56 protein-coding genes and 1 tRNA gene (1 of these 57 running past the window's edge) are annotated in these 57671 nt (G+C 47.1%); 28 read left to right on the top strand and 29 right to left on the bottom strand.

The genetic code is table 11. The features are described 5' to 3' along the window. Together ACYVE4_RS32245 and ACYVE4_RS32250 are read right to left on the bottom strand one after the other, a co-directional pair. Positions 1-399 (bottom strand): hypothetical protein (locus ACYVE4_RS32245; protein ID WP_461044548.1); only part of this gene is annotated, 399 nt, incomplete at its 3' end. Positions 400-1230: 831 nt separating this feature from the next. Next, positions 1231-1647, bottom strand: coding sequence for a winged helix-turn-helix transcriptional regulator (locus tag ACYVE4_RS32250; protein ID WP_461044549.1), 417 nt, complete (start codon positions 1645-1647; stop codon positions 1231-1233). A 27-nt stretch (positions 1648-1674) separates the two neighbouring features. Here ACYVE4_RS32250 and ACYVE4_RS32255 point away from each other — a divergent pair, with 27 nt between their 5' ends. After that, complete coding sequence (locus ACYVE4_RS32255) at positions 1675-2610, top strand: SDR family oxidoreductase (RefSeq protein ID WP_461044550.1); 936 nt, start codon at positions 1675-1677, stop codon at positions 2608-2610. A gap of 181 nt (positions 2611-2791) precedes the next feature. On the opposite strand, the gene ACYVE4_RS32260 is transcribed toward ACYVE4_RS32255, so the two are convergent. The 4 genes from ACYVE4_RS32260 to ACYVE4_RS32275 form a co-directional block, all read right to left on the bottom strand. After that, entirely contained in the window at positions 2792-3202 is a 411-nt protein-coding gene (locus ACYVE4_RS32260) for a RidA family protein (RefSeq protein ID WP_461044551.1), read from the bottom strand. 152 nt (positions 3203-3354) lie between these two features. Then, positions 3355-4458 (bottom strand): alpha/beta hydrolase, encoded by a 1104-nt coding sequence (locus ACYVE4_RS32265; protein WP_461044552.1) that lies wholly within the window; start codon positions 4456-4458, stop codon positions 3355-3357. 60 nt (positions 4459-4518) lie between these two features. Then, positions 4519-5142 carry a cupin domain-containing protein gene (locus ACYVE4_RS32270; RefSeq protein ID WP_461044553.1) on the bottom strand — a complete coding sequence of 208 codons (624 nt, stop codon included), beginning with the start codon at positions 5140-5142 and terminating at the stop codon, positions 4519-4521. A gap of 94 nt (positions 5143-5236) precedes the next feature. Beyond that, positions 5237-6061 carry a helix-turn-helix domain-containing protein gene (locus tag ACYVE4_RS32275; protein WP_461044554.1) on the bottom strand — a complete coding sequence of 275 codons (825 nt, stop codon included), beginning with the start codon at positions 6059-6061 and terminating at the stop codon, positions 5237-5239. A gap of 511 nt (positions 6062-6572) precedes the next feature. Here ACYVE4_RS32275 and ACYVE4_RS32280 point away from each other — a divergent pair. The 3 genes from ACYVE4_RS32280 (at position 6573) to ACYVE4_RS32290 (ending at position 11233) form a co-directional block, all read left to right on the top strand. Then, positions 6573-9476, top strand: coding sequence for a hybrid sensor histidine kinase/response regulator transcription factor (locus tag ACYVE4_RS32280; RefSeq protein WP_461044555.1), 2904 nt, complete (start codon positions 6573-6575; stop codon positions 9474-9476). A gap of 184 nt (positions 9477-9660) precedes the next feature. Then, positions 9661-10170, top strand: coding sequence for a Cif family virulence factor (locus ACYVE4_RS32285; RefSeq protein WP_461044556.1), 510 nt, complete (start codon positions 9661-9663; stop codon positions 10168-10170). Between the two features lie 535 nt (positions 10171-10705). Continuing rightward, a complete protein-coding gene (locus tag ACYVE4_RS32290; RefSeq protein WP_461044557.1) occupies positions 10706-11233 on the top strand; it encodes a hypothetical protein in 528 nt (175 codons plus the stop codon). A gap of 810 nt (positions 11234-12043) precedes the next feature. On the opposite strand, the gene ACYVE4_RS32295 is transcribed toward ACYVE4_RS32290, so the two are convergent. Beyond that, positions 12044-12583: an SgcJ/EcaC family oxidoreductase gene (locus tag ACYVE4_RS32295; RefSeq protein ID WP_461044558.1), complete on the bottom strand. Its 540-nt coding sequence runs from the start codon at positions 12581-12583 to the stop codon at positions 12044-12046. Between the two features lie 78 nt (positions 12584-12661). After that, positions 12662-13492, bottom strand: coding sequence for a helix-turn-helix domain-containing protein (locus ACYVE4_RS32300; protein WP_461044559.1), 831 nt, complete (start codon positions 13490-13492; stop codon positions 12662-12664). A 426-nt stretch (positions 13493-13918) separates the two neighbouring features. Here ACYVE4_RS32300 and ACYVE4_RS32305 point away from each other — a divergent pair, with 426 nt between their 5' ends. The 5 genes from ACYVE4_RS32305 to ACYVE4_RS32325 all read left to right on the top strand — a co-directional run bounded on the left by ACYVE4_RS32305 (position 13919) and on the right by ACYVE4_RS32325 (position 16193). Next, positions 13919-14302, top strand: coding sequence for a RidA family protein (locus ACYVE4_RS32305; RefSeq protein WP_461044560.1), 384 nt, complete (start codon positions 13919-13921; stop codon positions 14300-14302). Positions 14303-14709: 407 nt separating this feature from the next. After that, on the top strand, positions 14710-14943 hold the full coding sequence (locus ACYVE4_RS32310) for a hypothetical protein (RefSeq protein WP_461044561.1): 234 nt from the start codon (positions 14710-14712) through the stop codon (positions 14941-14943). Positions 14944-15034: 91 nt separating this feature from the next. Then, positions 15035-15244, top strand: a complete 210-nt coding sequence (locus tag ACYVE4_RS32315; protein ID WP_461044562.1) for a hypothetical protein — start codon at positions 15035-15037, stop codon at positions 15242-15244. Positions 15245-15318: 74 nt separating this feature from the next. Next, positions 15319-15660 carry a transglutaminase N-terminal domain-containing protein gene (locus tag ACYVE4_RS32320; RefSeq protein WP_461044563.1) on the top strand — a complete coding sequence of 114 codons (342 nt, stop codon included), beginning with the start codon at positions 15319-15321 and terminating at the stop codon, positions 15658-15660. Between the two features lie 125 nt (positions 15661-15785). Next, positions 15786-16193 (top strand): transglutaminase-like domain-containing protein, encoded by a 408-nt coding sequence (locus ACYVE4_RS32325; protein ID WP_461044889.1) that lies wholly within the window; start codon positions 15786-15788, stop codon positions 16191-16193. Between the two features lie 26 nt (positions 16194-16219). Here ACYVE4_RS32325 and ACYVE4_RS32330 read toward each other — a convergent pair whose 3' ends face one another. The 5 genes from ACYVE4_RS32330 to ACYVE4_RS32350 all read right to left on the bottom strand — a co-directional run bounded on the left by ACYVE4_RS32330 (position 16220) and on the right by ACYVE4_RS32350 (position 22526). After that, positions 16220-17116, bottom strand: a complete 897-nt coding sequence (locus ACYVE4_RS32330) for a bestrophin family protein (RefSeq protein WP_461044564.1) — start codon at positions 17114-17116, stop codon at positions 16220-16222. A gap of 900 nt (positions 17117-18016) precedes the next feature. Beyond that, on the bottom strand, positions 18017-18796 hold the full coding sequence (locus ACYVE4_RS32335; protein ID WP_461044565.1) for a PAS domain-containing protein: 780 nt from the start codon (positions 18794-18796) through the stop codon (positions 18017-18019). A gap of 343 nt (positions 18797-19139) precedes the next feature. Further along, on the bottom strand, positions 19140-19286 hold the full coding sequence (locus ACYVE4_RS32340) for a hypothetical protein (protein WP_461044566.1): 147 nt from the start codon (positions 19284-19286) through the stop codon (positions 19140-19142). 140 nt (positions 19287-19426) lie between these two features. Then, positions 19427-19849, bottom strand: a complete 423-nt coding sequence (locus ACYVE4_RS32345) for a response regulator (protein WP_461044567.1) — start codon at positions 19847-19849, stop codon at positions 19427-19429. A gap of 226 nt (positions 19850-20075) precedes the next feature. Further along, complete coding sequence (locus tag ACYVE4_RS32350) at positions 20076-22526, bottom strand: TonB-dependent receptor (protein WP_461044568.1); 2451 nt, start codon at positions 22524-22526, stop codon at positions 20076-20078. A 172-nt stretch (positions 22527-22698) separates the two neighbouring features. On the opposite strand from ACYVE4_RS32350, the gene ACYVE4_RS32355 reads away from it, so the two are divergent. Further along, positions 22699-23538 (top strand): AraC family transcriptional regulator, encoded by an 840-nt coding sequence (locus ACYVE4_RS32355; RefSeq protein ID WP_461044569.1) that lies wholly within the window; start codon positions 22699-22701, stop codon positions 23536-23538. Positions 23539-23792: 254 nt separating this feature from the next. Here the strand turns inward: ACYVE4_RS32355 and ACYVE4_RS32360 are convergent, their stop codons facing one another. After that, a complete protein-coding gene (locus ACYVE4_RS32360) occupies positions 23793-23990 on the bottom strand; it encodes a hypothetical protein (RefSeq protein ID WP_461044570.1) in 198 nt (65 codons plus the stop codon). Here ACYVE4_RS32360 and ACYVE4_RS32365 point away from each other — a divergent pair. From ACYVE4_RS32365 to ACYVE4_RS32385, 5 genes are all read left to right on the top strand, one after another. Then, positions 23989-25002, top strand: a complete 1014-nt coding sequence (locus ACYVE4_RS32365) for an aldo/keto reductase (RefSeq protein ID WP_461044571.1) — start codon at positions 23989-23991, stop codon at positions 25000-25002. The two genes, ACYVE4_RS32360 and ACYVE4_RS32365, sit on opposite strands and share 2 nt — an antisense overlap. Before the next feature lie 30 nt (positions 25003-25032). Continuing rightward, the gene (locus ACYVE4_RS32370; protein WP_461044572.1) at positions 25033-25950 is read left to right on the top strand and encodes a helix-turn-helix domain-containing protein; all 918 of its coding nucleotides are present in this window, start codon (positions 25033-25035) and stop codon (positions 25948-25950) included. Positions 25951-26284: 334 nt separating this feature from the next. Then, entirely contained in the window at positions 26285-27199 is a 915-nt protein-coding gene (locus ACYVE4_RS32375) for an MBL fold metallo-hydrolase (RefSeq protein WP_461044573.1), read from the top strand. A gap of 100 nt (positions 27200-27299) precedes the next feature. After that, positions 27300-28283 (top strand): SDR family NAD(P)-dependent oxidoreductase, encoded by a 984-nt coding sequence (locus tag ACYVE4_RS32380; protein ID WP_461044574.1) that lies wholly within the window; start codon positions 27300-27302, stop codon positions 28281-28283. Positions 28284-28330: 47 nt separating this feature from the next. Next, positions 28331-28993 carry a Rossmann-fold NAD(P)-binding domain-containing protein gene (locus ACYVE4_RS32385; protein ID WP_461044575.1) on the top strand — a complete coding sequence of 221 codons (663 nt, stop codon included), beginning with the start codon at positions 28331-28333 and terminating at the stop codon, positions 28991-28993. Between the two features lie 815 nt (positions 28994-29808). Here the strand turns inward: ACYVE4_RS32385 and ACYVE4_RS32390 are convergent. The 8 genes from ACYVE4_RS32390 to ACYVE4_RS32425 form a co-directional block, all read right to left on the bottom strand. Next, on the bottom strand, positions 29809-30036 hold the full coding sequence (locus ACYVE4_RS32390; protein ID WP_461044576.1) for an IS3 family transposase: 228 nt from the start codon (positions 30034-30036) through the stop codon (positions 29809-29811). Then, on the bottom strand, positions 29945-30313 hold the full coding sequence (locus ACYVE4_RS32395) for a transposase (RefSeq protein WP_461044890.1): 369 nt from the start codon (positions 30311-30313) through the stop codon (positions 29945-29947). The genes ACYVE4_RS32390 and ACYVE4_RS32395 overlap by 92 nt, the downstream gene beginning before the upstream one ends. A gap of 98 nt (positions 30314-30411) precedes the next feature. Then, the gene (locus tag ACYVE4_RS32400; protein WP_461044577.1) at positions 30412-30696 is read right to left on the bottom strand and encodes an IS3 family transposase; all 285 of its coding nucleotides are present in this window, start codon (positions 30694-30696) and stop codon (positions 30412-30414) included. 90 nt (positions 30697-30786) lie between these two features. Next, complete coding sequence (locus tag ACYVE4_RS32405; protein WP_461044578.1) at positions 30787-31038, bottom strand: transposase; 252 nt, start codon at positions 31036-31038, stop codon at positions 30787-30789. 288 nt (positions 31039-31326) lie between these two features. Next, positions 31327-31400, bottom strand: a tRNA-Asn gene (locus ACYVE4_RS32410). A 125-nt stretch (positions 31401-31525) separates the two neighbouring features. After that, positions 31526-31828, bottom strand: coding sequence for a hypothetical protein (locus ACYVE4_RS32415; protein WP_461044579.1), 303 nt, complete (start codon positions 31826-31828; stop codon positions 31526-31528). 110 nt (positions 31829-31938) lie between these two features. Further along, positions 31939-32562, bottom strand: a complete 624-nt coding sequence (gene rsmG / locus ACYVE4_RS32420) for a 16S rRNA (guanine(527)-N(7))-methyltransferase RsmG (protein WP_461044580.1) — start codon at positions 32560-32562, stop codon at positions 31939-31941. A gap of 81 nt (positions 32563-32643) precedes the next feature. Beyond that, entirely contained in the window at positions 32644-33942 is a 1299-nt protein-coding gene (locus ACYVE4_RS32425) for a glycosyltransferase (RefSeq protein WP_461044581.1), read from the bottom strand. A 48-nt stretch (positions 33943-33990) separates the two neighbouring features. Here ACYVE4_RS32425 and tgt point away from each other — a divergent pair, with 48 nt between their 5' ends. The 10 genes from tgt to ACYVE4_RS32475 all read left to right on the top strand — a co-directional run bounded on the left by tgt (position 33991) and on the right by ACYVE4_RS32475 (position 46750). Further along, positions 33991-35121 carry a tRNA guanosine(34) transglycosylase Tgt gene (tgt, locus tag ACYVE4_RS32430; protein WP_461044582.1) on the top strand — a complete coding sequence of 377 codons (1131 nt, stop codon included), beginning with the start codon at positions 33991-33993 and terminating at the stop codon, positions 35119-35121. 136 nt (positions 35122-35257) lie between these two features. Then, positions 35258-36370, top strand: coding sequence for a GNVR domain-containing protein (locus ACYVE4_RS32435; RefSeq protein WP_461044583.1), 1113 nt, complete (start codon positions 35258-35260; stop codon positions 36368-36370). Positions 36371-36403: 33 nt separating this feature from the next. Next, the gene (locus ACYVE4_RS32440; RefSeq protein ID WP_461044584.1) at positions 36404-37735 is read left to right on the top strand and encodes a hypothetical protein; all 1332 of its coding nucleotides are present in this window, start codon (positions 36404-36406) and stop codon (positions 37733-37735) included. 5 nt (positions 37736-37740) lie between these two features. Further along, complete coding sequence (locus ACYVE4_RS32445) at positions 37741-38763, top strand: glycosyltransferase family 4 protein (protein WP_461044585.1); 1023 nt, start codon at positions 37741-37743, stop codon at positions 38761-38763. Further along, positions 38760-39878 (top strand): glycosyltransferase, encoded by a 1119-nt coding sequence (locus ACYVE4_RS32450; RefSeq protein WP_461044586.1) that lies wholly within the window; start codon positions 38760-38762, stop codon positions 39876-39878. Before ACYVE4_RS32445 ends, ACYVE4_RS32450 begins: the two co-directional genes overlap by 4 nt. Positions 39879-39907: 29 nt before the next feature. After that, positions 39908-40621, top strand: a complete 714-nt coding sequence (locus ACYVE4_RS32455) for a class I SAM-dependent methyltransferase (RefSeq protein WP_461044587.1) — start codon at positions 39908-39910, stop codon at positions 40619-40621. A 24-nt stretch (positions 40622-40645) separates the two neighbouring features. Then, entirely contained in the window at positions 40646-41728 is a 1083-nt protein-coding gene (gene wecB / locus ACYVE4_RS32460) for a non-hydrolyzing UDP-N-acetylglucosamine 2-epimerase (protein WP_461044891.1), read from the top strand. Positions 41729-41754: 26 nt separating this feature from the next. Then, positions 41755-43914, top strand: a complete 2160-nt coding sequence (locus ACYVE4_RS32465) for a bi-domain-containing oxidoreductase (RefSeq protein WP_461044588.1) — start codon at positions 41755-41757, stop codon at positions 43912-43914. Next, on the top strand, positions 43911-45503 hold the full coding sequence (locus ACYVE4_RS32470) for a heparinase II/III domain-containing protein (protein WP_461044589.1): 1593 nt from the start codon (positions 43911-43913) through the stop codon (positions 45501-45503). Before ACYVE4_RS32465 ends, ACYVE4_RS32470 begins: the two co-directional genes overlap by 4 nt. Continuing rightward, on the top strand, positions 45500-46750 hold the full coding sequence (locus ACYVE4_RS32475; protein WP_461044590.1) for a glycosyltransferase family 4 protein: 1251 nt from the start codon (positions 45500-45502) through the stop codon (positions 46748-46750). Before ACYVE4_RS32470 ends, ACYVE4_RS32475 begins: the two co-directional genes overlap by 4 nt. Positions 46751-46785: 35 nt before the next feature. Here ACYVE4_RS32475 and ACYVE4_RS32480 read toward each other — a convergent pair whose 3' ends face one another. Next, positions 46786-47256 carry a thioredoxin family protein gene (locus tag ACYVE4_RS32480; RefSeq protein ID WP_461044591.1) on the bottom strand — a complete coding sequence of 157 codons (471 nt, stop codon included), beginning with the start codon at positions 47254-47256 and terminating at the stop codon, positions 46786-46788. A 187-nt stretch (positions 47257-47443) separates the two neighbouring features. Here ACYVE4_RS32480 and yihA point away from each other — a divergent pair, with 187 nt between their 5' ends. After that, entirely contained in the window at positions 47444-48079 is a 636-nt protein-coding gene (gene yihA, locus ACYVE4_RS32485) for a ribosome biogenesis GTP-binding protein YihA/YsxC (protein ID WP_461044592.1), read from the top strand. Between the two features lie 76 nt (positions 48080-48155). Continuing rightward, entirely contained in the window at positions 48156-48665 is a 510-nt protein-coding gene (locus ACYVE4_RS32490; RefSeq protein WP_461044593.1) for a DUF5606 family protein, read from the top strand. A 188-nt stretch (positions 48666-48853) separates the two neighbouring features. On the opposite strand, the gene ACYVE4_RS32495 is transcribed toward ACYVE4_RS32490, so the two are convergent. The 6 genes from ACYVE4_RS32495 to priA form a co-directional block, all read right to left on the bottom strand. Then, on the bottom strand, positions 48854-49717 hold the full coding sequence (locus tag ACYVE4_RS32495; protein WP_461044594.1) for a transglutaminase family protein: 864 nt from the start codon (positions 49715-49717) through the stop codon (positions 48854-48856). After that, positions 49707-52265: a circularly permuted type 2 ATP-grasp protein gene (locus tag ACYVE4_RS32500; protein WP_461044595.1), complete on the bottom strand. Its 2559-nt coding sequence runs from the start codon at positions 52263-52265 to the stop codon at positions 49707-49709. Before ACYVE4_RS32500 ends, ACYVE4_RS32495 begins: the two co-directional genes overlap by 11 nt. Positions 52266-52537: 272 nt before the next feature. Beyond that, complete coding sequence (gene pyk / locus ACYVE4_RS32505) at positions 52538-53974, bottom strand: pyruvate kinase (RefSeq protein WP_461044596.1); 1437 nt, start codon at positions 53972-53974, stop codon at positions 52538-52540. Positions 53975-54084: 110 nt separating this feature from the next. Continuing rightward, positions 54085-54480 (bottom strand): type II toxin-antitoxin system VapC family toxin, encoded by a 396-nt coding sequence (locus ACYVE4_RS32510; protein ID WP_461044892.1) that lies wholly within the window; start codon positions 54478-54480, stop codon positions 54085-54087. Then, entirely contained in the window at positions 54480-54698 is a 219-nt protein-coding gene (locus ACYVE4_RS32515; protein WP_461044597.1) for a DUF2281 domain-containing protein, read from the bottom strand. Before ACYVE4_RS32515 ends, ACYVE4_RS32510 begins: the two co-directional genes overlap by 1 nt. Positions 54699-54735: 37 nt before the next feature. Next, a complete protein-coding gene (priA, locus tag ACYVE4_RS32520; protein WP_461044598.1) occupies positions 54736-57300 on the bottom strand; it encodes a replication restart helicase PriA in 2565 nt (854 codons plus the stop codon). Between the two features lie 221 nt (positions 57301-57521). Here priA and ACYVE4_RS32525 point away from each other — a divergent pair, with 221 nt between their 5' ends. Then, a protein-coding gene (locus ACYVE4_RS32525) for an SdrD B-like domain-containing protein (protein ID WP_461044599.1) crosses the window boundary here: on the top strand, positions 57522-57671 show its start. Its footprint extends 3969 nt past the window's final position; only the first 150 of its 4119 coding nucleotides appear in the window; it begins with the start codon at positions 57522-57524; the stop codon falls past the right edge of the window.

Raw genomic sequence — 57671 nt, forward strand, 5'->3', positions numbered from 1 at the left:
CGTGGTGATTTCTTTGGTGGTACAAGTCAGGCAACCTGGGGTGGTCACTGTACCACTCACACATTGATTAATGCAGGTCCCCCCTTCACTGGTCACGCTGGTGCTACTGGCTCCTTGTCCACCATAGCCTAGGGGTGAGGAGCCTGCATACCAGGGCGCACTCGTGTCATTAAACAAGAGATTATTTTTCCAACTGGGGTCAGGGGCACTTGTGGCTACCAAATATTGCCAACTGGCTCCAGACGTGAATGTAGTAATTGTCGAAGTCGGCAAATGGGCGTGTAGCCCCATGTCTTCTCTTCTTTGCGTTGCTTTTCGGGTAGATGGATGTAGTTCAGAGGCAACAACTTGGTTATTGACAAGCCAGACTAACCAGAGAATGGAGATAAAATTTTTCATGGCATGTAGATACTAATGTTGTATAGTTAAGGCGAATGGGACTGTGGTCTTCCAACGTTTCGTAGAGTGGGTGAATAGTCGGTTCGAGAAGCATTTATGTACCTCGTCTCCCAGTGCAGGTAAGCTTGAGTAGGATGTGAATTGTCCTGCTCCTCGATAATTCTCCCGTTCAAAGTATGGAACTTAGGTTGGTGAGGGAACGCTGAGATTGTGTTTTATCGAGCCTAAGTTTGACCAACAGAAACTACTTCTACCACTAAAGACAATTTTGATTGAAGCACAGCTTGGTATCAATCCAACCAATATATAGCCTAGGCGTTTTCACGAGTAATTTTTACAATCATAAGTAAGTAGGTTAGAGTTACGATGGAATGGTTGTAGTATTTTTTTACCTATTAAATTAAGATTACTAGGTAATTTTACTAGTATGAAATTACTATTAAATAATCTAATATAAAAAGAATAATTTATTTATTTCTTGATATAATACAAATTAACATAGATAATAAGGTTAAATTTATCATTAGCAGATTGACGCCTACTTTCTTATGTAGTCTTATCAATCGACCATATTATTAAACGCCCGAATTATCGATACGCAAATCTCACTTCGTCTCAGCAGGGAGCGTATTGAGAGAAAAGCGAATTAGGTCTCAACAGAAACCCTATCGCCCTTAAACGGGAAAACTATCGTCCAGGCTCGCAGCAATCATATGTATTGAGGTGCTAAAAAAGCGCTACGCTGGCGATACCCCGAAAACTTAGAAAAGCGAGCCTGGAACCCCATCGCCATTTCACTGCTATCCGTGCGTGAGGACACATGCCACTTGCTTATGCTAGGGACTTTTCGCGGGCAAGCCGTTGGTATTTTTCAACGGCCGCGTCCTTCCCTGTCTGAAGTTCTTTCAGTAAGCCAGGGTCGATATCGGTGGTGTAATGTTTGGATCCCCATAGAATGAGCGCCACAATAATTGGAACGATATCAACGCCTTTTTCCGTCAGGCGGTAGGTGAACTTCGATTTCTTATCGGCGGCCACAGCCTTGGTTAAGATACCTTGCGACTCCAGGACCACCAGGCGGTCGGCCAACACATTGGTCGCCATTTTTTCAGCTGACTGTAAGAATTGCCCATACGTAGACTTCCCAGCGAACACCATGTCCCGAAGAATGAGCAGGGTCCATTTGTCTCCCAACACGTCGAGCGATGTGCTGATAGGGCAGGTAGAACGTTGTTTTAGCTCCTTCATAAAAAACGATTTATTTTAACTTGCTTTTTGCAAGTTATTTCTCCTATCTTTGACTTGCAATTTGCAAGTAAATATAAAGGGAAATTTATTCTTATTACCATGATTCTAGTAACTGGAGCCACCGGTGGGCTAGGCCACCAAACCATTGATTTCTTACTCACTACTACCCCAGCCGCAAAAATCGGCGCCCTGGTACGCAATGTCAGCAAAGCCACCGACCTGGTGAAGCGGGGTGTAGACGTTCGGCAAGCCGATTACTTTGACTATCCTGCGCTGGTGAAAGCCTTTCAAGGCTTCGATAAGGTACTTCTGGTTTCCGCCGTGGCCTTTACCGACCGGGTGCGCCAGCACCAAAACGTCATCGACGCTGCTAAGGAAGCCGGGGTGAAGCACCTTCTTTACACCAGCATCCAACGCAGCACAGATTTTGTGCTGGCGGAGGTCACAGAAAGCGACCTGGCTACTGAAGCCTACCTCAAAGCGTCCGGGCTATTATACACCATTCTTAAGAACGGCTACTACTTTGAAGGCCTTGGGCACCTGATAGGAAACCAGGTACCGGATACCGAGATCCGTTTCCCGGCCGGAGACGGCAAGATCGCTTTTGTTAAGCGGGCCGAACTGGCCGCTGCCACGGCCGAACTGCTGACCAGCGACGGACATGAGGACAAGGAATATACGCTGTCGGGGAGCGAGGCTTATTCGTTTGCGGATATCGCCCGGGAATTCTCTGCATTAGCGGGCCGGCCCATCGCTTACACAAGCATCGAGGATGATCTCTACATTGCCCAGAAAGTAGCCGCTGGTTTGCCCGAAGTAGTCGCCACCTTCTTGGCCCAGTGGGGTGCCGCCACCCAAGATGGCATGCTGGCCAGCACGCACGATACCCTTGAGCGTCTACTAGGCCGCAAGCCAACTTCGCTACGGGAGTACCTGCAAACGACTTATTTCCCGGGTACCTGAGCGCTAGCAGCCGCCGCCGATACCGATGGATCAATTCATCTAGGCTGGCATCAGGCAATGAACTCCTGCGGAAGTGACTTGCCTGATGCCAGCCTGCTAAAAACAAATACTTAAACTTTCCATCGTCTCAGGTGGGAGCGTTATGGTGAGAATGTTGCTAAATCTGTTAGATCGGCAAAAACTACACTTCCGTCACGGCAATCGCATCAATCTCGATTAATAAACCCTCCAGCGCTAACGATTGTACACCCAGCCATGTGCTGGCGGGCAGGTGGTTATGCGGGAATGTATTTCGGAAGGCTTCACTGATGCTACTGGCATCGGCTGCTTTGTAATCCTTCACATAAATGGTTAGTTTGACAACATCTCTTGTCGTCGATCCGACTGATGCCAACGCTTTTTCTACGTTCTGAAAGGCTTGTATGGCCTGTCTGGTAAGATCGTCCTGCCCAACCAGCTGGTTATGCTGATCCATGGCCACTTGACCGGACAGATAAATCGTTTTAGTGGAGCCGCTACGGACGGTGACGATCTGTGAAAAGGATTGTTCCCAGTTTGGCAACTCAACGGGATTAAGAAATAGCTTCTCCATGGAAAATCAATGGTGGTGTCATTTACCTATTGATGATAAACTACACTATTTTATCCGGTTCTTGGCGATACCAAATCACTCACGTCTCAAGTTGGAGTGCATTTTGAAGTACTTGTCAGTTAAAAAGTTACCCATGCAGCTATCCGATATGCCTACCGAACGGCTTCTCGTTCTTTTGACGCCGTTTGTAGATATGTGTTAAAGAATATCAGCAGTTCGGTATACAGTCGGCCATCCAGACCGGCTAATCGGTTAATATGGGTACCATTATACTCTTCGGCAATATGCTTGATCCCATGGGCTTCTAACTTCTTACTCAATTGAAGGCAGGTGATGGGAATATGAGCAAATTCTTCATTGCGGCCCCAATCTATTTTTAACGCATTTAATTGTTTTAAGGCGGCTCCATGCTGGTCAATCATGTTCACCGGAAAATTAGCTTCCCACTTGGCTACGATCTCTTTATGGACAAGCACACTATCACCAACATAGGTTACGGGCATGGCGGCTGAAAGAGCGTTCTTTCCCTGATCAGGCGAATTCGTTCGAGCCAGATCGGCCAGCAAGAGGGTGTAAAATTTCTCTCGTTTCCCCTTATATAAGTCAGCCCTTATTTGGTCGGCACTGAATTCATTTCGGAACGAATCCATTCCCTTAAAGACAGGATTGGTCAGGCTAAAGTCAGCCGCCCAAGACAAGGTTGCCGGGCTGAGCGCATACACAGCGCCAAAGACATTGGGAAACAGCATCCCCACTTTTAACGCCCCGTACCCGCCCATGGAATGCCCACATAGGCCTCGGCTGTTCCGGTTGGCTAGGGTACGATAGTGGCCATCGATATAGCTAACTACATCTTTTCCGATATAATCCGACCAATTTCCAGTCAGGGTTGAATTGGTATAATAACTGCCACCAAAGGCTGTTTCGCTATTGGGCAAGACTAAGATCATCGGGTGCAACTGACCGCTCAGAATGGCTGTATCCATCAATTCCTGGAACCGATTATAGACCATCATTAAACTATCATTGACCAAAAAACCATGCAAAAAATAGACAACTGGATAGCGTTGTTTACTTTCCTGATAGCCGGGCGGCAGGTAAATGGTTAGCTTGCGCATGGGGTCTTCACCACCTCGATTTCCCTGAAGGGATGGGGCTAGGAATTTAGCCATCACCACCTTCCCTTTTTTAGTAGCTTGTGCCGAGAGATCGCCCAGCGAAAGAAATACGAATAAACAGAGTAGAAGCGTCTTCATGAATGTAAGTTTAAGTAGACAGAATGATGAGTTGCTTTAGGGTCGTATAGCGCTAAGGACTTATCCTTTTAGTCCATATTTAGCCATGATAGGCTCCCGTTGCTCGTCAAACATGGTAATCCCATACCGAGCGTATAATTGATCCATTTTGTCAGTGGCCTCTTTCGAGCTCAAGGCAACACCTCGCTTTATCAAATCAGGAATCAGTTTTTCGAACATCGCTTCCAGGAAATTGTCAAAGTCCTGATTAAAATACATGTCGATGCAGCGGGCTGGTTTATGGGTGGCATTCCAAAACGTATGAACAATACCGTGGGGTCGCAGATGCCAGCCACCCGCTTCCACTTCATACACCTCTTTGCCGACCAGGACGCTAACAGTACCCTCCTGAACAAACATAATTTCATCCAGTTCTTTGTGCAGGTGAGGAGCAGGTCCCATCCGTTTGGGGCCGAGTAGCAGTTCTTGACACGAAAATTGCCGATTGGTTTGCTGACTGCGAATCTTTAACCTGGCATCTGTGCCACTAGGCCCTTCTGTCAAGGGTTGTGGAGAAGGGGGAATATAAATGGGTTTTAGCGGTCCTCCGTCCGTAGCTGCCATTATGAGGTCATGACGCCCCGAATCGGATGGCAGGTCTAAGCCCACTAGAAGTCCCGACAATAGGAAATTTCTTCGTTCCATAACAAGCTGATTTGTTAGGCAAAAGTGAAGAGCCCTCAGGATCAATTAGTGGTACAAAAACGACTTTTTACGGCTCACCGACTTCTACATTTTACTAGTGTAGACCCAACAGTCGTTCGGGAGCCTGATTGTCAAGCTGAAAAAATGAGGGGGGAGTCGTGCCGGTGATGACTTTGTAGTCTCTGACTAAATGCTGATAGTCGTAATAGCCACACTGAAGAGCAATGCTTAACCAGTCTTTTTGAGGCTGGGCATTTTTCAATAGAAACGCTTTATCAAAGCGGGCAATTCGGGCCAGTTGGGGAGCGGGCACCCCCATGCGCTCCCTGAACTTGCGTTCGAATTGCCGGGGGCCTAAACAGGATTGGCTGGCCAGCCAATCCATCGAAATAGGTTCTGTGTTCTGTAAAAGAAATTGAGCCGCTCGATCAATACCATGCGCGTCCTTGTTGGATCGTCGGATCAAGCTAAGGACAAATGCTTCCGCTCGTTGGAGCATTTCATCATACGATTGGGCATTTCTTAACTGTTCGGTTATTGTCCGTATGTCTCGTGAAAAAACAGCGTCTGCATCAATATAGGTGTTGGTCAACTCATAGGAGGGAATGCCCGTTAAGCGGAATAAAACACCGGGTTGAAACTTGATATTCAGATATAAAAACTCCTGTCCCACAAACCGATTGGTCACAAAAGTATGTTGGCCATGCAGGAAGGCAACGGGTCTCTTGGTTTTAGTGGTTTCTCCCGGATATTGAACGTATTCGGGGTCACGGAGAAAAAACTCCAGGGAATCGCCAGTTTTGGGGGTATAAGCTTTGACCGGTATGGTTTGGTGAGTGGAAAATACCAGATGAACAATGCCGATATTTTCGATGTACTCCCGCAAGGCTGGGCTGGGCAGGAAACCTTTCAAGAGCATAGGCCTACTAGTTGTTCAGTGGATTAAAGTTAATGAGTCAATTCCACTTTTACTAATCTGTTTATCTGAATTATAAGGGACGTTTTGCTCATTTCTTTAGGCTAATTTTTAGTTTTTTTACACATAAAGGTTCGAATAATCTGAGTCGATAAGTTACGTATTTGGCATCTCGCAAAATGCCTTATTTAATGAGCGGAGATATGGTCTCAGTTTCATGTTGGAGCCTTTTCATAAGACTTTGTCGAGATGGCTTTACACAGTCGCGACCTTTCAAAAATGAGCCAATAAGAAATAGACCGGGCAGTTGCTGAGCCTCCGTATCGTAGTAGAAAAAATACAAAGGCACCTATTCTTAGGCTGTTCCCAAAGGCTGGAGGAATTACGGATAAACAGTAGATGATGTTCAGGTTTGGTCGCGGGATTCGTTCATTGTCTGGATAGGTAAACTTTAGTACCTTGATACTAGAACGGAAAGATTGAGTATTATTTCTAGTTCATACAGGAACGTTACATGAAAACGAATGGATTAGTTTTGCTCCTTCTATGTCTGCTGGTTTCCCCAAGCTGGGCACAGTCTGGGATTACTCCGTTGAAAAGCCTGCCGTCCCAAGAGCTTAATCTCCAGAAGGGCTGGCGCTTCCAGGTAGGAGATGATCCCAGGTGGGCCAGCGCTGACTTCCCTGATCAGCGCTGGCCCACCATTCAGCTAACCCGCGACATTAACGAGCCTTCACCGCTGAATGCCGCTAGCATTGGCTGGTTGCGGTTGCGATTTTCGACCGACAGCAGCTGGCTGCGAGAACCCTTAGCGCTAGTCATTCGGCAGGTCGGGGCCTCCGAAATCTATGTGAACGGTCAGCTCCTGCACCGATGGGGACTGGTGAGTACTGATCCCCAAAAAGTGCTTGCGTTTGATCCGTTGTGGAAACCTATACCCTTCCCCCTCCGCAAAACCGGCGAGCAGGTACTGGCTATCCGGTTTGCTCGTCAACCTGGCATTCACTATACAACCGTGTTTGAAAATCAGAATCCCCCCTTCTGGATTCAGCTAAAAACCCAGGAGTCCGCCAACGTTTTTTATCAGCAGTATCTGGTCATTGCAGAACGCTTACATGTGTTTCTGATTAGTATAGGTTGTATACTGGCCATCCTTCATTTGGCTTTTTACCGATTCGCTCCCAGCCGAAAAGCCAACCTCTATTTCGGCCTGTGGGCCGTTCTGATCCTGACCGGAAACGTTTTACAGCGTGAGTTGATGGTCACCATCCACGAAGTAGCCGATAAATTTTATGTTGCTAATCTGGCGTTTGACCTCTATGGAATTGCTGGCCTTTTGCTGCTGTTGGCACTGTATGAGTTGCTGGGACAATCTAAGGATAAATTTTATTGGGGGCTCCTGGGTTGGGTACTCGGTGGGTTGTTGCTCAACGCTGGTCTCTACGGATGGGGTTGGAAAGTCGGTGGGGTTTTGGCGGGCATAGCTATTCAGCTAAACATTGCTCGAATTGCCTGGCTGGCCATTCGCCGACAGAAAGAAGGAGCCTGGATTATTGGCCTGGGGGCAATCGGTTATGTTCTCTTTTTTTTGGCCTTTTTTTTGCCCAGCCTGTGGAGCGACGACCTCTTCAATGTGGACATCGCCAATCGCCGAAATATCCTATATATACTCTCCTTGTTAAGTATTCCGGTGGCCACCTCCATTTACCTGGGGCTTGATTTTGCCCTGCTCAGTCGCGCCCTTGAGCAGCAGTTAATCGAAGTCAAAGCGCTTTCTCACCAGGCTCTGATTCAGGAAAAGCAAACCCAGGCGTTGCAAGAGCTGGATACGCTTAAATCCCGCTTTTTCGCCAACCTCTCCCACGAATTCCGCACCCCGCTCTCGCTCATCAAAGGGTCGGCGGAAAAGCTAGATCAGCAGGATGAACCGGGTTCCCGACGACGATTTGATTACCAGCTCATCGACCGTAGCGCGAGCCGACTGTTACAACTGATCAATCAACTGTTGGACCTCTCGCGCCTGGAAGCGGGTAAGCTGGAACTGCATCCTAAGCCCGGTGAGTTGACCCGCTTTCTTCAACAGATGGCGGGTTCGTTTGGCTCCTTATTCGAAAGCAAGGGCATTACCTACCACTACACGGTTTCGCTACAACCGGTGTGGGTGCTGATGGACAGTGATAAGTTAGAGCAGATCCTTTCTAACCTCCTTTCTAACGCGTATAAATTTACGCCAGTTAACGGTCAAGTGCGGTTTTCGGCCTCGGTTGAACCCTTGCAAACCGGTAGGTGTGAGCTACAACTCATCGTTCAGGACACGGGCATTGGCATTGCCAACGACCAACTTTCCCGCATCTTTGATCGCTTTTACCAGGTCGAGGATTCGGCTACCCGCTCGTATGAAGGCACAGGCATCGGGTTAGCTTTGGTCAAAGAACTGGTTGAACTACACAACGGCCAAATTCAGGCAGAAAGCACATTGGGCATTGGTACGACCTTCCGGCTACGCCTTCCTTTGGGAACTCTATCAGTGGAAGAACGAGCCGGGCTGGATGGCTCTGCGTCGGGAATCCCCTTGTCAGAACCCGCCGTAATGCCTTCGTCTACGAGGAACGAACCCACTCAAACCAGCAAACGGTCCAGCCAGTCAGGGCACCTGTTAATCGTGGAAGATAATGGAGACCTGAGACAGTTCCTGGTCAGCCAACTCTCGAAAATATATGGTGTATCGGCCGCTGAAAACGGTCTGGAGGGCTACCAAGCCGCCCTAAAAACGATCCCTGATCTGATTATTTCAGATGTAATGATGCCTGGCCTGGATGGGATGACGCTCTGTGAACGACTCAAAACCGACGAGCGAACTTGCCATATTCCCATTATTCTGTTGACCGCCAGAGCGGATAGAGACAGCAAACTAAGGGGCCTCGAAACAGGAGCCGATGACTATCTGATCAAGCCCTTTGGGATGGATGAGTTAGAGGTCCGGGTTCGCAACCTGCTGGAAAGCCGTAAAAAGCTCCGGGAGCAGTTCAGTCGACAGATCACCCTGCAACCCACTGAACTCCTTGTTACCTCGCTGGATGAGCAGTTTCTTCAGAAAGCGCTTACCGTTGCGGAAGCCAACCTCGCCAATGTGGCCTTTGATGTAGAGGGGTTCAGTCGGGAAATGGGCTTGAGCCGAACCCAACTGCACCGCAAACTGACCGCTTTAACCGAGCAGTCGCCCAATGAATTTATCCGGGCCATCCGCTTGAGCCGGGCCGCCAGCCTGCTCGGCCAACAGGGGGGAAACGTGGCCGACGTGGCTTATCAGGTTGGTTTCAGCAGTCCAAACTATTTTACCAAGTGCTTCCGGGATGTATACGGCCAAACCCCGACCGAATACGCCAGCGGGCGTGTTGCCTCCGTCAAAAAACCGTAACCTATACGGTTTCACGCCATTCCCTCAGCCCGGTCCACTTTCGGCCCTTGCCGGGTTATAGCAAAATCAGCTCATTTTTCTACAAAATTGGTGCATGGCGCTCCAAGAGTACGTTTTGGCACAATATTGCTAACTCGCCCAAGACCTGATAGCGTAGGTTTGGGGTAATCAACCGTCAAAACAAATGAAATCTCTAGCTACCCTCGCAGCCTTCGCGCTGTTGACTGTGCCCACGCTGGGGCAAACCCTGCCCGACCCGCACACGCCCCCGTCGGGCAAGTTTAACACCACCAACTACCCCGACGACCGCAAGGCCATTAAGGGCATGCGCCTGATTGACGGCCTGGGCAAGCACTGTCCCGACGACTATGTAACGGTGAATCCGGATGGGAAAATCGACTACGGCTTCCAGGAGTGGAAACAGGGGTTCGTCAACGCCGGAGCCTCCTTTAAGGCGGTAACACCCGTGCCAGGTATGGAAATTCTGCGCATCTACGAGGGCAAAACGGCGATCTTGAACGATCTGCTGGATGTGGTTTTGGACACACCCAAAGGTGATTTAAAGATCCGGGTGCAACGCACGGAGGTGTTTGTGAAGCAGCACGGTGGCTGGTGTTTCGTGGCCGGGCAGGGAACCCGCATCCTGTTCAAAGAAGAGTTGGGAGCCTTGCAGACTCCAAGCCCGAAAAAGTAAAGCCCAATGGAAACCTAACCCCAGTTTGCAGTATCTTACCCCGCTTCTGGCCATAGAGTCAACCACGCACCAACAAATTGCCATGGGGATTTAGCCTAACCGGACTACTATTTAGCCAAAACTGAATTGTTGTGTCGATTGAATAGCAAACAGTCAGAAGACTGACCACCGTAGATTTTTCACGTGACGGACGGTGTGGTCGTTAAGTGGGGGTTCCCGAATTCATCCGACGATTTTGTCCATAATAGGTTCTAGTTCCCTTTCCCTATTTCTTTACGTGTCCGAATTATAAATACACAACTCACTCATCATCTCAAGTGGTGGAGCCTTTTATGAAATTTCGGGTAGTACTGCCCAAATGGACTGGGCAGCCATTGCAGTCGTTTAAACTATACTTCTATACCTAACCGGCGACGATATACAAGAGGAAGGAGGTTTGGTGAACTCACCCATTTGGCATAAGGTTGCTCACTAGGGATATGCCCTGTTTAGAAGTATCTTCGTCCTCTGTAGCGCGAATAGCTACTCAGCCCCTATGCCCTACACCTATTTTATTATTTTCTGGATGGTGGCTGTCTTAAGTCTGATCGCGGTCTTGATTTACCCCAGTTTCCAGGGCAGGGTAATTAAACGGGCTACTGTTCGCTTCGCCAAACAACTGCAACAGAATCCTGCCCTCAGCAAAGCCTTTGCCCAGACGCTCCACAGACCTGTCGATTGGATTGACTTTAGGACTGGACTCGACGACAAAAACGTACCGGCACTTCTGAGTAGTCTACCCAGTCGAACCGGTGTTTTTTTTATTCATTACAGAGAATGGGTCAGTCAGGATCGTTGTTTGTTGGTAACCACAGTGGGTTATTTTCGGCCCTATTCATCGGGGCATGAGCTTTTTACCCCGGTTTACCCCGGCACTAGGGAGACGTACAATCTGAATTTTGTGATCCAGTTAGATGCCGTCAAAAGACAGGTTGTAGTCTTATCGGATCTGTACACCACCCTGGTTGACAAGAATTTACGAGCCGACTTTGCCAAGGCATTCTTCGGGCTGCTTCCGAGGTAGCCTGGCTTCCCCCAATACCCGTAAAATCGGTTAATTCTAGAACTCTTGAAAAGATAAATGAGCAATTAATGAGAATGAACCTAGTTGGAGTTTTTAATAGCTGACAACTTTACTTACTAACATACGCCTGACTGTAACACAATCAATTAGTGTATTACTCACGCTCGCATTGACTGCAGCCCGTTTGCCGAAAGCGGGATTTAACTGTCAAGCGCTCACCAACCAGCACCCTGCCTATAACAAGCAATAAACTTTGATACCTGTAGGTGACTTTGCGTATCTACTTCTAAGACCACGATAAAAATAATAGAAATAGTGCCGGAGCGTAGAATGTCGCTTAGGGTAGACGTTACGACCATACTATGGCTTTTCGGTCGCTCGGGTATACTCAGGCCAAAAATGACCGATTTACCAAAAATAGAGTTTTCGGAGTCCATACAATGCGATTGTAAGTAATGCAACACGTTCCATTTAACCATCCCTAGACGATCTCACTCGTTGATCGTTTTTCCACCTTCTCTATACTGGCAAGTGACAATTAGGCTATAAGTAAAATCAAAGTTTGGTGTTATAGAACGGGTATGCAAGATTCATTACCTAGGAAATAACTTGCTCAGTATTACAAATGAGCCTTTTGAGAGACAATGAATTTTTAACATCTGTCAACTTCAATCAGCCGCATACGGGTCTAGGTGTATTACAACGAACTGACCTGCAGTAAGTTATTACTATTCCCAGACCCGTTCTATAACTACCATGACCTAAAAGAATTATTGATATTAGATAATGTTGAGCCGAAAGTAGTAGACCTTACTTCTGTTTTGATTGGTCTCTCACGGTAATGGGGTTAAACGGTTTGGCTACTTCATTGACAACGACATTTTCGACTGCCTCCACCAGCCAAACCCGATTTCGTTTGACAAAAACGAAGGTAGCCAACCCATCACCGTCACCCCCTTTTGATCCATCAGGTGTAATGTAAGAATCCATGACGTGCATCAACACATGGGCAATGGCAACATCAGGGGTTAAAAACCGAACCGCTACGGACCGCTTTTCCAACGGTATAGTTTTAAAGTGCTGTTGGTGCATGGTTTGATGCGCATACTGCACGTCTGCTCGGCCTTTCCAGTGCATACCGACGATATTGACAAAATCGCAGTCCGGGGCCATATACTTGTTCATGTCCCTAAAATCATGGGTATTCCAGCTCGTAAAAAAAGCATCTACCTGGGCTTCGATGGCTTTTTGTTCTGGGCTATTTTTTTGAGGTAGGGATGTTGACTTCTGTTGACTGTAGGCTCCTTGACCCAAGAGGGTCATGAAGACCAATAAAATGAATAGTTTCATGATTGATCGAGTTTTGATTCGAACAAACCTACTCCCTATTTAGCCCAGAGTGGGGGTAAAAAAACGACATTCTTGCGGTTAATAATTATGGGAACTATAACCCCGTATGAGGGTGCTGGTTTCTTCCTCCAACAGCAAGGTGGGCGTAGAACCGGCAAATTCTTTAAAGTCGCGTCGCAGGTGTTGGCGATCATAATACCCACTCTGGAGAGCAACCTCTAGCCAGTCTAACTGAGGACATTTCTCTTTTAACCGAACGGCTTTACTAAAGCGGACTAGGCGACTGAACGTTTTAGGGCCAAGGCCCAGTCGTTCATGGCATTTACGCTCAAACTGCCGGGGACTTAGACAGGCCTGATCGGCTAGGTACTCCAACGAAGCAGGTCGGCTTGGGTCTTCCATTCGCTGGAAAGCCCGATCAATAGGGTGCTGTTCAGGCTGTTTTTTACGAAGTCGATCCAGCAAGAAGGCTTCAACGATCAGTTGCATCTGCTTGTAGTTATGGGTTTGGCGAAGCTGCTCATCAACCTGACGAATCTGGGGAGCCCACAATAGGGACACATCAAGTGCATAGTCAAAGAATTCAGTCATCGGAATGCCCAGTAATCGATGTAATCCACCCGGCTCAAAAAATGTGGCTACGATTAACATATCCGGTCCTGTGGTCAGGTCAACCCGTGAAACCTGAGGGCCAACCAGGATGCAACTGGGTTGGGTGCTGGTCAGTCCCGTCCGGTGGTGGAATATCTGGGTCGGATCACGAGGATAAAATGACAAACTCTGAACGGCATGGGGTGGAAAGGGGCGAGCGGCGGAAGGCAAGTGCTTCGGCGTTTGTACATGCACAATTTGGTAACCTTTCACCAAGCTAGCCAGTGCTGGGGTAGGCGAGTAGAATTGGATGAACATCTATCGAAAACTATGTTGTATAATCTAAGTGGCTATTGCAACAACCACCTACATTATGTTTACTTAAACGGAAAGTATAACAAAACTGGATTTCTGTTATACAGCTAATTTAGGTGCTTTCTAGTGAATTTATCCTTTATGAAAGAGAGTTTTGGGTCCAAGTGATAGCGAAGGCCTTACGGTACAGTTTCTTTAAACGCCTAATTACGGATACGCAAGTCTCTCTTTGTCTCACGCGGGAGAGTTAAATGAGATCCAGATAAAGACCGTCTGCTAGTTAACAAACTAATTTCCTTTTCTTACTTTACGCCCCTTCATGAGTTGCCCTCCGCACTGATAGTAGAATATAAGGGTCGCATAGTTTTCTGTTCAAACTCTATCAATCACCAAGTTAGGGATAACTTCGGTGGGTAAATCATAAAAAACATGGCAGAAAGGCGAAATTTTAATACCACGAAAGCTCCCCAGATGAGCCAAGTGTTTCCCCAAGCAGTGCTGGCCGATAAATTTATTTTTTTATCTGGAACGCCAGGTTTAGATATCAGCTCGGGCCAAGTCATTAGTGCTGATTTTGAGCAGCAAACCCGACAATGTTTTCTAAATATTAAACTCATTTTGGAAGAAGCGGGAAGCGACTTAAGCAACGTGGTGAAGACGACTATCTTTATGGTAGCCGGGAATGATTTTAGTGTGATCAATAAAGTGTATGCTGAGTTTTTCCCGGCTAATCCTCCGGCCCGTAGCACCCCTCAGGTGATGCCCTTTCCGGCTGGCATTTTAATTTCGGTTGAATGTATAGCTCTCCAATAGAGCAGTTGGTAAGAATAAATAACTTGTAGCTATAAAGCCGGGCAACCATTATTTGTCAACCGAAGTCCTCGTTTCTACAGTAGGTTGGCTTACAGCTTCAGTTATATTTACCAGGGATTTCTGAAAAGAAGTAGATAATTTTTAATCCTTTCCCCGCGAACGCAGTTATAGTAAGCGAGGCCTGGATGCGCCCTAGCGCTCGGCTGTCAACTGACCAACCTAGTTGTTAACGTCCCTCCTGTACTCCACCTAATGAAAGGATTGGTTTTTTCGCTGGTCCAGATTTTCGGAGTCATCAAGGGCTAACAGCCTACTCAAGCTGCTTTACGTACAGTCCCGTTTTAGCCATCAGGTGTTTTTGCATTTCTCAAGAAATCCTGATCGTCTTACTCCTTTTCATACTAGTCATGCGAATAAATTTTGATGACCTTTTTACGGTTATAGAGCAGGTCATGATTCCCAAAGTACGGATTAACATCATGAGTGTAATCCGGGGTGGCTCAGAAATGCGGCTGGCGAAAGACAGCCTAATGATTAATGGGGGAGATCCACTTAGTTGGCAAGGGAAAGATCTGCTGATGGATTTACGCCAAATCGGTAATGTCCAGGAATATTACATTCGAGGTTTGGCGGTTGCCTAGCTGTAGGGCGTCAATCTATCTAACTGGTAACTAGACGCCCTATACTCGTAGTACTGCTTCCTCGTTTTACCACTACCTGAACCCAGCAGTTATGGCTACTAATTTGTTAGTTATTGTTACCGGCTACGCATCGATCCAGCCAAAGCCTCATAAACGAGCGTATCTAAATACGAGTGTCGAAAAGGCCAATCAACGATTTAAACAGCAGTACCCACAAGCCAGAGATATTACGGCGGTCAGTGTTTTATTCGATGACGAATTAATCATCAGCGCCAGTGGCGATATTTCATCCGGCTACTAGTAACTCGATTGCTGAAAGGTCTTCCTTTCTAAACGGTTAGGTTCACATTTAATGTCTTCTCGGCACTATTCCTGATGGCTATTCGAGTCCAACTTACTCACCACTCGCTCTACCAGTATGAGCCAATGGTCTATCTGTCCACTCAATTGATACGCCTGAAACCCACTGCGTCCTGTCAGGCAGTGATCGAGGCCTATTCATTAAGGATTGAACCCGATAATCATGTGCTACGCTGGCAGCAAGACCCCTTTGGAAATTTTATCGCCCGCGTTGATTTTTCAGGGCAAGTATCGTGCCTCTCGATTCAGGTTCAGTTGACGGCTAGTCTGCAATCTGTAAACCCCTTCGAATTCTTACTTGATGACTATGCGCTGTTTTTCCCTTCAACTACTCAGATACGCTTCAGCATGATTTAGCGCCCTACCGAGACACTACTGAGCCGGGAGCTTACCTCACCCAATGGATTGGGCAGATTAAACATCAACCCCGCCAGGAGACGGTTTCGTTTCTGATCCACCTTAATCAACAGGTTTGTCAGGCCATCGTCTACCAGGCACGGCTACGACCCGGGGTGCAGACCGCTGACGAAACACTCCGGCGTTCCACTGGTAGCTGTCGGGATATTGCCTGGTTACTGGTACAACTAGTCCGGAAGTTAGGACTGGCCGCCCGCTTTGTCTCGGGCTACCTGGTTGAGTTGTCCAACTCAACTACCGACACCTCAACCGATGCGATCAAGGATCTGCTGGCTTTGCACGCCTGGACCGAGGTTTACCTACCGGGAGCAGGTTGGCTAGGACTCGACCCTACGGCCGGAATACTGGTTACGGAAGCCTATATTCCCCTGGCTAGTACGCCTGATCCAAGTGGGGCAGGAGTCATTACAGGAACGACCGATAGTACAAAAGCTACACTTTCCTATTCAAGTACAGTCGTTCAGTTGCCTTAGTCTAACTAGCTACTATAGTACTGATGTCATAGCGAGTAATAGCGTTCAGGGACTAGTGGTGCAGGAATTGATGGATAGCCCGTCATACTTTTCAGGCTGATTTCAATCGAGCGGGCGATGGTGGTGACAGGGGTATCCGTGGGTCTGTTCTCAAATGGGTCCTGCAATTGAATCGCGCTTTTTTCGATTAAAATAAAAGCGGATGCTATGAGTGTGACTAAAGGCACATCTAAATAAAAATACTGTTCATCAAAACAGAATGGAAGTAGGGTCGCAAATAAGTAGATAAATACCTGCATATTGAAGGTATAGGTTCGGGGGAAAACTGTGTTTTTAATTCGTTCACAGCGTCCCATGGAATCGGTCAAATTATTGAGCGTTACGCTTAGTTGCACCAGTTGATAATCTGTGATTAACCCCTCATCAAATAGCTGCCGAATCGCTAAAGCATGGTTTACCAAAAGCAGATTGGGTGGGTTAGGAGAATCAGCAATGAGCCTGGCCTCCTGGGCAGGCAGAAACTCCTCCAGTCGCTGGGACACGGGCTGTTTGCGTAACGTGTCCCCCAATACGAAGCACCAGGCACATTGACGCTCAACAAATGGATGCAAGAAGGTTTGGGGTTTGGTATCAGGGGGCAAGAAGGTTTGCAGCTGACGGATAAAACTACGGCTATCATTGACAATAGCCCCCCAGGCTATTCTAGCTTCCCACCAGCGATCATAGGCCTGATTGGTCCGAAAAGCCAGTAATAGAGCGATACAGGTTCCCAGAATTGCCGCAATGGAGATGGGTATCTGGAATGACCATGGACTAACCCATTTACTGATGACTACCAGGTTGGCAAACAGAAAAACCAAAAAGGCCTGTCGAAGTATATGGCGGATGTAGAAACTAATCGAAATCGTATTGTTGAGTAGCATTGAGCTTATGTATGGAAGTAACCACTGAGGAGTCATACAACAAGCGTAAAGCTAGCCTGTCTATGGAATAGGGTTTATATAAAGATTAGTTGTTTCAGATCACTTGTCTTAAACAAAACTTCACTTAACAAGTAACCCGCTAAATGCGGATTAGTTCTCAGGTTCTTTAAATACCTGTATTTTGACGCAGCTGTACAAATAGTCTATCGTTTCAAAAAAAGCATTTTATGAGATTATGCTTACTACCTTACTTGACATATGTTACCTAGCGTTTTGTCCCGGGGACCGCGTCCACTAAAAGCTAGCAAGTCCAGTAGTTAACCGAGCAAGTGTCTTGAACCACCACCACCATCATTCCAAGGCCTACTCGCACGTTTTTTTAGCGCTATCATCGCTCAATACGCTCAGCCACTGGGACTAGTCCGATTTCACGCGTATCCAACCGTATTGCATTAGATCAGCAATGAAATGGTCCGTCGTATCGGTTCGCACGATGAGTCCATTAGTGTGAACCTTAAACTCGTTGGCAACTTGTTCCATAAATTGTTCCAAAGAGTCAGTATCCCTCAGAGCGCTCAGGGTACGGAGCTGTTCAACTAAGTCGGTTGATGAACTCGCTCGCAGCTGGTTCGAATGGAATGGTGGTTGCTCAGGCATTGGTAACAAGGTTAGGTTACTTCTATTTTACGACCTAAATTAGCTCATAACGTCTGGTGACACTGACCGTAATAAGTCAAGAAGGCCATAGGTCCGAGTTTGCTATTCATTTACCAGCAGAATAGAACTGATTTTGCCACTCACAGGGTAGTGTGATCAAATGCCCGAATTATAAATACTCAAATCACTTCTCGTCTCAGGTGGTAGGGTTTAATCAGATAGGGACTCAGCCTGCCGATCAACTTAAGAAATTGAGGCAGAGGTCGGCTTGTCCAAGCCAGGGGTGTCCATACCGATTCCCAGTACCCAACTCAACCTTCCTTCCTCATCTGATCGAACGACTCCTTTAATCAAAATCCGGACCACTTCTCCATGCCGGCGAATAGAAAGCGCTTGCTCAAAGGACTCCGTTGATCCAAGAATCTGCTCGACTAGACGCTGGGCCGAGGACTGATCAGCTTCTGTGGCACAGCTTAGATACGTTTGCGTCGAGATAGAACTCCCCAACTCGAGGCCAAACAACTGGTACATGCCCGCCGACCAGAAAAAACTCGCCCTGGAGCGATCATAATCCCAACTACCGATGGCGGCTAACGCTTCGGCTTCCTGTAAAAGCGTCAGGTTTTTGATCAAGGCCTGCTCGGCCTCCACCCGCTCGGTGATGTCAGTAAAAAAACACAGCAGGGTGTCATACCCCTGGCTGGTAATATGTACCTGGAACCAACGTCCATCTTGGGGTAAGGGGTAGTCAATGCGCAGGTTCTGTCCATCCAGGGCGACCTGTTTGTAATAAGCCCGCAGGTCGTCGCCTTGAGGGAACACCTGTTGACAGTTTTTACCAACCAGTTGCGGCGGAGTGGCGCCTAACAGCGAGGCCGCTACGGCATTAACCAGTTGATAGCGAAACTCCAGGGGCTGGCCCGTTGAATCCCGGATAATTCGATACAGGATCAGGCCGAGCTGGCTATCCTGGAGCAGGGCCTCTAGCAGTTGGTCAGTCGATAGAAGCAGCGGGGTGGTCATGGGGATCAGAGCCGATTGATAAAAGTGTAGGGTGATACGTTACTCCCTTAATGAAGCACCAACCCATGATTTACCTACTAGCCGCTTAGCTCTTTTTGTCGGTTTGGCGTTTCGATAATTGGGCTGATGGAGTCTTCGGGAAGCGTACTGTTCACGACTTATTACAAAGCTACCAATAACCCATAAACGGTCAGTAGTCCAAATTGATTATAAACCCAGCCTTTTTTGAGAATGTACCTTAACTCGTCTGATGTTTTAACAAGTGTCACATTCCATCAGTAGCAAACGTTGACTTTAAACAGGATACGGTTTTGCCCGTATGATAGCCTGGATTTGGGCGTCGTCAATGTTGAATAACACCCCCAGAGGTGCCCATGCCAAAATCAGCCACAAGACCATTGTCTACTTTGGCGGCCTTAACGACCATGTCGGGTTCCTGCATAACCACATACTCAACGTGCTGATCCTTGTAAATCAGTATGGTTTTCATGCGCGTTATTGGGTTGGCAAGGTTGGGCTAATCTGTCTGATCAACGATTGGCGACCTACTCATTGGTCGGCTAACCCAATTCGCTTCTACAGAATGGAGACAATATCGCATTTTAGTCTCTCCTTATAGGAATAGGATCGTTAAAAATTATTGGGAGCTGCACATAATTTCCAATAGTTCACAATCGCTAAAAGGGTCTCTTCCAAGGCAGTTATCGTGAGCGGCTTCACAAAAAAACCTTGTACCGATAAGCTGTAGGCATCAATGACGGCTTGTTGATCCATGGCCGTTGAAAAAAACAGATAAGGAATACACTTTAGCTTTAAACGGGCATCATTGTGGAGCTTTTCTCGTAAGGCAAACCCATTTAATTTAGGTAGATTAATATCCGAGAGGATCAAAAACGGGACTTCGTCTGTCTGATCTAAATAGGCCAAAGCGCTTTCCCCATCACCAAAAAAGATGACCTGATTGGGAAAATCCAGTTTTTGAAAAACCAGTTCGAGTAATAATTGGTCATCCTCATCATCTTCAATGATGACAATCGGTCCTTCTTTATTCATCCGGTACGCTTCCTTTTTGGCGGTAGGGCGTAAATTTATCTATTTTTAGTCATACATGGCTCAACCTTCTCGTTCACAAACCTGTCGTCATTCATCGGTGATGACTAATCATATCAACTGGTGAAAATTGCTACACTTATCCTTGGGAATAGAGCGTTTTACGAGATTTTGCCAATAGAACAGGATAGATGCCCAAAAGCTCTATGAGAGATTTAATTGCGAATGTTTAAAACTCTTTCTCCCCAAACTCATTGGTGGGTAATTTGACGGATTTAGTACGCTGACGAAGGGAGTAACTTAGGTTGAGCAGTAGAATATCCTTCTCCTGGATATAATTGGTCGTCGTATAAAAATCCGCTCCGCTTGTGGTGATCCGCTGCTCATTGCTGGGTAGCCAGCCTAGACCTATATTTTGCCATTGAAACATGACCGAAAGTCGGTTTTGGACAAAACTTTTCTTAATGGATAAATTCGGCACAAAGAAGCGGGAATCTTCTCCTTGAGCAGTAATCCGCCTTGAGAGGTAATTCAAATTGGCTTGTAGTACCCAGCCCGAAGCAGGTTGTAAGCTCGTATTGGCATTAATCGAGTAAGCCCAAGCCTGATTGGTGAACACGACTTTGTTCTGAAACAACTGACCGGAAATCATTGACCGATACACCGTACCGCCGATATAGAGTTTCCAACGTTTCGTCAGGGTAACGTCTGAGGTTATTTCCAAACCGAGCCGACCAGCCCGACCCGCATTGGTATAGAGCCGGTTCAGAATCGTATCCGCATACACACTGTTAACCCGATTAACGATATTTTGCACGTTTTGATGATACAGCGTGGCTTGCCAGGTGCTTCGACCCAGCGTTCGCGTGGCACTTAGTTCGCTCAGGTCGACAAATTCAGGCAGCAAGGCCGGGTCGCCCTGTTCGAGGGTTTCGGAGTGTTCGCGTTCGGGTAGCGGGTTGAGGGCTAGATTACTCGTCCGCTGTACCCGGCGACTGTAGCCTAACCGAACTAACCAATTCTCCTTGGGCCGATACACGACGTTCAACGAGGGAAACAGGTTGTTCAGCGTTAAGGGATAGGTTTGCCCTTGCGGTCGAATAGCCACCTCGCGCTGGGCTGATTCGAAGCGTAACCCCGCTGTGTATTCCCATTGCTTCGCTTTATGATTGTATTGACTGTAGAGACTATGAATCTGATTGCCTACCTGGGCTTGTCCGCTAAACGCATGGATGACCAGCAGGGGTGCGCCCCGGCCATCCTGGTTTAGGTACCGATAGTCGCCATTGTCGCCCTGAAAGCGGTACTGATAACCCGCTTCCAGTCGTCCACCAGCCAGAGGCCAACTGACATCGACATTCGCCCGAACGTTCCCAATTGGCCGCTCCGTAGTGGTGAAGGTATATTGCAGCGTATCCCGGAAGTCCGTTCGGCGAACGTTCAGGTTACGGGTAAATCCGTCCAAATAATCATATTCGTAAAGTACGCCCGCACTGAGTGTTACTTTACTGGGGAAGGTATGGGTGTAGTCGAGATTAGCCGTAAAAAACTGTCCTCGCTTCCGCACCAGATTTGCATTAAAATAGTCGATCTGACTAATGAGTTGCCCGGTCTGCCGGTTGGTAATCGTATTATTGTAGATCAAATCAGCTGTCCGGTCTTCGGTGCGTTGCCCATAATACAACCCTGCTGACCACACATCCGATTTAGTCGGTGTAAAGCTCACCGCTAGCCGGTTCGTAACCGTGTAGCGTCTAAAACTTCGTTCGCCACTGCTGGGGAAACGGGTAAAGCGATCACCCAGGATGGTGTACACATCCCCCTCACGCCGACCTGCTAGATCATTTCGTAGATACGCTGTGCTAAGCGTCCAGTCCCAGCGAGCGGTTCGGTAGCTCAGGGATGCATCCGCACTATAGCGAACCGGGTGATGGGTATTCTCAAAGGCATTCAGGCTGGGCAAGCCGCCCTGAACATTGACCAGAACATACATACCCAAATCCGCTCCTGATTTGGTTGTAATGGCAATAATACCGGCCTTTCCATCGGGATCAAACCGAGCGGATGGCGTGGTGATGACCTCAATGGACTCAACCGTGTTAGCCGCGAGCTGATTGAGCAAGGTGCCTAAATTGGCCTGCACCGGCTTGCCATTCAGCAAGACCAAAAAACCGTTAGCTCCCCGTTGTGTGACCTCTCCCTCTGCATTGATACTGATACCGGGAAGGTTACGCAGCAAATCGGTCGCCGTTCCTCCTGCCGCTGAGCCAAACTGGGCGGCTTGGTAGGTCTGTCGGTCAGCTTTGACGATTAAATCTGATCGCTGTCCGGTGACAACCACTTCGTTTAACTGATTTTTGGCAGGTTCAAGCAAGAGCGACCCCAGATTAAGCTCGTCGCCCCGTTTCAGCGTGACGGAGATTTTTTGAGGTTTGTAACCAATAAAAAACGTTTTCAACTGATATTGGCCCGGTGTCCCATAGGTTATATGAAAAACGCCTACCGAGTCCGACAGGGCACCGGTTACCGCCACTGAATCGGTAAGTCGATAGAGGGCAACGCTGACAAAAGGAATTGGCTTGGTGGTGGAGGCATCGAGCAACATACCTTGTAGTTCAGTCTGTCCAAAAGTGAACTGGCCATATCCAAAAAGCAGTAGCAATAAAAAAAGTCGTTTCATAGCTAGTCACGAATCCAGCACGGGCAACGATGGATTATTTTTAATTGCACCGTAACGGGAGTGATTTGCCACAAAGGTATCGGCGTAAAAACAGACGATTGTGGTCAGTTTCGGGCTGATTTTGGTACTTTTGAAACAGGGTTCTTCCCCAAGTGAAAACTTTCAACGATTTATGACTCCGTCGAATGCCGAGCCCTTTCAGCTAAAAAACAAACTGGAGGATACACAATTATTCAAAATCTCTCGCTTCAAAGAAATCATTAAGCGCACGCAACCTCACCGGCATGATGGTTACTTTGAACTTATCATCTTATTGGAAGGAGCAGGCTTTCACTGGGTCGATACCCAGCTACTACCGATTTCACCCCCTACAGCTTTTTTTCTGTCTCCTGGGCAGTTACATTGCTGGCAACTCACGGCTATCCCGAAAGGCTTCGTCGTTATGTTTCGGGCTGATTTTATTGATCCCAAATACAGCGGGGATTTGTATCCCCTAGTGCAGCAACTCGAACAGCGAAAGGAAGTGGCCTTAGCAGACACAGTCCCATTTGGGGATTTACTGGTAGCTATCGAGACAGAATATAAACACCCATCCCAGCACAATCTGGTGATTCTGCGAGCGATGATACAAATTCTGTTGGCCCGATTACTAGCTGTCGATCAGCCGCAACCCGAACCTACCCAAGTGAGCCACCTGATGTATCGCCGATTTATTAACTTACTACGTCAGCCTAGTCCTTTATCTCATCGGGTATTTTCGTATGGTGAAAAGCTAGGGATCACTCCGCAACATCTGAATATGATCTGTCGGCGAGTGAGTGGCAAATCAGCCAGTGAGTTGATTGCTGAACAGATTGTCCTAGAGGGGAAACGGTATCTATTGCATACCGATCAGCGTGTTACGGAAGTGGCCGAACAATTGGGTTTCAGCGACCCCTCCCATTTTGTGAAATATTTCAAAAAAATGACGGGTGATACGCCCGCTACATTTAGGAAACTCAATGGATTCTAAAGGCAACTCCACTAGTTTTTCTGGTTATTTTTAACAGGGTCAGCCTTATTTGATATCTAGTTTAACGCCCCATTAACAGACGGATAAATTTCATTCGTCTCAGGTAGGAGCGTTTTTTTGAGAATTGCGCTTGGGCAATGACCACGAGCATGTCTCCCTTTTTTGGACACACCTTTCCGAGATTTGGACAATCGGCTGTCGGGTCAACGTCGCAACTTTGCCTAGCAAAATAAGCGATTGATCATGGCAACGAATCAGGTGAACCGCCGAGACTTTATAATCCGTTCTGCAACCGTCATTGGCGGGGCGGTAGCCACAACCGGTAGGTCAACATGGGGCGCATCCGCTTTCGCCCAGTCAGCACCCTTGACCACAACGCTGGGCCAACCGGTTCCCCTGCCGACGCGTCGGTTAGGATCGCTGGAGGTATCGGCCATTGGCCTGGGCTGCATGAATCTGGCGGGTACCTACACCCCCCGGCTGGACGAGCAGGAAGCGATCAAACTCGTTCGCAGCGCGTATGAACAGGGGGTTACCTTTTTTGATACCGCACAAAGCTATGCCCCTTTTTACAGCGAGGAAATTGTCGGCAAGGCCCTGGAACCGGTTCGTTCTCAGGTCGTTATAGCGACCAAATTTGGCTACCAAATCGATCCCCTTACCCGAAAAAGTGGCGGATTGAACTCGCGCCCGGATTATTTGAAACGGTCGGTGGAGGCTAGTCTGAAACGGCTCAAAACGGACCGGATTGACCTGTTATATCAACATCGCATCGATCCCCAGGTGCCCATCGAAGACGTGGCGGGGGCGGTGCAGGACCTCATTAACGAAGGCAAAGTGCTGCACTTTGGCTTGTCCGAGGCGGGGGCGGCTACCATACGCCGGGCCCATGCGGTGCAACCCCTGACGGCCGTCACCAATGAATACTCCGTCTGGACGCGCGATCCCGAAGCGGAAGTGATCCCCACCTGCGAAGCGTTGGGCATTGGGCTGGTGCCCTGGAGTCCGCTCGGCACCGGGTTTCTGACCGGAACCATCACCCCTGCTACCTCGTTAAATCCCAACCATGATCTGCGGGCCTCGTTTCATTTTCCCCGCTTTACACCCCAGGCCATTCGGGCCAACTATCCCCTGGTCGAGCTCCTGGGGCGGATTGGTAAACGCTACCACGCCACGCCGGGACAAGTCGATTTGGCCTGGTTGCACGCCCGTAAGCCCTGGATCGTGCCGATCCCAGGCACCACCCAGATCAAGCACGTTACCGAGAATCTGGGCGCGGCCCGCCTTCCGCTAACCCCCGCCGATGTCGAAGAGATTGACGCGGGCTTTGCCAGGATCCACCTACAGGGCGAACGATTCCCCCATCAGGTGCTCGACCTAAGCGATACAGGGGCAATACTAGGCACTAGCTCCGTGGGTGGGCACGGCAAATCGCCATTGCCCACGCCAGGGGACCGTAAATGAGTCGAACGCCCAGCAAAGCCGATCAATCCCATGAAAAAAGAAAACGACATCGTCACGCTCTCCATCAAAGACGAGCACCGGATTTTAGGGCTCCCTCGACCCCGCTACCCCATGATCAGCGTCCTGCGGTTTGAGGACGCCAGCCTGCAGGAAGCCTTCCCGGAGCGGTTTCTCTTCGACTTTTACAGCATTTCCATCAAAAAGAATGTAACCGGTAAAATCCGCTACGGCCAGCGACACTTTGATTTTGATGCCGGGATCATGACCTTCATGGCCCCTAATCAGCTGATTGGCCGGGCCAGTGGGTCCGAAGAAAACCCCGCCGGGGAAGGCATCTGTCTAAATATCCATCCCGACTTTTTTGTGGGCTATCCGCTGGCAAAGACGATTAGAGACTATGGCTTCTTCTCCTATGAGCTTTCCGAAGCCTTGCATTTATCTGATCCCGAAGAGGAAGCGATTCTGCGCATCATGAACGACATTGAAGCGGAGTATCAAAACAACATCGACCGCTTCAGCCAGAACGTGATGATTGCCCTGATCGAACTGCTGCTGCAATACAGCGACCGCTTCTATAACCGACAGTTCATCACCCGCAAACCGGCCACCGATGAAATCCTGGTGCGCCTGGAAGCCTTACTGTCGGCCTGGTTTGGGGATGAAAAGCTGGCCGAGCGGGGCTTGCCCACGGTTCACGCCATCTCCGAGCAACTCAACCTATCGCCTAATTACCTGAGCGATATGCTCCGCTCGATGACGGGGCAAACCACCCAGCAGCATATTCATGCCAAGCTGATCGAGCGGGCTAAGGAGCTGCTGAGTACGACGCAGCTGTCGGTGGCCGAGATTGCCTACCAGTTAGGCTTCGATTACCCCCAGTCGTTCAACAAACTATTTAAAAAGAAGGCCAACCTGTCCCCGTTGGAATTTCGGCAGTCTTTCCACTAAGGGGGATGCCCACTAAAATTCCTGATGAGTCAACCAAGCCGTCCGATACGCGGGTCATTCGCTTGTTGGCTGACTCAAAAACAAGGTATCCATGATTCCCTCCACCAACCCGGCTCGACTCCCTAAACGAGGGAGGTCGCTAAAGACAACCCTGCTCTGGCTGGCCAGCGTGGTCCTACTAACGAGTATTGCCAGTTTTAGTATGATGAGATCGCCCCAATTTGGCAAAGCCCCCAGTGGGGCCCGCCTGGACCGTATTCGGCGGTCCCCTCACTATAAAGAAGGCAAATTTCAGAATCTCCACCCGACGCCGGTCTTTGCTCCGGGCTACAACATGGCCAAAGCGGTGTACGAAGTGATGATCAAGCCTAATCCCCGCAAAACGCCGGTCGATGTCATTCCTTCGGTAAAGACCGATTTGCGGGCTATACCGCTCGAGCGCGACGTACTAGTCTGGTTTGGCCACTCCTCGTACTACCTGCAACTTGGCGGCAAGCGATTTCTGGTCGATCCCGTATTTAGTGGCAATGCCTCGCCCTTTCCGGGGGGCGCACGAGCGTTTAAGGGGACCGACGTGTACACGGCGGCTGATTTGCCCCCGATCGACTACCTGCTGATTACCCACGATCACTACGATCACCTGGATTACAAGACGGTGCTGGCCTTGCGGCCCAACGTGCAGCAGGTTATTTGTGGGCTGGGCGTGGGGGCGCACTTCGAACACTGGGATTACCCCGCCGAGCGGATCAGTGAACTGGACTGGGAGGAGAGCCTAAAGCTGGCCGATGGATTTACGCTCCGGGCCGTCATGGCCCGGCATGGTTCGGGCCGCACGCTACGCAGCGACAAGACCCTGTGGGTGTCCTTTATCCTGGAAGCGCCTTCCCAGAAGCTCTTTCTGGGCGGGGACAGCGGCTACGATACGCATTTTGCCCAAATCGGGCGGCAATACGGCCCCTTCGATCTGGCCATCCTGGAAAACGGGCAGTATGATGTGGTGAGCCCCTTCATCCACATGATGCCCGAAGAAACGCTCCAGGCCGCCCTGGACTTAAGGGCCAACCGGGTGCTGCCGGTGCATTCGGCCAAGTTCGTTTTGAACCGCCATCCCTGGGACGAACCCCTGATCCGGTTGAGCAAGCTGGCCCGGCAAAAGCAGGTGCCCCTGATCACCCCCCTGATTGGCCAGGCCGTCAACCTGCGCGATAGTACCCAGCGATTTAGTCCCTGGTGGGAAGGGCTGAACTAAGTCGGTAACCGGCTAATCGGCTCGTGACGTTTTACCGCCTTCGCCAAAAGCCCCACCCAACAACAATAGTTTATCAATCAATCAATTAACTCAACTGAGTATGTTTACCCAACAAACACCCCTGGATTCGCCCTTTAACGCATTCAGCACCGCGGAAGACGTTCTGCAAGGCATTGATTTAACGGGCAAGACCGTCATCGTGACCGGCGGGTATTCCGGCCTGGGCCTGGAAGCGGCCCGCGTGCTGCTGTCTGCCGGGGCGACCGTCATCGTCCCCGCCCGCAACCGAGAAAAAGCCCACCAAAACCTGGCTCACCTACCGGGTATCCTCCTGGAGGAGATGGATTTGATGGACCCCGCTTCGATTGATGCCTTTGCCAAGCGCTTTATGGACGAGCATGGAACACTCGACATCCTCATTAATAACGCGGCTACGATGGCGGCACCGCTAAGCCGGGATGCCAGAGGCTACGAAAGCCAGTTTTCCACCAACGTACTGGGCCATTTCCAGCTTACCTGCCGCCTTTGGCCCGCCCTGGTAGCGGCTAACGGGGCGCGGGTGGTTATGCTCAGCTCGGCCAACCACCGCCTGGTCGCAGCCGACCTGCTGCATGATCCTAATTTTGAGCGGATCCCCTATGACCCCTGGAAGGCCTACGCCAACTCGAAGGGAGCCAACATCCTGCTGGCCCTGGCCCTGGATCATATCGGTCAGTCGAGTGGGGTTCACGCCTATGCGGTGCATCCGGGCGGTATCTTCGATACCGGACTGGCCCGCCATATGGACCTCGGGATCGCCAAAGCGGTCGGCATGATCGATGAAGCGGGCAATCCGATCATCGACCCCGAAAAGGGCTGGAAAACGCCCCAGCAGGGAGCCGGTGCGATTGTCTGGACGGCGACGAGTCCCCTGCTGGACGGCAAAGGGGGCGTTTACTGCGCCGATTGCAACATCGAACCCCTGGCCGCTGATGATGCCGAGTCCCTGACGATGAATGGCGCTTCCCCCACGGTGAAAGATCCCGTAACGGCGGGCCGATTATGGCAACGCTGCGAGGGGCTGACCGGAGCCCGGATTGATTAGCCAATCGGGGCAACCGACCGGCCCCGCTTTACCCAACTGAACCGCTTATGAACGTGCTCATCACCGGTACGACAGGCATGGTCGGCGAAGGGATGCTGCTGGACTGTTTAGCGAACCCCCAAATTACCTCCGTGTTGAGTGTGAGCCGAAAACCGACCGGCCTTTCCCATCCCAAACTAACCGAATACATCGTCCCTGATTTTTTGGCGCTGGCCGAGAATGACCCCAGGCTGATGGGGTATGACGCCTGCTTTTACTGCGCAGGTGGGGGTAGCGTAGGGATGAGTGCGGAGGACTATAAACGGATCAATTACGATACGCCGATCACCTTTGCCAAAGCCGTCCACCCCAACCCCGGTATGCGCTTTGTGTATGTCAGCGGGGGCGGTACCGACAGCAGCGAAAAGGGGTGGCAGCGGTGGGCCAGGGTGAAAGGCAAAACGGAAAACGACCTGATGAAGATGCCCTTCAACCAGGTGTTTGGCTTCCGCATCGGGTTTATTGCCGGCACCGATGGGCAGCGGCATATTCCCAAAAGTTACTCGTACGTCTCCTGGCTGTTTCCTGTTATCCAGCGGGTGCTGCCCCAACTCATCAACACCCGTCACCAGATCGCGCTGGCCATGATCGAGGTCGCCCGGCACGGGTTTGAGAAAAACGTTGTGCAGGTGGCGGATATCACCCGGCTAGCCGCCCGCTCGGGTGGGTAAGTTCGCTACTAATTTGCCGGGCAGCTGCGGCAAACGTCTACCCGTTAAACAAGCCAGGACCCCAACGTCCTGGCTTGTTTAGGTTACCCTATCTGATCCGCCCATCAGCCGGTTCTGGTCTTAGCGGGCTACCCTGTCAGCCTTCTTTTGGCTAGCTGAAGCCATATCGGCCCCGCTGTCGGGGTAGCCCCCGGTTTAATGGGCTACCCCGTTGATGACCGGTGGTATTTGTGCCCAACTAGGACGGCCACGCGCGAATGGGGTGAAAGAGACTATAAAGATGGGTCCGTCAGGATACGCATCGAAACTAACTTGCCTGACTGGGAACGAGTGAACCTACTAGATTTTAAAGCGGATGACTTTACTCCATTAAAGCCCTCTCACGAAACGCCCGTTTTTCCAAAACAGCATTTCTCCATCTGAGAAGTTATACCCGGACATTATTAGTAATCTCAAATTGCCGTCTCACGAATCAACTGCTTATTCTCACCGTGGAGATGAGTTCGTGCGACATGTGCGAGTAATTGTAGTATCTTGCCCGAAAATCATACCGAGGTTTTTCTGAACGGTGAGCCGAGAACTGGCCTTTTCGAGATCAATAAATCCATTCAGATGACTGGTTCACGATTACTCTCTTGTCAGGTGTTTCTTGATCGGTTTTATTAGAAATCATTTAAAACTCTCTTCTCATTTTACGATAGGGGCGAATATTAACTTTACCTGCCATAAACGTTTTATATATAGATCATTACAATTATTATAACCCGCGCTTGACATGTACATCGTCAACCAATAGCAGACTGAGGTGGTCCGATTTAGCGGCACACTGAATTTGTCAGATTTGTGTAATACTCCTGTTCGAACTGTTCGGGGCTTTTGTAGCCCAGCGACGAATGCTTTCTCACCCGGTTATAATAGACCTCAATATAGTCGAAGAGTTCGGTGCGTGCATCATCGACGCTCAAAAACGCTCCGCTTTCCAATAACTCCGCTTTTAAGCGGCCGCTTCGGCGGTCCGATCCACAACGACTCCGCGAAGGCATTGTCGTAGGGATCGTTGGCCCGACTCATTCTGGGCCTGATATGCCACAAACGCGCTAACTCCTTCAGCTCAGTTGATACATACTGCCCACCTCGATCCGAATCAATAATTAGGTCCACGACAGGTTGACGCAGTTGCAAGGCACGACGTAATGGAAGGATAACTAGTTCATCTTCCATCGTTTCACTCACCGGCCAGCCTACTATTCTACGCGAAAATAAATCCATCCAAGTAGCCAAGTAAGCCCATTCTCCGCCGACTAAAGGCAGATACGTAATATACTAAATTAGGCGCCTGGGGGAACGGCTGATCTACTAATAGATTGGGCCAGTAGCCTCTGCCATGGGTACTGTCAGTCGTACGTGGCACAAATGATTTAGCAGGGCCGCCTGTGCGGCTGAATGGCTTGTAAACCAGCCTTTTTCATTATCATTCGAACCTGATAGCGACCCAATGAATGGCCTTTCTCTTGCAACTCAGCTCTAATGCGTCGGCTGCCGTAGCGTCGTTTATGTATGGCGAAAGTCTGTTCGACTAACTGCTGGTACTCCGCTTTTTCAGAAGTTAGTTGATAGCTCTCTCCTCGCAGGTAGCGATAGTAAGCCGTTTGACTTACTTCCAGCACTAAGCATAAGGTTTCAACCGCAAACTCAGCAGCCAACTCTTGAACTAGTTGGTAGCGCGCTCTCAGGTCTGTCGGCTGATAATGCTCAAGGCTTTTTTTAAGATCTCGCGCTCGGTTTCCAGTTGACTAATTCGTTGTAGCAGCCGCTGATTCTCCAGTAGTGCATCTGAAGCTTGGCTCGAAAAATGGTGTTTTTCTTCCCCCTTGGTTCGCTGTTTCCAACGGTCCGCCGTCGCGGTTGTAGATGAGCGCTTCACTGATATCCAGCGCCTGAGATACATAAGCCACACTCTGCCTATTGGTAATCATTTTCAGCACATCGGCTTTGAAGGTTGCGTCGTATTTACGCCGTTTAATGAGTTTGTTTTTAGGCTGCATGTTCCTGCCGCATCGGCGGTCCGAAAGTTAAGCAAGTTCACTGTGCCGATTTATTAGACCATCTCACTACCTTACTAGGCAATTTGGCTAAATATTACGCTAATTCCTCTTTATCAGTGCAACAGAAGATAGTTGGTTCGATATTTCCCGGAAAGTTAATTTATGAAGACGGAAAGTATCGAACCGCCGAAATGAATTATTTTATCGAGCTAATATGCTCATATACAGCTAGTAATGATATAAAAAGAGAAGGGCAGGCCATGCATTTGCATAACCTGCCCACTTGGGCTCCCGAAGCTGGGCTCGAACCAGCGACCCTCTGATTAACAGTCAGATGCTCTAACCGACTGAGCTATTCGGGAATCGTGGGTGCAAAATTAAGGTGAATCAGAATACTAAGCAAGTATTAGACCTTAAAAAAGACGCTTTTGCTGGCAAAATTATGTAACCCGATGATAGTCAATAATTCAGATCAAGCATTTCTCAATCAGAATGCGTTAGGACGGTGGTTCGGGACGTTCTCTAAAATCAGTTCCTTGATTCGACGGGCGTCACCTTTTGAGAAATTCCGGATCACAATCTCCGGGCGCGCACGCGGGATGACTCGGATTGTGGCGAAGAAAACACCATTATCGATTTCAACACCAGAAATATCTGAGTAAAATACGAAATTATCAGTACCACCGATCAGCTTGCGGGCACGGAAGGTTACTCCTTTGTCGTTAAACTCGACCTCGTCAGGATTTAGCGGGTCTTTGAAGCTACTGCTGCGAAATTTTTCGTTTGGCATATTGTCTGAACCGGGGTTTAGTTGATTTTACAGATTAAGCTGATTTTGTTATTGCTTCAAAAAAGCTCGTATCTGCCAAATTACAGTCAGTAGAATCAACTAAATCCCGGTTATTTTTTAGGTATATAAATTACTTTCTTGGTTTCGAAAAAAGGTTCGTCAAAGTAATCAGAAAGATCATAAATTCGATAACGATCGGATACTTCAGCTAATTCTTCGCCTAAATCGCCCCCTTTAAGATACAAAACACCATTAGGTAGGTCGTTGTTACCCGACTTATGGATTTTATACCTTACCCAGCCTAAAAATGGTTTTAAGCGGGTAACGGCACGACTGATAACAAAATCGTAGGTCGTATTCAACTGTTCAACACGGATCTGCTCTGCTTTTATATTCTTGAGATTCAGAGTGTTGGCTACTTCCTGTACAACTTTTATTTTCTTTCCGATACTGTCAACTAAATGGAAATCGACCATTGGGAAAAGTATCGCTAAGGGTATTCCAGGAAAACCTCCGCCTGTACCGACATCCAGAATTTCAGTGCCTGGTTTGAACTGGATCACTTTGGCAATACCAAGCGAATGAAGAACGTGCTTTTCATAAAGTGCGTCAATATCCTGACGTGAAATTACGTTGATTTTGGCGTTCCAGTCGCGGTAGAGGCCATCCAGAGCGGCAAAACGCTCTTTTTGCTCGGTTGTCAGATCTGGAAAATAGTTGAGAAGCAAATCCATTGATTTACGATTTACAGCTTACGATTTACGAATCCAAATAGCGTATAATATTTCGTCCTATATCATAATTCGGCGCTTACGCTATCGCCAATACAGTCTTTTTTTACGTCGCGTAAACAATGTTGACAATCCTGATAAACCATAATAAATAGCTAGTAGTACATCGGTAAACGGAATAATGGCCCAATGAACAGTATGCGCCAATCGATAGCTAATCCGACCAACAATACCCCAAAAAGACAATAGTCGGAATAGAAAAGCGCCCGATCCTGCTACCAGAAGTAGCCACTCATTGAGAGTAAATTGACGATGCTGAACTTCGTATAGCAGGACAACGATGCCAACCGAGATACCCAGTACCCATGTTAATACGTGTGAGGCTGTAAGCAAACCTAGTCGGATTTTGTTCCCAGGTTTATAGTATTTTCCAGCATTTAGGTGCCGCCGTTTTTGTTGACGCCATTCCGGCCAGGTTTCTTTGGGCGTCGACCACATAAAGGCATCTGGATCAAGGCATACGGCGATGTTTTTACCGGTAGCTACTTCGTTGATGAATAAATCATCGTCGCCACCCATCACGTTCATGTGTGAATAAAATCCCCGATTGGCAAAAAATAAGTTGGTTCGATAAGCCAAGTTACGTCCAACGCCCATATAGGGTCGACCAGCCAGGGCTAATGACAGGTATTGAATGGCGGTAAATAAGGTTTCGGATCGGATCAGGAAATTCAAAAAACCAGGACGATGTTCGTAGGGGGAGAATCCGAGCGTAATCGCTTTCTGAGGATTGTTGATCAATTGATTGACCATACTGTTTAGCCAACCATCGGAAGCAGGTCGGCAGTCAGCATCGGTTAAGAGGACGATTGGATAAGTGGCTTTTTTTAGGGCAATGGTTAACGCGTATTTTTTAGGAGTTACGTGTTCATGCTCCTTGTCGATCCGAATAAATCGAACGTGACTTAAATCCGAAATGTCATTTTCTAAATAAAGCTGCGTACCGTCGGTCGAACGGTCATCCATGATTAATACTTCAAAATCAGGATATTGCTGAGCATTTAACTGGGGTAACAGCTCGGTCAGATTGTCGAGTTCGTTGCGCGCACAAACGATAATTGTGACGCCCGAATTTGCACCGTTTGATAACTGAGATGGGTAATCTGGCTGTGCCAATTCAGGCTGCCGATAGAAAACCGTTCTGGAATAAATAAACAGAATGTAAATAAGCTGAATACTGACCACAAACAGCCAGGCTATCAGCAATGCCGTAATCACCAAGAGTAAATGTTTGTTCGCTAATGTGTTGATTTTGAATGAAGGCGCAAAGATAGGATGCAGGGGGCAGAGGGCAAGGGGCAGACCACGAATTGACCAAATCATTAGCGCTAAGCGCCTTGTACCCCGCACCCTGCATCCTATCTTTGCAGTATGACATTCTCGATTACTGCTCATGATCCACAGTCGAAAGCCCGTACAGGCGTCCTGACAACCGATCATGGCCCTATTCAAACGCCAATTTTTATGCCTGTTGGGACGGCTGGTACTGTAAAAGCCGTTCATCAGCGCGAACTGGAATCCGATATAAATGCCGAAATTATCCTGGGCAATACCTACCATCTCTATCTCCGCCCTGGCCTGGATGTGCTTCAGCAGGCAGGCGGATTACATGCATTTAATGGCTGGAAACGGCCCATTCTGACTGATTCGGGGGGGTATCAGGTGTATTCTTTATCGGACACGCGCAAAATTAAGGAAGAAGGTGTTACGTTTAAATCGCACATTGATGGCTCAAAACATACGTTTACGCCCGAAGGCGTTATGGATATTCAGCGGACGATCGGCGCGGATATCATGATGGCATTCGATGAGTGTACGCCGTATCCTTGCGAATACGGTTATGCACGTCAATCAATGGAAATGACCCATCGCTGGCTTGACCGTTGTATTAATCGTTTTGACGCAACGGAAGGATATTATGGGTACCGGCAAACGTTGTTTCCAATCGTTCAGGGCAGTACGTATACTGATTTACGACGTCAGTCGGCAGAATTTATTGCCAGTAAAGAGCGAGAAGGAAACGCGATCGGCGGATTAGCTGTTGGCGAGCCTGCTGAAGAAATGTACACGACAATTGAGTTGGTAAATAGTATCCTCCCAGCCGATAAACCTCGCTATCTGATGGGCGTTGGAACACCTGCTAATATTCTGGAGGCTATTGGTTTAGGCGTCGATATGTTTGACTGTGTGATGCCAACACGCAATGCCCGACATGGATTACTGTTTACGACAGAAGGCATTATCAATATCAAAAACGAGAAATGGAGTAAGGATTTCAGCCCTGTTGATGCTGCTTTAGGCGGCTATGCGAGTTCGTTTTATTCAAAAGCGTATCTCCGTCATCTGATCAAATCAGAGGAATTACTTGGGGCACAAATTGCCAGTCTGCATAATCTGACATTTTATTTATGGTTAGTTCGTCAGGCTCGCTTACACATCGGAATAGGTGATTTTAATAGCTGGAAGGCGCAAATGGTGGTGCGGCTTATGCAACGATTGTGAGCTAAAAGGTAAAATGTTGGCCCTGAAAAAGTCTCTACAATAAATTATTTAGAGACTTTTTCAGGGCTTTGTCGTCATATGCTCAATTGAGATCACTTGATTTCAGGCCGTGATCTACTTTTTGAGTGAATGCTGGATGACATCAACCAACGTAAATACACCATTAGCTACTAATCGCTGGACAATTGTACCGGTTGATCAGCTGCTTTGGCAAATGCGTGGGCGGATTCTACGCGTGACCATTGCGTGTGCTGTTCTGGGTATATTGGTGTCTTTCGCATTACCACCCGAATTTCGATCCGAAGCACGAATCGTTCCCGAAATGAATACGGGAGCAAACGACCTGTTTAAGCGTTTATCATCGGTTGCAGGCTTTGCCGATTTTGATTTTTCGGATACGGAGGGAATGGATGCGATCCGCCCTGATTTGTATCCAAACGTCCTGCAAAGTACGTCCTTTATTCTCTACCTGATTCGCCAACCCATTATTACGAGCGACGGACAGGAAAAAACTATTGACCAATTTCTGCTGCCTGATTCTTCAGGCTGGTTCTTTAAGCGGTTAAGCCTGTTTCTTGTCTTCAAAAAACCTCATCCCGTTTTAGCCGATAAGCTCAAAGGAACCGTCTGTTTATCAATGCGACAGCAGGAACTAGCCGAAGAAATCAGCGAACGAGTTAGCGCCAAATTAGATACCCGTTCCGGTATTATTACGATTATCACACAAATGCCCGATGCTCAGGTTGCGGCTTTGGTAACCCGATTAGCTATGGACTATTTGACGGATTATGTAATCAAGTACCGTACGGAGAAGGCCAGGCAAGATCTGGCATTTTATCGAAATCAGCTGACGGAAGCCCGGCAACGCTATCAAAGAGCGCAGTGGGCTGTCTTTTATGATCAGGATAATCACAAAAATATAGTTCGTCAAACAGCCACCCTGAATCGACGTCAATTAGAATCGGAATTGGCTATTGCTGAGAACATTTATTCGGAATTGTCGCGTCGGTACGAGCAAGCTAAATTGAAAGTACAGGAGCGAACGCCCGTTTTAAAAATACTGGAAGCTCCGAAAGTACCCTTAAAACGAACTTCTCCCCGGCGCGTGTTGATCGTACTTACTTTCTGTTTCCTGGGGCTATTGGCGGGTGTGCTATCTGTATTGATCCAGCACTTTACTCTCATTGAAAAACTAAAAATGATTCTGACGGTACGGCCAATTAGTTTAGCTGTCGATGCTAACGTATAGGCATATAGAGTATTGGGAAATAGTGATTATAAGATGAGCCATAGTCTATTGAGCTTCTTTAGTTTTCTGATAAGTATCTGGCTGTTCAGTTGCTCAATTTATGAAGGGTTGGCAGTTGCCTTTTTTGTGTATGCGTTTCTGATATTCTTTTCTCGAATGGGACGACAGATTGCTCTACTGGAATGTATTGGATTGATTGCAGTCTTTGAGATCTTATTCATTCCGACTGTTACCTATTGGGTGTCTCCAGCGTCTATGCCCATTCCATCGGCGTCCTATTTTAGCTACGCACTCCCTGCCTGTGCGCTATTTTACATAAGCATGCATTGGGTTGGTAAAACAACTCAGCAAGGTTCACATAAGGTCTATATTGAGCTAATTACCCCATATCTTCAACACCGCCAGTCAGTTGGAATCATTCTGTTTTTCATTGGCTTAGCTGGATTTGTGGTAAAACTAGTCATGCCAACAGCGCCAACGTTTATAGGTACGTTACCAATGCATTGCCTGCTGACGAGTTCACTTTATATCTACTATGCCCGAATACCTTATCAGTTGCCTTTAATCGGTCTGATCATTTCTCTATTGTTGGTAAATACGGTTCGAACGGGGATGTTTGGCGATCTGGCTTACTGGTTACTTCTGCTGATGATTTTTGCGGCTGTACGTTTTAGGAATCCACTAATGAATCGTACTAAACTAATTGCGTTTGGAGTAGGCTTCGTAAGTCTGATATTGATTCAATCGATCAAAGGAGAATACCGGAGCAGAACCTGGAGTAATAAGCGTACGGAACGATCTGCCGATACGAGTCTGATGGTTGAGTTGCTGATAAATCGGATTTCCCGTCTAGATAAGCTATTCACGGCCAGCCGCTTTTTTATTTCATTTGCCCGCTTCAATCAAGGGTTGATGATTGGAAACGCCATGGCTAAAGTTCCAGCTTATGAACCCTATGCCAGTGGCGAAATCCTACTGTCGTTTCTTTACCCATTCGTCCCCCGATTACTTTGGACGGACAAGCCACAAACAGGTGGATACGAAAATATCCGGCGTTTCACGACGTTGCCTCAATACGAAAATACGAGTATCAATCTTTCGCCAATAGGTGAGGGGTATGTGAATTTCGGTTACGGTGGGATTCTCTTTTCCGGGCTCTATGGAGTAATACTAGGCGGCTTTTTTCGACTCGTTTTCCGACTTGCCAGTGCTATGCCCTCCGCGATTCTTTGGTTGCCCATGCTCTTTCTGGGGTGCCTGACTATGGAAACGGATCTTCTGTCAACCTGGGGAAGCTTGGCCAATAGTGCTCTGTTTATTGTGCTTCTCTATGGCTTATTGAAGTTAGTTGGTATTGATCTCTAACGCGTATGGTGATAACGTATCTGCTCCGAAGCACCGGCACTGGCCATAGTATCGAAGGGTTATTTCGCACTATTGAGCGAGAGGTTTGTCGACAATTTAGCATCCAGACGAGTCAAATTCAGTTGCCGAATGTAAGTCATGGCCTATGGAGTATTTGGCAAAATATGCGGTTTCTAAAAAGTCTACGCTCGGATATTTTTCATATCACTGGTGATGTTCATTATGCAGCGTTGGGATTACCTGCTTCCCGAGTCGTATTAACAATCCATGATTGCAGTACGTTGAGAACTAATCGGAATCGCCCGATCCGGTATGCACTATTTTGGTTGCTCTGGTATTATCTGCCTGTTCGTCGAGCGAGAATCGTAACGGTTGTATCCGAAAAAACGAGGCAGGAATTGATCCGTTACGTTGGTAAAGTGGCTGAGAAAGCGGTGGTTATCCCGAATGGCTATGATCCACATTTCGCATATAGGCCAACGGCATTTCGGAAAGAACACCCTGTTTTGCTACAGATAGGTACAGCATCTAACAAAAACGTAAAACGCCTGATTGCCGCCATCGAAGGTATTTCCTGTACGCTTATACTTGTCGGTCCGCTATCGAATGATGTTAAACAGGATTTACAAAAGCGTCAGATACAATACCGCCAGTATAAAGATTTGACTCAGGCTGAGGTACTTGACTTATATACTACTTGTGATATCGTTACGTTTCTATCGACTTATGAGGGTTTCGGAATGCCTGTTCTCGAAGCCAATGCCGTTGGACGAGTTGTCATTACGTCGGCAATAGCTCCGATGGCTCAACTGGCTACTGAAGCCGCGCATTTTGTTGATCCCTTTGATGTAAATGCGATTCGCAAGGGTATTCTTCGCATTATAGAGGACGATGCTTACCGACAATCGCTAATCAAAGCTGGGCACCGGAATGCTCAGAACTATACGGTGTTACTAGCCACTACCCGCTATGTTGATCTCTACCAAAAAATTACCCACCTCGAACCTACAACTGACCTTGTTCAATGAAGATTTTACTATCCACCGATTGTTTTTATCCTAGTCAAATGGGTGGGATAAGCAATACTATTTACTGGCTCGCAAAAGCACTCAAACAAGCCGGACATGCAGTGACCGTTGTAGCGACTTCGCACTATTTACCACCATCTATACCTATTGACCAATGGCTGTCGCTCGATTGCGGACAGGTAATATATACGAAAAATCCACATGCATATCTACCAATTAAACATATTTGGGTGGGTTGGCGAGCCATAAAACATGCGGACATTGTACATGTTAATAGCTTCTTTTATCCGGCGTCAATCTGTTGGGTGCTTATAAGTCATCTAATGAACAAGCCGGTTGTTTGGTCACCCCGTGGTGAAATGAGCCCTGTCGCGCTACGATTTCGCCCCTATCGGAAGCAACTGTTTCTAAAATTTTTCCATTGGTTCAACTTATCGGTTCTGTTTCAGGCAACAAGCCCCCAAGAGGTATCTCATATTCGCCAACAATTCGGGCCAAAAACAAGAATACAGGAAATCAAGAACCGTATGGAATTGCCTGCGACCGTAATCCCTGAAAAGGCAGCTCAGCCCTATTTGCTGTTCATTGGACGGTTGCATCCCATTAAGGCAATTGATCAATTAATTCAGGCATTGGGCACGTCAATACTATTTCGGGAGAGTGATTTTCGGCTTATAGTTGCCGGACCTGTTATCGATCAAGCCTATTATCAGACTTTAACGCAATTAGTAGACGAGTTAGGCTTACCAAATAAAGTGTCGTTCATTGGTCTTGTTCAGAGTGAGCAGAAGCAAATTCTTTATGCAAATGCGTATGTAACGATTCTGCCGTCGCATACCGAGAATTTCGGTAATGTCGTCATTGAGTCACTCGCGCAGGGTACGCCAGTAATCGCTTCGACGAACACGCCCTGGCAAATTCTCGAAACCGAACGGGTGGGTAGCTGGGTATCGAATGAGCCTGATACTCTAAAGCGGGCTATTGAAAGGTATTTAACCATGGGACCGGATGACTATCATCAGTACAGAGTTCGAGCGGCTGATCTTGCCCGACGAGAGTTCTGTATTCATGAAGGAATAGGTGAATGGGAACACCTTTATAAACAACTCGTCTGATTTACAAAGCAATACATTACTGCACCATAATGAGCGCTCAGAAAGCGATTCAGTTTCACAATACCATTGCTGCTGCCTTTGGTGGTAAATACGAATCATCAAAGGCGTTTCAGGAGCGGTTTCGGGTTTGGAATGCTTTGTTTGAGCGGTATATTAAATCAACTGATCAGGTAATCGATTTGGGTTGTGGAACCGGAAATTTTAGTAATCACCTCGCTGGTATAGGTTGCCAGGTAATCGGTGTTGATGGGTCGGTCGAAATGATTAGGCTATGCAATCGAAATAAAGGATCGGATCGTGTACACTATGTACTGCACCAACTGCCCTTACCAGATTCAAGCATTTTTGTCTCGCAGGATGTGGTGATCATGTCAAGTCTTCTGGAATACATTGATGATGTCACAGGTATGCTCCAACAAGCTAGGGAGATGTTAAGACCTGGTGGTTTATTAATTGTCTCTGTGCCGAACTGTACGAGTATCTATCGGAAAGTCGAGCGGCTTCTGTTTCTGCTAACTGGACGACCCGTTTATTTAGCCTATAGTCGACATTCTTCTGAAGAAACGAGCTTCAATCAGCAACTGATAAGCGTTGGGTTTGAGCCTGTCGACATCATTTATTTTTCAGGTCAAGATCCTATTTCAAGGATGTTTAAGCCATTTCTTGCTAGTAAATATGTCAATAATTTATTCGTCGGTATCTATCGAAAACAGACGTTTTGGGGAAATGATGAACAGCTTTAGCCGAGACTCATCAAGATGAAGATTATGTGCGTTGTCGGTACCCGGCCCAATTTTATTAAAATGGCTCCTTTATATCGGGCCTTAATAGATCAATCAGCATTTTTTCCACAACTTATCCACACCGGGCAACATTCCGATGCATTAATGAGCGATGTATTTTTTCAACAGCTCAACTTACCTCAGCCCGACTATTTTCTTAACATCGGTTCGGGTACGATTACGCAGCAAACGAGTAATATTCTGGAAAAATTTGAGCCCGTATTAGATCGGGAATACCCTGATTGGGTACTGGTCGTTGGTGATGTGACGAGCACATTTGCGTGTGCTTTAGGGGCTTCGAATAAGGGGATTCGGGTAGGTCATATTGAAGCGGGTCTGCGGTCGGGTGATAAGCAGATGCCTGAAGAACGAAATCGTATACTGACAGATGGGTTATCTGATCTGCTGTTTGTGTCGGAAGAATCAGGGATTGCCAATTTGCAGCGAGAAGGAATTAATGCCGACAAAATTCATTTTGTTGGAAACATTCTTATTGATGCCCTGGCGATAGCTCGCCATAAAGCAACTGAGTTGAATACGATTGGTAGATTAGAATTAATTCCTAAAACGTATGTGCTCATGACGATGCACCGAGCTTCGAACGTCGATACAGAAGCCGGATTACTGACATTGTTACGGTTGATTGAAACGGTAGCATCAGTTACATTAGTTCTATTTTCAATGCATCCGCGTACCCAATCCAATTTGGTCAGATTCGATTTGATAAGTCAATTCAGGGCTATTCCGAACGTTCGATTGGTGGAACCGCAAGGGTATCTGGAGTTCCTGAATCTGACCGAATATGCAGCCCTTGTAATTACTGATTCAGGTGGTATTCAAGAAGAAACGACTTATCTAAAGGTGCCTTGCCTAACATTCCGCCAATCGACGGAGCGACCTATAACGGTCGAACTAGGCACTAATGAACTCATTGCCGATCTGAATCCAGCTACTGTTCAGCAGAAAGTCATCGAGATTTTGGAAGGCCGTTCGGTATCAGGTAAAATACCGCCCTTTTGGGATGGGCAAACAGCGAACCGGATTGCTCAAATCCTTATTAATGCCTAGTCGTGATCTGACGCTCTATCCGCACGATGAAACAATTGATTCAACATTTACGAACGGGCGTAACAGCGCTTGAAAACGTACCCGATCCCCAAGTACGTCCGGGATATATATTGATACAAACTCATCGGTCGCTCGTCTCGCTGGGAACGGAGCGGATGTTGGTTGCCTTCGGGAAATCCAATTTCGTCGGTAAAATTCGACAGCAACCCGAGCGAGTTAAGCAGGTATTGACGAAAATTAAGGCGGACGGGTTACGATCAACGCTGGAAACAATAGTTCGAAAGCTCGACCAGCCGATTCCGCTAGGTTATTGTCATGTAGGCACTATACTGGCGATAGGTGAAGGCGTTACCGAGTTTCGGATCGGTGATCGAGTCGCTTCGAACGGTCCTCATGCTGAAATCGTTTGCGTAGCCCGGAACCTGGTCGTTCCCATTCCCGACAATGTTAGTGATGATCACGCAGCGTTCACCGTTGTTGGAGCTATTGGCTTACAAGGCATTCGATTACTGAATCCGACATTAAACGAAACCGTTGTTGTGATCGGGCTGGGCCTGATCGGCTTACTAACGGCGCAACTATTACGGTTGAATGGGTGTCGGGTCATTGGCATCGAACTCGATCAGGCTAAATGTCTGTTGGCTGAACAGCAAGGTTTTACAGTACTGAATCCATTAACTGGAACAAATCCGTCACAAGCTGTTTTGGCCCTGACAAATGGAATTGGTGCCGATGGAGTCATCATTACAGCTTCGGCAAAGACCAATGATATTATATCGCAAGCCGCCCAAATGAGCCGCCAACGTGGGCGAATTGTCTTAATTGGGTCGGTAGGGTTATCCCTGGATCGGGCTGATTTTTACGAAAAAGAGCTCACATTTCAGGTGTCATGCTCATACGGACCAGGACGTTATGATCCTGCGTATGAACAGCAAGGTCGTGACTATCCGCTTGCCTATGTGCGCTGGACAGAAAATCGTAATTTTCAGACTATTCTGCAGTTTCTGTCAACCAAACAACTGGATGTAGAACCTCTCATTACCGACCGGGTTCTGCTGGCTGACTGCGCTACGATTTATAATACTATTCAATCGAGCCACCGCATTGCTTCTTTACTGATTTACCCGGAAACGGTTAGTCGCTGCCCAATAGTACAGCATAAATCCAGCACTTATCAACCGGGTAAAGAAGTCATCGGAATGATTGGCGCGGGCAATTTTTCGCAAACTATCCTATTGCCAGCTTTACAGTCGGCTAAAGCGACGATCAAAACGATTGCAAGTGCTGGAGGATTGACTGCCAGTTTGTTGGCCAACAAATACAGCATTCCCCAACGCACCGCCGATTATAAACTCATTCTACAAGATGTTGACATCAACTTATGCATCATTACTACCAAACACGATAGCCACGCTCGCCTGACAATCGAAGCCTTGTTGGCAGGAAAACACGTATTTGTCGAAAAACCGTTAGCCATCTATGCGCATGAGCTTCAGCCAATTATTGATGCGCAAAACGTATCGGGTCGGACGGTGATGGTTGGTTTTAACCGACGTTTTTCGCCCTTCGCTCAAAAAATGAAGGCGTTACTGGGTTCCGATCCACTGCCAATGAACGTAGTTATAACGATAAATGCAGGAGCTATTCCGGCTGACTCATGGATTCAGGATCGGGCAATTGGTGGTGGACGGATAGTGGGAGAGGGATGTCATTTTATCGATCTGATTACCTTTCTGACTGGGAGTCAGGTACAGAGCGTATGCATGAACGTTATGGGTCAACAGCCTAATGAGATGGGTGATTCCGTTTCGCTATTACTACGTTATCACAACGGATCGATGGGAGTCATTAATTTCTTTAGCAACGGTCATAAAGCATACTCGAAAGAGCGTATCGAAGTGTATTCGCAGGGACGTACGTTAGTGATCGATAATTTTCGTCGATTACAAGGATACGGATTTAATCGCTTTTCAAACCTTTCCGGAAGGCAGAATAAGGGCCATCGGGAGTTAGTCAAGCAATTAATTGAACAGGTTCGTAGCGGAGGAGCACCACTGATTCCGTTTGATGAGCTAATTAATACCACACAGGCCACATTCGCGGCTTTGCAAAGCTGGCGTGAACATCGGTGGGTCGATGTAGCTGGCGTTGGATTGACAGAGTCATTACCAGCTGAGGTTTTATGACGTCAATAGGACTGATCTGGCGGACAATACGGCATCTTACGTTTCGGCAAATGATCTATCAAGTGATTTATCGACTGCGAGGTCGGGCTAAACTCACATTACCAAAAGGAAAGTCAATAGCTTATTTTCTTGCTGTTCCCGATACGGATAAGTTGGTTTCCTGGCAAGAAGGAAATCAGTTTACGTTTTTGCAGCAATCCGTTCATTTTTCAACTCGTATCGACTGGAATTATAATCATTTCGGTAAACTATGGACGTATCACATCAATTATTTCGACTTCCTGAATCAGCCGGGTATGCAGGCCGAAACAGGGTTGAACCTGATACATGATTTCATCAATCAGGTCAGTTCAATACGGGATGGACTGGAAGCGTACCCAACGTCATTACGGATTACAAACTGGGTGTATTTTCTGAGCCGATACCAGATTCAGGATGATAAGATTAACCACTATTTAGCCACCCAGTCAAATTGGCTAAGTCGTCGATTTGAGTATCACCTATCAGGAAATCATCTGCTCGAAAATGGTTTTGGCCTACTCACAAGTGCGCTCTATTTCCGTAAACAAAACTGGCTCCGCAAAGCAATTCGACTAATCCGGCCAGAATTGACAATCCAAATTCTGGCCGATGGCGGACATTATGAATTGAGTCCAGTCTATCACCAGATTCTGTTAGATCGACTCCTGAATACAATACAGATTCTGCAAACAAATGATTGGGTTAGTGACCCAAATCTTGTCGCGTTTTTAGTCGAGAAAGCAGTATTGATGCTGGCGTGGTTAGACGGTATTACATTCCGGAATGGCGATGTGCCGATGGTGAATGATGCTACCCTCAACATGGCTCCCTCAACAATTCAATTGAAGAGAAAAGCGGAAGCGCTATTGGATAGACAAACGCAAAAATCACGGCCGCTGACAGCAAATGGCTATCGTATGTTCAGGCAGAATCGATTCGAATTCGTTGCTGATGTAGGTTCGGTTGGTCCCGATCATCAGCCTGGTCATGCCCACGCTGATACCTTGTCATTTGTGCTTTATGTGGATAACCACCCATTCATTGTGGATAACGGTGTATCAACTTATCAGACTGGAATTCGTCGAGCGTGGGAGCGAAGTACGGCTGCTCATAATACGGTAACGATAGATGATATCAACTCATCGGAAGTTTGGGCCAGTTTTCGGGTAGGACGCAGAGCGCGGGTTACAATGCTATCGGATACAAAAACCAGGCTAATGGCTCGTCATGATGGTTATCGAAAAATAGGCATTCTGCATGAGCGAGGGTGGATTTGTGAACAGAATCGATTGGTGATACAAGATCGATTATTGAATGCATTAACTAAAATAGAATCCAGTCAATCAGGTACTGCCCGATTTTATTTTCATCCGACAATCAGGTTAGAACTGATGACTGATTTTGTTGAGGCTGGATCGGTGCGAATCAGGCTGGTGTCGGTAACCAGACCGAAACGGGTTATCAAAACGTACGAATTGGCCGAAGGTTTCAACGTTCTAAAGCCTGCGCAATGTCTGGAAGTGACATTTACAGGGAGCCTGGAAACGACTTTTCTCTTCACCCAATGAACATATTGTACCTCACATTTTATTTCGAACCTGACATTGGTCCTGGCGCTTTTCGGAACACAACTTTGGTGAAAGAGCTAGCCTCTCAACTGACTGCTGACGATTCTATTCAGGTGATAACCACGCAGCCAAATCGTTATAAATCGTATCGCTCATCAGCGCCTGTCCACGAAAATCGGATTTATGGCGAATGTCCAGTTGCTATTCATCGGATTGATGTACCGACCCACAAAAGTGGTTTTCTAGATCAGATTCTTGCTTTTTACACATACTATAAGGCAGTACACCAGCTTACCAGGAAGCGGCAATACAACCTGATTTTTGCGTCCTCATCGCGGTTGTTTACGGCATTTTTAGGCGCTGCAATCGGACGTCCGAAACGGATTCCACTATTTCTGGATATTCGGGATTTGTTTCGGGAGGCTATTCTGAACGTATTGAGAAAACGCTGGTTCAATTTGCCTATTACGATTCTACTCAACCCTATTTTATGGCTGATTGAACAATACACATTTCGGTATGCTCGGCATATCAATCTGGTATCCGAAGGATTTCGACCCTACTTTCGGCCATTTTCACAGGCTTCGTTTAGCTACTGTACAAATGGTATCGACCAACTGTTTTTAGATTATTCTCCGGTCGAGCATACTGATTCCAGTGAAATTAAAACCATTTTATACGCAGGAAATATTGGCGAAGGGCAAGCACTGCATAGTATTATTCCTGAACTGGCTCGTCAGGTAGGTAATACGTATCGCTTCGTAATTATTGGCGATGGAGGGGCTATACGCAAATTGGAAATGGCTATTTATGCCGCCAACGTGACGAATATCGATTTACGTCTTCCTGTTCACCGAGAGGCACTATTGATGGAGTACCGAAGAGCAGATTATTTATTTCTGCATCTGGCTGATCTAAAAACGTGTGAGCGGGTTATTCCCTCCAAACTGTTCGAATATGGGGCAACCGATAAGCCGATTATCGCTGGCGTTTCTGGTTATGCGGCTGCTTTTATACAGGAAAATTTGCCCAATTCGATTGTATTCAACCCCGGCGACGTAGCCGATTTGATCCAGCAGTTGCGCAATACGCTCTACTGTACCCAACCTCGAAATGATTTTGTCCGCCAATTTAATCGTCGACTGATTAATCAGGAATTGGCAGAGCAAATTATTCAGGTTGGTGAATCATCGATGAATGTAGTGGAATGTGCAGAGCATAAAAAAAGGCCAGTTTCGTGTAACTGACCTTCTTTATAAATTTTAGCTCATTGGAAGCTGGCTTACAGTGGCGTTTTAACGCTCTTGCCGATAGCAATCAGATCTTCGGGGGTTTGGTAGCCTAGTACTTTTTTCAGCAGTTTACCGTTACCGTCGATAAACAACAGGGTCGGATACGCTTCAACCGGATAGACTTGCGAGAAGGCAGGACCTTCGCCTTTTTCCATGTCCATTTTTACGTTGATAAACTTTCCGTTGTAGAAATCGCCAACGGGTTTTTTCGTGAAAACGTTTTTCTGCAATTGCTTACAGGGGCCACACCAGCTGGTGTAGGCATCCAGAAAAATCACTTTCTTTTCTGCTTTGGCTTTCTTTAAAATGTCTTTCCAGGAAGCCTCTGTAAATTGAATACCTTCCTGATCGTTTTTAGGGTTGCTGGGCCGATGAAGCCGGTTTGGATGGGAGCCTGCCTGCGTCGATACGTTAGTCGAACCTACTAACAGGGCAATCAGTAGCCAAAAAACTTTTTTCATGATCAAACCGGAATACCGGTAGTCTTTTATGGTTTTACTCAGTCTATAACGCACTCGCAGGCAGTTTTCGTTTCTTAGCGACACTACTTGTTTACGAAGCAAATTAACGATCTGCATTGCAAATGACAAATGGTGTGCCATTCTCCTCAATCTTTCCGAACTTTGCCGTGATTTTTGTTTTGAGTGTATGCCTGTTAAACAAGCTGAATTCTTTGTCAGTAATTCCGATCCGGCCAAATGTCCCGCGCCCGATCGGCCAGAATATGCGTTTATTGGTCGATCAAACGTGGGAAAATCGTCATTGATCAATATGCTGACGGGCCGTTCGTCGTTGGCCAAAATTTCGGGAAAGCCGGGTAAAACGCAGCTGATCAACCATTTTATTATTGATAATGAATGGTATCTGGTCGATTTGCCAGGGTATGGTTATGCGCAGGTAAGTAAAGCAGAACGAGATAAATTTGCGGCACTGATCGATGGTTACCTGACTACCCGTCCGAATTTATTAACCATTTTCGTATTGGTCGATTCCCGAATCGATCCGCAAAAAATCGACCTTGATTTCATGACCAATCTGGGCGAACGCGGTTTGCCATTCGTCATCGTCTTTACGAAAACGGAAAAACTGGGCTCTGTGAAATTGCAGACTACGATTGAAAATTATCGGAATAAATTGCTGGAGGACTGGGAAGAAACACCACCATTTTTTGTGACTTCAGCAGTCACTGCCGCCGGTCGCGAAGAACTTCTTTCGTACATCCGACCCTTGAATGAAGCTTATGAAAAAGAGCAAAAGAGCCGAAAATCGAAAGGTTGGAAGTGACTTTTAACAATTCTTATGCTCTTAAAAAGGCAATACACCCACCAAAACGCACGTTACAAATTTACAAAATCACTCTATGGAAGCATTAAAACAGATTGCCAATGTGGCTGGCTATAGTGGCCTTTACCGAATTCTGAAACCCGGTCGAGCGGGCGTTATTGTCGAATCGTTAGACGACAAAAAAGCCAAAACCATGATGGGGCCAACTGCACGTGTATCCGTACTCAACGATATTTCAATCTACGTAGATGACGATAGCGACGAGCAATCGATTCCGCTTGGTCAGGTATTGATGTCGATTCACGAAAAATATGGTGATAAACTGACCGTCGATCCAAAGGGTAGCAATGATCAGCTAGCTGAGTTTATGGCTACGGTTGTTCCTGCATACGATCGTGAGCGTGTTCGGCCTACTGATATTAAAAAGCTGATTAGCTGGTATGGTATTCTGCAACAATATGCTCCGGATGTATTTGAGGTAACTGCTGAAGAAACAACGGAAGAGAAGGCTGAAGAAGCTCCTGAAACCGTAGAAGCTACTACTGAAGAACCGGCGGCTAAACCAGCTAAAAAGCAGAAATCTTAACAAATTAAGCCTTAGACGGGTTAGTCTTATTATACATTAACGTTCTTAATTTTCAGTAAGAACCGAAAAGCCGCGATGACCTTTGGTTTCGCGGCTTTTTATAGTTTAAGGGTCGTCTTTTACACTGAAAGATGAGTTGTTTTTTGTCATTCTGACCGCAGGGAAGAAAGACAAAAAAAGGGGTAATTCTAAATTGGAATGACATCCACTTCAACCTGAAAGGAGTGTTTCCCGGTGCTAAAAATGATTCCTTTCAGGGGTGATACATCGCCAAAATCGCGACCCCAGGCGGTGGTAATATGTCGTTCCTGAGGAATTAAATCATTCGTCGGATCGAAATCGCACCAGCCTATGTGGGGAACATATACCGATACCCAGGCATGCGTTGCATCGGAACCCTGTAGCTTGGTCATACCCGGAAGCGGTCGGGTCTCCAGATAACCACTCACATACCGGGCCGCAAATCCCATGCTTCGAAAACAGGCAATGGCCAGGTGAGAAAAATCCTGACAAACGCCTTTTTTTTCTCGTAACACCGTTTTGAGCGGTGTGTGAATAGTCGTGAAACCAGGAACGTAGGTAAACTCAGCGTAAATTTTCCGGCACAGTAGCCGGGCGCTTTGGTAGAATGGCCGGTTATCGCTAAAACAATCAGCCCCAAAACGCCTGATTTCTTCGTCCCACTGAACGAATTGGCTTGGAAGCGTATAGTCGAGAAGTTCCATTTTTAACGTACTATCCGACTTGATTTTTTCTCTGACTTCTTTATTTGTTATGGACGAATCTGGTGGAAGAATCGACTGGGTTTTCAGTGTACTTTTCGCTAAAATGATAAGTTTAGTATGGGGCTTATAAATAGAAAAGTAGTGAATTGTATTGTCGAAATAATCTTTACGAACATAAAATTCGTCGGGCGTGGGGTAAATAGCCACTGAAAAATCACTTCGCGTTTGCCGGGCCGAATCTTTAGGCGTGATACACGCTAAACCGTGGTAATTATTGACACTACCACTATAATCGTATTGCGTTTTATGCAGTAGTCTATAATTCATTCGTCAAATCAACGAAAGTTTCGGTTATGGAATGCTGGGTGGCGGTATGATTAAAATATTGGCTGGTCGTATAAGTCGATACCGACAGAATTAATTTATAAACGTGCGATAAGACAAGGCTTAGTTTTTCGTAAGCCTGCGTATTGGGTTCCACCGTGGCCATGTCGGCTACATCGATCAGCTTGATGTGCGTAACGGCTTCCAGAATAGCTTTTCTGGGTTTACTTAACCGCTCGGATACTTGCGGGAGCTGGCTGATGTTGTCGTCCAGAGAATCTAGCATATAGGCCAGCGAAGACGGAATCTGTTTATCCAGCAGAATCATATCCAGCATATATTCCATCTCGAAATTCGTCTTGTAAGTAGCCCGATAATGAGACAGCGCAAAATGATTCATGAGGACAACTTCCATCAGTTCATTTTCAATAAATGACTCCGTCTTGATACTGAAAATGGATTGGAGAATCGTAATTTTTGACAGAATTCGCTCGATTAATTTACCTGTTTCAAATAAATAATAACCGTTGTTGCGCGGGATCGATTCGTTGACAATTCCGTAAAAAGTAAACAGATTGCTCTGCAGACTATTCAGTGTATTCTGAATATCGTTTGGGTTATTGGCGGGCTGAATTTGCTGAAGCTTCTGGGCGATATGCTCAATCACATCAATCGTTCGCCAGGTGACATTATTCCATCGTTCGCGAACAGCCATCATGGCTCGCAGAAAAGCTTGAAGCGACGACGTAATACTTCCGGCTTTGGCCGTGTTCGAAATACTTTCGGCTATAATGGGGTATGGATTTTTGAAGTCGTCTTTATTTCTATCCGAAAAGCGCGGTTCGATCTGAATTAAACTCGACACGGTTTTCAGCAAAATATCAATGTGCTGCGTTTTAGTCTGCGTTCCAAAATTACGCTGGAAATGCAGGGCGTTCAGCGTAATCATCAGAAATGTCGTGGCATTCATGGTGCGTTCGCTATACCGAGCGGCCCAGTACAGATTTTCGGCGCTGCGACTGGGTAAGGACGCTTTTGCCTGCTGATTGACCGTAATGGGCAGTTTGATTCGTTCGCGGATGACTTCGGCCTCGTCGGAAATAATCCAGGTGTCTTTCGAGATGCTGCCGTATTGATTCGAAAACGTGAACTTGTCTTTCTGGGCTGAACTTCGCGTCAGGCCTCCATCCATGACCTGATAGCCCGTTGGCGTTGCCGTCAGAAAAGCGCGAATAGCGGCATAACGGGGCTCAATCTGTCCATCGACGAAAGCGGGCGTAGTGGAAAAACTGACTTCCTCCTGAGCTACATACTCAGCCGGGTTTTGCAGAATCTGTGCGCGTAATTGCTGCAATTGCTCTCTCGACAGTTGTTTGCCATAAACCGACCGAAAAACCTGTTTTCGATTCGCTTTTTTGATAATCAGGTTACCCAAATTTTCGAGCGTATGCTGAAGTTCGTTTGGCTGGCCACACCACCAGGTTGCTACTGATGGCAAAATCAGTTTTTCGTTTAAGAAATACCGGCATAGCGAGGGCAAAAAAGCATTGAACGCGGAATTTTCGACCGCACTGGTGCCTGGCGGGTTAATAACCATGACGTTGCCATTCCGAATCACCTGTAAGAGTCCAGGAACCCCCAATTTCGAATCAATACGTAATTCGAGCGGATCGCACCATTCATCATCGATCCGGCGAATAATGATATCCACTCGTTGCAATCCGTCGATAGCTTTGATCCAGACAAACCCGTTTTTAACAATCAGGTCGTCGCCCTGAACCAGCGTATAACCCAAATAGGAAGCCAGATAAGCCTGTTCAAAATAGGTTTCGTTGTTGGGTCCGGGAGTTAGATAAACGACATTTAAATAATCTGATTTTTCGCGGAATACCTTGAAGATAGATTGTTGCGCCTGTGTAAAGAAAGGCGACAGACGACTGACGTATATATCGCGAGCCAGTTCGGGCATGATCTTGCTGATAATGAATCGGTTTTCCAGCGCATAGCCCGAACCCGAAGGCGCCTGTGTTCGGTTGTCAACGACCCACATACGGCCATCAGGCCCACGAGCCATATCAGCTGCGTACATGATCAACTGATTTTGGGTGGGCAATTTTACGTCGTAGCAGGCTCGAAAAAAGCCCGTGTTGCTATAAACGAGTTCGGCCGGCAGTACCCGATCTTTTATCATTCGACGCTCGCCATACATATCCCGTAGAATCAGATCCAGCAGGATAGCTCGTTGCTGCAACCCTTTTGAAATTTCCAGCCACTCAGCCTGCTCAATAATAAACGGAATCAGATCTAATTTCCACGGACTGTTGAGCCCGTCGGGTCGTTGATAAATATTATACGTAACCCCGTTTTCCCGAATCTTATTTTTGATTTCCTGCGATCGATTTTCAAGTTCTGCCTGCCCGATTTTTTCAAGAGAAGAAAACAGTTTACTCCAATGAGGTTTTATGGAGCCATTGGACGCTAGCACCTCATCATACGAGCTGAGTTTTGTTCGGTATACATCGAGCAGACTATTTGTTGATTCTACAATCATAACTCTCTTTATTAGCAACGACTTTGTTTGTCTTCTGCTCAGATGGAAAGCGTTTGAATAATAATAGCAACTACTGCTTATATGGAGAATGACAGCTTAAAATTACCTATATGTCGTATTTTGCCAATTCTTTTTAGGATTTTATTGGATTAGGTAAAATATTCTTTGTAGAAATGCAATTTTAATCCAGACTCTTTGTGAGAATTCGGTATATACAAAAAGGCCAGCATCTCAATAAGAAATACTGGCCTTTCGAATAAAAATAAGTGGTGTTAGTCGACCGTGCTTAATTTCACGGTATTGGTCCGGCGCGACTGGGTGAGCGGCATACTCAGGGTATTGATAAAGATATCGCCCGATTGAAGTTTGCCAAGTCCCACCAGGGTTTGTTTAATACCCTCCACAGTCTGATCAACGGTTAGATTGAGATCCGGTTCGTATGGCAGGACCTGAACTCCCCAGTATAAACCCAAGGTATTTCGTAACTGCGGATCATTGGAGAATACATACAGATCGGCTTTAGGACGGTGGTGAGAAATCCGGACGGCCGTATAACCTGAGTTCGTGATTCCGATAATCGCTTTTGCTTTCGTATCGCGAGCCAATCGGCAGGCACTCATTACTACGTTATCATTAATTACGTTCTGGCTTGGTTCTTCGTTGACGTGGGCATGATACCGATAATAAATTTTATCGGTCGTAGCCTCCACTTGCCGGATGGTGTTCGCCATGCTTTCGACCGCCAGAATCGGATATTTACCCGATGCGGTTTCGGCACTCAGCATCACGGCGTCGGCACCATCCATTACGGAGTTGGCAATATCGTTGATTTCGGCACGGGTTGGGCGAGGGGCGTCGATCATGCTTTCTAGCATCTGTGTAGCAACGATAACGGGTTTAGCCGCTTTGTTACACTTCTCAACCAGCATTTTCTGGATCATGGGTACTTCTTCGGCGGGCAATTCAACGCCTAAATCGCCCCGCGCTACCATCAATCCGTCAGTTGCTGCAACGATAGAATCGATATTCTGAATGGCTTCAGGCTTTTCAATTTTAGCCACCACGCGGCTCTTCTTACCCTTCGATTTAATGTACTCTTTTATCTCGGTGATTTCAGCGGCTTCACGAACGAAGGATAAGGCAATCCATTCAACGTCATTAGCCAAACCAAATTCGAGGTCGGCCCAGTCTTTTTCCGTAACGGCCGGCATTGATACCTTCGTGTTGGGCAGGTTAACGCCTTTTTTGGATTTCATCGGACCACCATACACCACTTCGGTCACTACATCAGTCCCTTCTTTTCGAAGAACGCGAACTTCCAATTTCCCATCGTCCATCAGGATGCGCTCGCCCGGATGAACGTCTTTGTACATGTCTTTATAGGGTGTACTGACGCGTTCGGCAGTACCTATAATGTCTTCGTTGGTAAAGACCAGTTCCTGGCCGGGAACCAGCAATACTCCGTCTTTATTTTCAACGTTACCAATACGAATTTTGGGGCCTTGTAAATCCTGCAACACGCAGAGATTGAGATTGTATTCTTCGTTGATTTCGCGGATACGGGTAAGCCGCATCAGGTGATCTTCGTGGGTACCGTGGGAGAAATTGAGTCGGAACACATTGACTCCGGCTTTGGCTAATGCCAGCAACTGTTCTTTCGTTTCGGAAGCCGGGCCAATGGTGGCCACAATTTTGGTTTTCTTAGACATAGGACGGTAAAAATTGGGCAAAATCGGCCAAAGCCGGTGCAAAAATAACCGGATGGGCTTATAAACAGTCGGCTTTACAGAAATTTTAAGGTAAACGTAACACGCCCTTGCTACCAGATGGTCGTAACAAGATCGCTATAGAGTGGGAAATTATGATCCGACGAAAGAATGGTTAGGTCATCCGCTAGAGCCGTTGCTAGCAATATCCGGTCAAAAGGATCGCGGTGATGGTCGAAGAGAGGAATGGCCTGATAAGCTGTCAGATGGTGTTCTTCTATGGGCTTCCAAGCAAAACCAGATTGATGACTCAGGTAAATCGCATCACGGATAGGTCTATTTGAACCTATACTTCTGCCGATCTTTATTTTTATCGCCATCTCATAAAAATTGATAGGACTGACAAATACTTTATCGGCTTCTGTGATGGCTTTTAGCATTGTAACTGTTAGGCGGGAATCATTCTCTAAAAACCAAATTAATACGTGTGTATCTAGTAGAATTTGTATTACATATAATCTTTCAGATCGTCAATTGGATCGTTGAAATCGTCTGATATCCAGAAAGATCCTTTCATTAATCCAGGTATTCGTTTCGGCTTTTCCTGTGTTTCAGCCGTTTCTTCAACCAGTGTTACGATCACTTTTGCCGTATCGCTTTTTACAGGCAATTCCTCATCGAGAATAATTTGCCCGTTTTTGTAGGTTCCAGTTACTGTTGCTAGCATGGCTGTAGTCACTATTTGTAGCAATAACGTAAAAATATCATAAACAATCCACATCCGCTACGATGCTGACCTGGCGCAGACCTTTATCGGTCAGAATGTCGTTGATGCGATCCTGAATGTAGGCTTTTACGGCTTTTACATTCACCTTGTCGCGCTCGATTTTGATTAGAATATCGAACAGAAATTGATTCCGGATACGTTCGACGAGAGGTTCTTCTGGGCCAAGTACTCGACTGCTGCCCAAGGCATCAGTCAGTTCGGCGGCAAGGCGCTCGGCAGCTCGGTGACTGATTAGTTTATCGGTATGCCGAATCGTGAGTTTGATGAGCCGGGAAAAAGGCGGGTAATTGAAGTTCTGCCGCTCCTGAACCTCTTCTTCATACAGACCTCTGTAGTCATTCTGAATGACTTTCTGCAGAATCGGTTGCTGGGGATTACTGGTTTGAATCAGCACCGTTCCCTGACGGCCCGCTCGGCGACCCGCCCGGCCACTTACCTGAGTAATCATCTGAAAAGCCCGTTCCGTTGCCCGAAAATCGGGGAAATGAATCAGACGATCCGCATCGAAAATACCGACCAGACTTACGTTGTCGAAGTCGAGTCCTTTCGTAATCATTTGCGTACCCACCAGAATATCGACCTGCCCGCCTTCAAATTCCTGAATGATTTGCTGATAGGCATTTTTAGCGCGCGTCGTATCCAAATCCATCCGCAGTACGCGAGACTCGGGAAAGAAAATCTGTAGCTGATCTTCCAGCTTTTCCGTGCCAAAACCGATGGTTTTTACTTTGGTAGAGCCGCAAGTGGGGCAGGAGCGAGGAACCTGCTCTTTGTGACCACAATAATGGCAACGAAGTTCAGCGTCGCGCTGGTGATAAGTCAGGCTTACTGCGCAGTTTGGGCATTCAGCGGTCCAGTCGCAATCTTCGCACTGCATATAGGGTGAATAACCGCGTCGATTCTGGAAAAGAATACTTTGCTCTTTGCGCTCCAGATTCATTCCCAGAGCACTGATTAAGGTCGAAGAAAATTCGGCTTTCATTGTTTTCTGCCGTTTCTCCTGCTGTGTATTGACCAATATTATATTGGGCAAAGTCGCATCGCCAAACCGCTGGAACAATTCGACTAAGCCATAGCGGCCTTGTTTCGCCTGAAAATAGGTTTCGAGTGAAGGGGTTGCCGAGCCTAATAAAACCTTTGCCTGTTGCCAGTGGGCGAGCATCATCGCTACGTCGCGAGCGTGATAGCGAGGGGCAGGGTCATGTTGTTTGTAGCTGGTTTCGTGTTCTTCATCCACGATAATCAACCCCAGATTATCGAAGGGCAGAAATACGGACGATCGAACACCTACCACGAATTGATACTGGCCGGATACCACGCCTTTCCAAACTTCAACCCGTTCGTTGTCAGAAAATTTGGAATGGTAAATGCCCATTTTATCGCCAAAAACGCGCTGTAATCGCACAACGATCTGAGCCGTCAGGGCAATTTCGGGCAATAAATACAGAACCTGCGAACCGCCCAATAAAGCCTGCTGAATCAGATCGATGTAGATTTCGGTTTTCCCACTACCCGTAATGCCATGAAACAGAACAATATTCTGGTTTGCAAACTGCTTCATAATCTGATCTGAAGCAGTTTGTTGGGCTTCTGTCAGTTTGATTTCTACCTGTGGAGCCAGATTATCTGAAAAACGCGGCTGAATTACTTCGAACGTTTCGAAAACTGCGTTTTTGATCAGCGTTGTTAATGACGATTGAGAAAGTTCGTCGTCCTGATTCAGGATCGTTTTGTCTAATCCTTTCTGATTTAGCGACGGATTGCGTTGCATCGGTACGTGGCTCAGGTATCGCATCACCACTTCCTGTTGCTTCGGCAATTTTTCGAGTCGTTGTAAGAGCACCAGGAGTTGTTCTCTTTCCTCATAATTCCGGTGTAGCCGAATTTTACGAACCATTTTCGGGATGTATTTTTCCCGGACTTCTTCAAATACGATAACGGCTTTTTTGTCTACCAATGACTTGATCAGTGCCGGGACATTCGTGCCTTCGCCCGCCAGTCGACCCAGCTCTTCGTAGGAAAGAGCTGGATGTTTTTTGAGTTCATTTAGTAAGGTTTCTTCAAATGAGGTCAATAATTCGGGGTAATCGAAATCAGGGTTGATCTGCACTTTTGATTGACTCGAAATCTTCAAACCCGATGGAAGTGCGACGTTCATTACGTCGCCGATGCAGCACATATAATACTCGGCCATCCATCGGAACAATTCCAGTTGATAACCCGTGACGAGTGGATACTCGTCCAGAATTTCGCTGATATAACGTGCCTGATAGGCCGTAGGTGGTGAATTATGCAGTTTTGCCACAATAGCCGTCATCACACGGCTATTTTTTTTACCGAAAGGAACTATCACTCTGGCACCAATTTTGACAATCTCGGCCATCCCACGTGGAACTCTATACGTAAACAATCTAGGTACTGGGATAGGTAGGATTAAGTCGGCGAAGAATGTGATTTCCTCACTTTCATATGAAGAAAACAAGGTATTTAGTTGATTTTCCACTGATTTAGTGAGCTGGATAGTAAATATACATACAATCATTCATCGTCTGGCAAGGGTTTTGTCTAATCTTAGGCTGATTGGGTTTTTTGTAAACCAAATGAAAAATAAAGAAAATAAATAGTACGCTGTATCCATTTTGATTGAATAAGTTAATAGTCCTTGCCAAGTACGCTTTCTTTTTTACCGTAACTGCTTAATTCATGAAACAAGTTTATGTAGGGTTAATCTGCCTTCATAGAAGGTGGGTAATCAGCTTTTGCTTGCTATTTATATGCCTAGCCAGTGCCAGTGCCCAGGTCAAAGGAGTTGTATTTCGAGACTTTGATCAGAATGGTGTTCGTTCGGATACATTACCAATTGAGGTAGGTGTACGGGGCATAACCGTTCGAGCGTTTGTCGATATAAACAAA

The sequence above is a fragment of the Spirosoma harenae genome, from assembly GCF_054776975.1.

What these genes read in the sequence shown, in the direction of transcription:
- ACYVE4_RS32260 (WP_461044551.1), bottom strand. Translation starts at nt 3,202, where the DNA reads ATGGAGAAGCTATTTCTTAATCCCGTTGAGTTGCCAAACTGGGAACAA.
- tgt (WP_461044582.1), top strand. Translation starts at nt 33,991, where the DNA reads ATGACATTCTCGATTACTGCTCATGATCCACAGTCGAAAGCCCGTACA.
- wecB (WP_461044891.1), top strand. Translation starts at nt 40,646, where the DNA reads ATGTGCGTTGTCGGTACCCGGCCCAATTTTATTAAAATGGCTCCTTTA.
- ACYVE4_RS32380 (WP_461044574.1), top strand. Translation starts at nt 27,300, where the DNA reads ATGTTTACCCAACAAACACCCCTGGATTCGCCCTTTAACGCATTCAGC.
- ACYVE4_RS32310 (WP_461044561.1), top strand. Translation starts at nt 14,710, where the DNA reads ATGCGAATAAATTTTGATGACCTTTTTACGGTTATAGAGCAGGTCATG.
- ACYVE4_RS32340 (WP_461044566.1), bottom strand. Translation starts at nt 19,286, where the DNA reads ATGAAAACCATACTGATTTACAAGGATCAGCACGTTGAGTATGTGGTT.
- ACYVE4_RS32440 (WP_461044584.1), top strand. Translation starts at nt 36,404, where the DNA reads ATGAGCCATAGTCTATTGAGCTTCTTTAGTTTTCTGATAAGTATCTGG.
- ACYVE4_RS32275 (WP_461044554.1), bottom strand. Translation starts at nt 6,061, where the DNA reads ATGCTCTTGAAAGGTTTCCTGCCCAGCCCAGCCTTGCGGGAGTACATC.
- ACYVE4_RS32495 (WP_461044594.1), bottom strand. Translation starts at nt 49,717, where the DNA reads ATGAATTATAGACTACTGCATAAAACGCAATACGATTATAGTGGTAGT.
- ACYVE4_RS32405 (WP_461044578.1), bottom strand. Translation starts at nt 31,038, where the DNA reads ATGCAGCCTAAAAACAAACTCATTAAACGGCGTAAATACGACGCAACC.
- ACYVE4_RS32455 (WP_461044587.1), top strand. Translation starts at nt 39,908, where the DNA reads ATGAGCGCTCAGAAAGCGATTCAGTTTCACAATACCATTGCTGCTGCC.
- yihA (WP_461044592.1), top strand. Translation starts at nt 47,444, where the DNA reads ATGCCTGTTAAACAAGCTGAATTCTTTGTCAGTAATTCCGATCCGGCC.
- ACYVE4_RS32370 (WP_461044572.1), top strand. Translation starts at nt 25,033, where the DNA reads ATGAAAAAAGAAAACGACATCGTCACGCTCTCCATCAAAGACGAGCAC.
- ACYVE4_RS32435 (WP_461044583.1), top strand. Translation starts at nt 35,258, where the DNA reads ATGACATCAACCAACGTAAATACACCATTAGCTACTAATCGCTGGACA.
- ACYVE4_RS32285 (WP_461044556.1), top strand. Translation starts at nt 9,661, where the DNA reads ATGAAATCTCTAGCTACCCTCGCAGCCTTCGCGCTGTTGACTGTGCCC.
- ACYVE4_RS32355 (WP_461044569.1), top strand. Translation starts at nt 22,699, where the DNA reads ATGACTCCGTCGAATGCCGAGCCCTTTCAGCTAAAAAACAAACTGGAG.
- ACYVE4_RS32480 (WP_461044591.1), bottom strand. Translation starts at nt 47,256, where the DNA reads ATGAAAAAAGTTTTTTGGCTACTGATTGCCCTGTTAGTAGGTTCGACT.
- ACYVE4_RS32475 (WP_461044590.1), top strand. Translation starts at nt 45,500, where the DNA reads ATGAACATATTGTACCTCACATTTTATTTCGAACCTGACATTGGTCCT.
- ACYVE4_RS32295 (WP_461044558.1), bottom strand. Translation starts at nt 12,583, where the DNA reads ATGAAACTATTCATTTTATTGGTCTTCATGACCCTCTTGGGTCAAGGA.
- rsmG (WP_461044580.1), bottom strand. Translation starts at nt 32,562, where the DNA reads ATGGATTTGCTTCTCAACTATTTTCCAGATCTGACAACCGAGCAAAAA.
- ACYVE4_RS32350 (WP_461044568.1), bottom strand. Translation starts at nt 22,526, where the DNA reads ATGAAACGACTTTTTTTATTGCTACTGCTTTTTGGATATGGCCAGTTC.
- ACYVE4_RS32270 (WP_461044553.1), bottom strand. Translation starts at nt 5,142, where the DNA reads ATGGAACGAAGAAATTTCCTATTGTCGGGACTTCTAGTGGGCTTAGAC.
- ACYVE4_RS32280 (WP_461044555.1), top strand. Translation starts at nt 6,573, where the DNA reads ATGAAAACGAATGGATTAGTTTTGCTCCTTCTATGTCTGCTGGTTTCC.
- priA (WP_461044598.1), bottom strand. Translation starts at nt 57,300, where the DNA reads ATGATTGTATGTATATTTACTATCCAGCTCACTAAATCAGTGGAAAAT.
- ACYVE4_RS32385 (WP_461044575.1), top strand. Translation starts at nt 28,331, where the DNA reads ATGAACGTGCTCATCACCGGTACGACAGGCATGGTCGGCGAAGGGATG.
- ACYVE4_RS32305 (WP_461044560.1), top strand. Translation starts at nt 13,919, where the DNA reads ATGGCAGAAAGGCGAAATTTTAATACCACGAAAGCTCCCCAGATGAGC.
- ACYVE4_RS32470 (WP_461044589.1), top strand. Translation starts at nt 43,911, where the DNA reads ATGACGTCAATAGGACTGATCTGGCGGACAATACGGCATCTTACGTTT.
- ACYVE4_RS32375 (WP_461044573.1), top strand. Translation starts at nt 26,285, where the DNA reads ATGGCCAAAGCGGTGTACGAAGTGATGATCAAGCCTAATCCCCGCAAA.
- ACYVE4_RS32515 (WP_461044597.1), bottom strand. Translation starts at nt 54,698, where the DNA reads ATGCTAGCAACAGTAACTGGAACCTACAAAAACGGGCAAATTATTCTC.
- ACYVE4_RS32315 (WP_461044562.1), top strand. Translation starts at nt 15,035, where the DNA reads ATGGCTACTAATTTGTTAGTTATTGTTACCGGCTACGCATCGATCCAG.
- ACYVE4_RS32320 (WP_461044563.1), top strand. Translation starts at nt 15,319, where the DNA reads ATGGCTATTCGAGTCCAACTTACTCACCACTCGCTCTACCAGTATGAG.
- ACYVE4_RS32365 (WP_461044571.1), top strand. Translation starts at nt 23,989, where the DNA reads ATGAATCTGGCGGGTACCTACACCCCCCGGCTGGACGAGCAGGAAGCG.
- ACYVE4_RS32450 (WP_461044586.1), top strand. Translation starts at nt 38,760, where the DNA reads ATGAAGATTTTACTATCCACCGATTGTTTTTATCCTAGTCAAATGGGT.
- pyk (WP_461044596.1), bottom strand. Translation starts at nt 53,974, where the DNA reads ATGTCTAAGAAAACCAAAATTGTGGCCACCATTGGCCCGGCTTCCGAA.
- ACYVE4_RS32360 (WP_461044570.1), bottom strand. Translation starts at nt 23,990, where the DNA reads ATGCAGCCCAGGCCAATGGCCGATACCTCCAGCGATCCTAACCGACGC.
- ACYVE4_RS32425 (WP_461044581.1), bottom strand. Translation starts at nt 33,942, where the DNA reads ATGATTTGGTCAATTCGTGGTCTGCCCCTTGCCCTCTGCCCCCTGCAT.
- ACYVE4_RS32290 (WP_461044557.1), top strand. Translation starts at nt 10,706, where the DNA reads ATGCCCTACACCTATTTTATTATTTTCTGGATGGTGGCTGTCTTAAGT.
- ACYVE4_RS32345 (WP_461044567.1), bottom strand. Translation starts at nt 19,849, where the DNA reads ATGAATAAAGAAGGACCGATTGTCATCATTGAAGATGATGAGGATGAC.
- ACYVE4_RS32300 (WP_461044559.1), bottom strand. Translation starts at nt 13,492, where the DNA reads ATGTTCATCCAATTCTACTCGCCTACCCCAGCACTGGCTAGCTTGGTG.
- ACYVE4_RS32490 (WP_461044593.1), top strand. Translation starts at nt 48,156, where the DNA reads ATGGAAGCATTAAAACAGATTGCCAATGTGGCTGGCTATAGTGGCCTT.
- ACYVE4_RS32390 (WP_461044576.1), bottom strand. Translation starts at nt 30,036, where the DNA reads ATGCCTTCGCGGAGTCGTTGTGGATCGGACCGCCGAAGCGGCCGCTTA.
- ACYVE4_RS32465 (WP_461044588.1), top strand. Translation starts at nt 41,755, where the DNA reads ATGAAACAATTGATTCAACATTTACGAACGGGCGTAACAGCGCTTGAA.
- ACYVE4_RS32265 (WP_461044552.1), bottom strand. Translation starts at nt 4,458, where the DNA reads ATGAAGACGCTTCTACTCTGTTTATTCGTATTTCTTTCGCTGGGCGAT.
- ACYVE4_RS32500 (WP_461044595.1), bottom strand. Translation starts at nt 52,265, where the DNA reads ATGATTGTAGAATCAACAAATAGTCTGCTCGATGTATACCGAACAAAA.
- ACYVE4_RS32330 (WP_461044564.1), bottom strand. Translation starts at nt 17,116, where the DNA reads ATGCTACTCAACAATACGATTTCGATTAGTTTCTACATCCGCCATATA.
- ACYVE4_RS32445 (WP_461044585.1), top strand. Translation starts at nt 37,741, where the DNA reads ATGGTGATAACGTATCTGCTCCGAAGCACCGGCACTGGCCATAGTATC.
- ACYVE4_RS32415 (WP_461044579.1), bottom strand. Translation starts at nt 31,828, where the DNA reads ATGCCAAACGAAAAATTTCGCAGCAGTAGCTTCAAAGACCCGCTAAAT.
- ACYVE4_RS32250 (WP_461044549.1), bottom strand. Translation starts at nt 1,647, where the DNA reads ATGAAGGAGCTAAAACAACGTTCTACCTGCCCTATCAGCACATCGCTC.
- ACYVE4_RS32335 (WP_461044565.1), bottom strand. Translation starts at nt 18,796, where the DNA reads ATGACCACCCCGCTGCTTCTATCGACTGACCAACTGCTAGAGGCCCTG.